This is a genomic window from Streptomyces sp. NPDC099050, assembly GCF_044759865.1.
In the GTDB taxonomy this organism is placed as follows: Bacteria; Actinomycetota; Actinomycetes; order Streptomycetales; family Streptomycetaceae; genus Streptomyces.
On the sequence record NZ_JBIWAE010000018.1, the window covers coordinates 57,672 to 113,256 of the forward strand.

The window sequence follows — 55,585 nt, forward strand, 5'->3', positions numbered from 1 at the left end:
CGGGCCGTCCCGTGGCTGGCCGGCCGGGAACACTCGGTCGCCTCCTGGGACGAGGTCAAGCTGCTCGACGTACGGCTGGACCGGCTGCGCCGGTGGCACCGGCCGGGGCTGCTGTGCATCGGCGACGCCGCGCACGCCATGTCACCGGTGTTCGGCATCGGCATCAACCTCGCCGTGCAGGACGCGGTGGCCGCGGCCCGCCACCTCGTGGGACCGCTGCGCTCGGGATCCGTGGGGCTGCGCGACGTGCGCCGCGTACAGCGCCGCCGCATGCCCACGACGGTGGCCACCCAGGGCCTGCAGCGCCTGGCCCACGCGCAGGTCATCGAACCGCTGCTGGCCGGGCGGACCGCGTTCGGCCATCCGCGGGCGGCGGAGCGGCTGGCGGAGCTCGCCACCGACTCCCGGTGGCTGAACCGGGTGCCGGCCTACTTCATCGCGTACGGGGCGCTGCGCGAGCGGCCGCCGGCGGAATCGATCCGCGGCGGCTCGGCGGCACCCGACTCCCCGCGAGGAAGGCCCGTTCTACAAAATGTTGACGCACCTCTATCGGAAAGCCATGGGCCCGTCGGACGATTCATCTAGCCCGCCCGCCTTCACCTGACCCCCTGTCAGCGCGGGCCAGGGCCGATTCCGCCCTCGTGCGTTGGGAGGCCACAAGCCATGAACCCGCTCAGCGAGTGTCCCGAACCCGCCTCGTTCCCCTTACCGGAAACCCGTGTGCCCGCGCCGAAGCCGGGGGCACCCAGCCGTCGCGGCGTCCTGGGCGGCCTCGGGATGGCCGCCGCCGCTCCGCTCGTCCTGGGCGCCGGAAGGAGCCGCCCGCCCGGGGGAACACCCCCGGGCCGGGCCGTCGTACTCAGGAACGCCTCGCTCGTGCTCACCATGGACCCCGCCCTCGGCGACGGCCCGCTGGGTACGGTCGAGCATGCGGACGTCCTCATGCGGGACGGCGCCATCGCGGCCGTGGGCAATCGGCTGCCCGTACCACCCGGCACGCAGGTGATCGATGCCTCGGGCCACCTGGTGATGCCGGGATTCGTGGACGTGCACACCCACCTGTGGCAGTCCTCGATGCGGGGCGGCTGCGCGGACCGCGACCTCTTCGGATGGCTGGCCGACTGCAACCGGGCGACGTTCTCCCGGATCGGGCCCGCGGACATGTACCGCTTCGTGCGTCTCGGCGCCCTGGATTCCCTCCAGTCCGGCGTGACCACGCTCGTGGACTGGGTGGACGCCCTCCCGTACGACACGACGGTCCAGTACGTACGGGCCCTGGCCGACACGGGCGTGCGCTTCACCTACGCGATGTTCCAGGCCGAGCGGGAAGCCGCGCTGATCGCCCGGACGAAGAAGGAGCTCATCGACCCGCTCCCCCTCGCCTCGGCGCAGGTGGCCACCCACGCGGCGCGGCCCATCAAGGGCCTCAACCACGTGCACTGGGAGATCGCCCGCGACCTCGGAATCATGCTCAACAGCCACGTCCTCGAACGCGCCGAGCAGCGCGCGGACGACCCGATCGGCACCCTCACGGACATCGGGGCACTGGGTCCGCGGCTGCTCATGAACCACGCGATCCACCTCACCGACGACGAGATCTCAGCGCTCGCCGCGCACGACGTACGGGTCGCCCACTGCCCGCTCAGCAACATGCGCCTCGGCTCGGGGATCATGCGGCTGCCGGACCTCGGCCGACGCGGCGTCAAGGCCGGGCTCGGCCAGGACGGCGGGACGAACGACACCTCCGACTTCTTCGCCCTCATGAAGGCGGCCATCGGTCTCCAGCGCGCACGCTCGCTGGACACCTCGGTGTTCCCCCAGGTGCGGGACGTCCTGCGGCTGGCCACCCTCGGCGGCGCCGAGGCGATCGGCACGGCCGACACGGTGGGATCCCTGAGCCCCGGCAAGCGCGCCGACGTCATCGTGATCGACCCCGCCGCCCTCAACTTCGCGCCGCGCTTCGACTGGATCAACCAGATCGTCTTCAACGGCCGCCCGGAGAACGTCCGCGCGGTCTTCGTGGACGGCCGTCCCCTCAAACTCGACGGCCGCCTCGTCGGCATCGACACCGACCGGGTCGTACGGGAAGCGGAGTCCGCGGCCACCCGTCTGCGCGCCGCGTCCTGAGCCGAACCGTGCGAACAGCAGGGCCCCGGGGGGCGATTGACGCTTCCCCCGGGGCCCTCGTCACTCATTTCCGCATCCCCCTGGAGATCAGGAGGGTGTGGTCAACGCCCCTGGAGGGACTTGACGTTGTCGCCGAAGGTCCAGCCCTTCGAGCCGTCCCAGTTGATGGACCAGGTCATGAGCCCCTTCAGCGAACCGCCGAAGGCGTTCCACGACTGGCTGACCAGGCTCGGCGTCATGTGGCCGCCGCCCGCGCCGGGCTGGGCCGGCAGGCCGGGCACCTGCTTGTCGTAGGGGACCTTGATGGTGGTGCCCTGGATCGTCAGGCCGTTGTTCAGGCAGGTGGTCTGGGCGGTGAAGCCCTGCACGGTGCCGGCCTGGTAGGAGTCGCCGGAGCAGCCGTACATGCTGCCGTTGTAGTACTGCACGTTCAGCCACCACAGCCGGCCGTTGTCGGCGTACTTCTTGATGATCGGCAGGTAGGAGCCCCAGATCGACCCGTAGGTGACGCTTCCGCCGGTGACGTACGCGGTTTCGGGAGCCATCGTCAGGCCGAAGCCCGCGGGCATCTGGGCCAGCACCCCGTCGATGATCCGGATCAGGTTGGACTGGGATGCCGACAGCGTGTTGATGTTGCCGCTTCCGGTGAGGCCGGTCTCGATGTCGATGTCGATGCCGTCGAAGTTGTACTTCTTGAGGATCGGCACGACGGTCGCCACGAACCTGTCGGCGACGGTGCTGGAACTCAGGTCGATGCCGGCGGTGGCGCCGCCGATCGACATCAGGATCGTCGCTCCGGCCGCCTTGGCCTGACACATCTCGGCGGGGGTGGCGACCTTGACACCGCTGTCCATGCCGTCGTGCCACTGGACGGTGCCGTCCGAAAGGATCACCGGGAACGCGGCGTTGATGACGTTGTAACCGTGCGCGGCTATCCGGCTGTCCGTGATGGGCACCCAGCCCATGCCCGGGTGAACGCCGTTCGCGGCGCCGTCCCAGTTCTCCCAGTAGCCCTGGAGGACCTTGCCCGACGGCTTGGGCTTCGTGGCGCAGGTCTCACCGGGCGGGGCGGTGGTGGGAGGCGCGGTGGTGGGAGGCGCGGTGGTCGGGGGGACGGTCGTCGGCGGCGGGGTGGTGGGAGGCACGGTCGTGGGCGGCGGCGTGGTCGGCGGCACCGTGGTGGGCGGCGCGGTCGTCGGCGTGGGGCTGCTGCCGCCCGGGCCGACGAGCGAGACGTCGTCGGCGTGGTACGCGGGCTGCCCGTACCAGCCGTGCAGGTAGACGGTCACCGAGGTCGTGCTCGCCCCGGTGGTGAAGCCGACGCTGAGCTGGCCGTACGAAGGGCTGCTCGGTGTCCAGGTGGACGGGGAACCGGTGATCCCGGAACCGGTGGCACCGAGATACACGTAGCTGCCCTGGACGTGAGCACTCAGCGTGTACTGCGAGTTGGGCTGCACGCTGATGGTCTGGGAGCACCGGGCGTTGTCCTGGCCGCTCGGCGTGGCCTTGAGCGCGGAGGTGCCGGAGCGGACCGGACTGCCGACGGCCACCCCGGTTCCCGCCGAGCAGGTCCAGGCGGAAAGGCCTTTCTCGAAGCCGGAGTTGACCACCAGGTTGGGGGCGACGTCCCCGGCCGTCGCGGCGCCGGCCGTGACGGCCCCGGCCGCGGCGATGCCCGCACCGATGACGGCGGCGGCGCTCACCCCGGCGAGGGTGCGGTTCATGACGGTCGCTCCGCGCGGGGCGCGGCCGCTCCGGTCCCTGCGGGGGCCGCTGTCGGCCGGCGGGTGCGGAGTACGTGATCTCCGACGGAACATGGTGCGCTCCATTCCCGCCGGGCGTCAGGGGCATGACGACGCGTGGGGGCGTGACGCCCGGCATGGGGGTGAGGTGAGGACAGGTGGGGCTGTGCCGACCGGATCGTAGGAGCAACGACCCGGCCGGTCAATAGGTCTGGACCAATACCAAGGATCGGGCGCGGGCGCGCGGTAGGCCCGGTCGGCCCTTCCCAGGAGGGATGGCCGGTGCCCATGATGGCCGGATGGCAGCCCGGCGGGGATCTGCTCTGGGACGCGGCGGACAAGAGCATGCGAACCGCGACGCGCCCGCGGCGCATGGCGGTGGCGGCGTGCTGCACCGGCCTCTTCGGCCCGGCGCTGCGGGGGGCGGGATCCGACGCCCCGGTGGGCGGTCCTCGCGGCCGCGGCCTACGTATTCGTGGAGATCGCGTACTGGGCGTGGGACCGCAGTCGTCTGGTCGAGGCGCGGATCGTCCCCGGTGAGGCCGGCGGTGGCACGAGGCTCCTCCCCTGATGCCGGCCGGCGCCACCGACCGGATCCTGAGGCTGTGCCCTCAGGGGAGCAGCCGGGAGGCGAGGTCGCGCACGGTCGCCATGTCGCTGAACGGGATCAGGTCCTCGCCCACGATCTGGTGCGGTTCGCTGCCCTTTCCGGCGATCAGGACGATGTCTTCGGGCCGGGCCTCGCAGAGCGCGAAGTCGATGGCCCGGCGCCGGTCGGCGGCGCGCTCGTACGGTGTGCCCGTGCTCTCGATGCCGACCGCGATCTGGTCGAGAATCGCCTCGGGGTCCTCCGTGCGGGGGTTGTCCGAGGTCAGGACGCACAGGTCGGAATGAGCGCCGGCGATGCGGCCCATCTCGGCGCGCTTGGTGGTGTCGCGGTCGCCGCCGCAGCCGAAGACCGTGATGACGCGGCCCCGGGCGAAGCCCCGGATGGCGGTGAGGACCTTGTCCAGGGAGTCGGGCGAGTGCGCGTAGTCCACGATGACGGAGGTGCCGGCGGGGGTGACGAACCGCTCGAACCGGCCCGGTACGGACGGCATCCGGGCGAGCGCGGCGACCAGTCCGCCCAGGTCGTGCCCCAGAACCCGGCAGGCCGCCACGGCCGCCAGGGCGTTGGACACGGAGAACCGGCCCGGGACCGGGATCTGTGCCGGGTAAGCACCGCCGTCGTGGTGCAGCGTGAACCGCGTGCCCGAGGCGTCGGCCGTCAGGTCGGTGGCCCTGAAGTCGGCCTCCTCGTCGAGGCCGTACGTCGTCACCGCGCCGGGCATCATCGCCCGGATCCCGGCACCCACGACGTCATCCGCGTTGACCACCGCATGCCGGCACAGCCCCTGGAACAGCCGCATCTTGGCTTCCGTGTAGCGGGCCATCGTGCCGTGGTCGTCCAGATGATCCTGGGTCAGGTTCGTGAAGACGCCGACGTCGACGAACGTCCGGTCCATCCGGTACGTCTGCAGGGCCATCGAGGTGGCCTCCAGCACCACGCTGCCGGCGCCCTGGTCCCGCATGCGGCCCAAGAGGTACTGCAGGTCGGGCGATTCCGGTGTGGTCAGCACCGTGGGCGGCATCGGGATCATCTCGTCGCCGATCCGGCTGCCCGCCGTCCCGATCACGCCCACCGAGGCTCCCTCGGAGATCTTGAGGAGCGACTCGACCATGTAGGAGATGGAGGTCTTCCCGTTGGTCCCGGTGACCGCCACCATGTCCATGTGGCGGCCCGGCTCGCCGAAGTAGCGGGAGGAGACGACGGCTGCCGCCTTGCGGGTGTCGCGGACCCGTACGAGGCACACCGACGGCCGCAGTTCGCGCCCGGACGGTGCGGCGGCGGCGCCCGCCTCGTCGACGAGCACCGCCACCGCACCGCGCGCGAGCGCCGCACCGATGGACGCGGGGCCGCCGCCGTGGTGGCCGGGTACCGCGATGAAGAGCGAGCCCGGCACCACCCGGTCGACGTCGAAGGTGGTGCCCGCGGTGATCCCCGTCGACTCGGTGTCGCCCTGGATGACGTGGTGTTCATGGCCGGTCAGCAACCCGCTCAACTTCACGGTGGTCCCTTCGGAGGCAGCTACGGCCCGGCGCACGGCCTTGACCTGGGTGGCGGCGCCGACGGAGCGTCGGGACCGCGGTGGTGGGACGGGAGGGCGATGCGTCGCCCTGGAGGCGACGGGGCCGGGCCGGGCTCCGCGATCGGGCCGGGCTGCCGGGGCAGATCCCGTCGCCGGGGATGGTGCGGCGGGGGAGACGGGGCCCGGGCGCGGTGGGAGAGCGCTAGCCGTGGCCGTGCAGGACGCCGCGGCCGACCGTCGGGGCCTTGGCGTCGGCGGCGGTCCGGCGGCTGATGCCCGTCCGGCCCGCGGCGGCCGCGCGCACGCCGGGGTCGGCCTGCGGCAGGCTCGCCCCCGTGTCACGCCGTGTGCGGCTCATGGGCCGAGTGTACGTGCGCCCGCCCGGTCCGAACGCCGCGCGGGCGGGGTGCACCGCCCCGGCGGTACCGGGCCGGCCGGTGACTTCGATGCGGCCCGCCGTGCCGGTGACCTGCGTGTCGAGGGCCTGCGGCCCGTGGGGACCGGCGTGGAACCCCGTGCGGGCCGGATCCCCTCCATCTGCTCCGGGACCCGTACCGCAGTGGTCACGAGCCGGGGATCGTCGATCCCGTTTGCGGGAGTGCCCCGCGGGGCCGGCACGATCGTTCGCTCTCCCCCGGAAACCACCGGGAGCCGGACGGCCGGCGACCGTGACAGGTCATGCCCGTGCCTCGGTTCGGGGTGGCGCGCCAGTGGTGGTCATGGGGGGCGAGGCGTACTCCAGGGCGGTCGAGAGCTCCTCCAGGGCGGCGAGGAGCAGGCCTCCGGCACGGTGCAGCATGCGGTCCGTCTCGTCCCCGGGACCATCGGGGGCCCGCGGGTCCCCGGGATCATCGACGTGCCGGCTGTCGAGAGCGGTGCGGACCGGTTCCCAGGTCGGGACGCGGTGGTCGCGCACCGCGCGGTCCGCGTCCTCGGCCGACTGCCGCAACGCGGAGGCCAGGATGGCGGCCGGGGGGCGGCGGGGGCCGCCGGGTTCGGGCAGGTGGGCTTCCAGGAGCATGGTGACGTGGGCGAAGTCGGCGAGGGCCGCTTCGGCGCCGGCCTCCGTGGTGCGGGAGAGGCCGCGTTGGCGTACGGGTTCCTTCTCCGCCAGGGCCATGGCGTCGCGCCAGGCGAGGACGGCGGCACGGCCGGCCAGCACGGCTTCGCGGGTCTCCCGGGCGGACTGCCGCGTGGGGTCGGCGTAGTGGCCCACGACCGTGGCGGCGTAGACGAGGTCCGCCTTGATCCAGTCGGCGAGGCGGGTGCGCAGCCTGGGGGTCTCCCAGGCGGGGTAGAGGGCGTAGGCGAGCATGGCCAGCCCTCCGCCGATGAGGGTCAGGATGAGCCGTGCGGGCACCGACTGTTCGAGGCCCACGCCCGCCATCGCGAGGGTGAAGACGGTGTACGCGGAGGCGGCCGCCTGGACGGGTGCGTAGCCGGTGTACAGGAACAGCAGGATCAGCCCGCCGCAGATCACCGAGAGGGTCCCGGACACGAGAGGGCCGGGGTGGGCGAGTTCCACGAGGGCGCCGGCGATGATCAGGCCGACGACGGTGCCGCCGAGGCGGGCCGCGGCACGGCCGTAGGTGTGGGAGAAGCCCGGCCGCATGATCAGGAGGGCGACACGCGGGACCCAGTAGGCGTGCCCGGCAGGGCCCGGCCGATGAGGTCGCCGGCCACGACGACGACGGTGGCGCGGACCGCGCGCCGGAACACCGGGGAGTCGTGGTGCAGTTGTCCGCGTACGGTCCGGACGGCGCTCTTCGCCTCCTCGCGGAGGGGAGGGCGTACCAGCGTGTCCCCCTCATCCGGCCCTCGACTCCCGCCGGCCCCGCCGCCGCGATCGCCGCGGGCCCGGCCTGTTCGCCGCAGGCCGACTCGGCGATGTCGCGGAGCAGGGCGCGCAGCCGGGTGGCCGCCTGTTCGGCCGCGCCGGTGAGTACGGGACCGCCCGGGGGGACCTCGATGGCGGCGAGGGCCCGGGGCGGGAGTTCCGCGGGGCGGCCGCGGCGGATCGCTTCGGCCGCCGTGTCCAGGATCTCGGCCGCCGCGCCGAGCAGTTCGTGGGCCCGGGCGCGGGCGGGGCCGTCCTGCGGGCCGCCGGTGACGGCGGGGTCGGCGAGCGCGGCGAGCACCGGGCGCATCCGCTCGACCAGGCCCCGCGCGCCGTGCAGCTGGGCCGGGCGGCGGCGCATCTGGCGGGGGCTGAGGGAGGCCGCTTCCCGGGCCTGGGCGAAGGGGCCCGGGGTGAACGGGGCGGTGGGGTCCTCGCACAGGTCACGGGCGTAGCCGGCCTCGGCGTCCAGGGCGTCGGCGAGCGCGTCGCGGTGGCGCCCCCAGCGGCGGATGGGGAAGAGCACCACCAGGGCCGCCTGCACAAGTCCGCCCGCGGTCATCAGCGCGGCCTGCCCCAGGGACTGCGTGACGGTGGCCGGCAGGGTCACGGTCACCAGCATCACGGCGGCGTTGGTCGTGCCGAGGCTGCCGGCGTTGGCTCCCAGCGACCAGGCCATGCCTCCCAGGAACGTCCACAAGGCGACCAGGAGGAGGAAGAGCGGGAGGTGGCCGCCGGTGAGGTAGCTCAGGAAGCTCGTGACACCGAGGGTCAGCGCGGAGATCACCGGCAGCACGGGGTCCGGCCGCCAGCTGCGCTGGAACACCGCGATCCCGCCCAGCAGGGCCCCGTAGGCGGCTCCCGCGGCGGCGGTCCCGCCGAACAACCACAGCGCGACGCATCCCGACAGCGCCAGCCCCGCCGTCGCGCGCAGGGTGACCAGCGGTTCGAGCCTGGCCCGCTCGACGCGCAGGCCGGCGCGGGCGGTGTCCTTCAGCGTGCTCGTCCAGCCCATGGGGCGAGAATATGGTGCAGACATGGAGATATCTCCATAAATCTCTCCCGAGCGAATGGCGTCCGGGTCGCGTCGGTGCCATACAGACGTGCCCCGCCATGATCACCAGACCGCCCCAGCACACGCCCCGCCGGGCCCCGAGGAAGCGGTCGGCGACCCAGCCGGCGGGGAGTGCGAGCAGGCCGATCGCCGCCATGTAGACGCCCTCGACCGCCACCGAGCGGTTCGCGTCGGAGCCCATGCCCCCGGATGCCTCGCGGCCGCGAAGAAGTGCACCAGGATGGCGATCGTCCCGTAGGGATTCGACCGATTCCGGGGTGAATCCTGACCTGGGAGGTCAGGCCCGGAGCCGGCTCGCCGCCAGGGCGTCCTTGACCTCGCGCACCACGCGGGCCGCGTCCCCGGGGTTGTGCACCACATCCGTGTGGTTCATGTCGATGACGAGGACCTCGCTGGCCGAGTAGTGCTGGTGCACCCAGTCGTCATAGCCGGACCACAGCGTCCGGTAGTACTCGACGAGGCTCTCGTCCTGCTCGAAATCACGGCCCCGCAGCCCGATGCGGTGCAGCACCGTCTCGAAGTCCGCCTTGAGGTAGACCATGAGGTCGGGCGCCTTGCGGTACGGCAGGCCGTCAATCTCGCGCATCATCTCGCCCAACAGGCCCTCGTACACCCGCATCTCGAGGGAGCTGATCCGGCCCAGGTCGTGATTGACCTTGGCGAAGTACCAGTCCTCATAGATGGAGCGGTCCAGGACGTTGTCGCCCTGCTTGTACGCCTCCTTGATCGCGGCGAACCGCGTCTGCAGGAAGTAGAGCTGCAGGAGGAAGGGGTAACGCTTCGCCTGGATCTCCTCGGGGCTCGCCGTGTAGAAGAGCGGGAGGATCGGATTGTCTTCCACGCTCTCGTAGAAGACTTCGCTGCCCAGCTCCTTGGCGAGCAGCTCGGCCACGCTCGTCTTGCCGATTCCGATCATGCCTCCGACGCAGATCACTGGCATACCTCACTTCTCCCTGGGGGTCTTCTGGTTCGCGGGCGCGTGGGCCGGGCGCCCCACCCCACTGAGACACGCGTCGGCGGTCGCTCGATTCCCCCATGATCTTCATGATCGTCGCGATCAGCGTCATGTGGTCCCCGTCCGGACCGGAGTCCGGGCGCGGGACGCCCTCCCCGACGGGCCGGACCAGCCGTTTCGTAGATGCCGCGGACAGCGACGAGCCACCACCCCGCGGCCGCCCTGAAGCATAAATGACGTCGCGAGGCACGCCCGCCGGGGCGTCGGCGGTAGACCCCCCAACCCATTGACTGAATTTTCAGTTAGGGCCAGGATGTGCGACGCACCACTCGCCTCTTGCCACGTCTCTTGCCACGTGCCACTTGTTCACCAGGGAGTCCCATGAACACCCCAGCCACGTCCCGACGCAGGCTGCTCCAGCTGGGCGCGGCGGCCCTGCCGCTCCAACGCCCTGCGGATGCCCGCGGAGGAGGGCCGGCACGTCCGTACCTTCATGGCCTGGCCGGCGCTTTCCTCCGTGTGGCGCGGCAACCTCGGCGGGGTCCGCCGGGACATCGCGAAGGTCGCGTACGCGATCTCGCGCTACGAGCCGGTCGTGCTGCCGGCCCGCCCCGACCAGGCCGCGGACGCCCGGTACCTGTGCGGGAGCGGCGCCTACTACGGCATCGACGTCATCGAGATAGCCAACGACGACCTGTGGATCCGGGACTTCGGCCCCACCTTCGTCGTGGGCCCCGGCGCGATCGCCGGGGTCGACACCAACTTCAACGGATGGGGGAAGACCACCGCGCCGTACGCCCAGCCCTTCGCCAACGACGCCGTGGCCGCCGAGACGCTCCTCGGCCAGTACGGTGTCCCGCGGATCCAGGCGCAGTTCGTGGGCGAGGGCGGCTCGCTGGAGACCGACGGCGAGGGAACCCTGCTGGCCACGGTGAGCTCGCTGGTCAACGGCAACCGCAATCCCGGGACGAGGTCGAGCGGGCGATGAAGACCGCGCTCGGCATCGACAAGGTGATCTGGGTCCCGGGCCTCGCGGGCCAGGACATCACCGACTGCCACATCGACTGCCTCGCCCGCTTCACCGCACCCGGCAAGGTCATCCTGGACAAGCCCGGAGCCGGCGCCGACGCCAAGTGGATCGCCGTCTACGAGGAGACAGCGCGGATCCTGCGGAGCGCCACCGACGCCCAGGGCCGGCCCCTGACCGTCACCGAACTCCCCGGTCCGGACCGCGCGGCGATCCGCGGGCGGGGCGATGAATTCCTGTCCAGCTACACCGACTACTACACGGTGAACGGCGCCGTCATCGCCCCGCAGTTCGGCGACGGCTATGCCGACGGCCTGGCGTGCGCCATCCTGCAGGCCGCCTATCCCGGCCGGACCGTCATTCAGCTCGACATCGACAACATCGCCTCCGGCGGCGGCGGAATCCACTGCGCCACCCAGTCGCAGCCGGTCGTGCCTCCGCTGGTCTAGCGCCCCGTGCGCCAGGGGGGCGGTCGCTCCGCACGGGTCACGGCTCGTGCGGAGCGGCCGGGCCGTGCTTCGGCCGGGCCATGGTTCGGCCGGGTCATGGTTCGGCCGGGTCATGGTGCAGCGGCATCGAATGGCCCGGGAAATCCTCGCGTGTTACCTGCCGGTAGGCCATGATGGCGGGCGACCATCCACACGGCGGAGGCTGAGGCAGCGGTGACCACTTTCGACGGATCGACCATCGTGCACGCGTTCCGGGACGACGCCCTGGGAGAGCACGACGCCGTCGGTCTCGCCGCGGCGATCCGGCGGGGCGAGGTCTCCCCCGCCGAGGCCGCCCGCGACGCCGTGGAGCGGGTGCGGGCGGTCGACGCACGGCTGGGTGCCGTGCAGGTACACGCCGCCGGACCGGCCGGACCGGCCGGACCGGCACGCGCCGACGCGACGGTCGGCGCCTTCGCCGGCGTTCCGACCTTCGTCAAGGACAACACCGACTACCAGGGGCTGCCCACGGGCCACGGCAGCGCCGCCTTCCGGCCGAGGGCGGCCAAGCGGGACGCGCCGTTCACCCGGCAGTTCCTGAGCAGCGGTGTCACGGTCCTGGGCAAGACCCGGCTGCCCGAGTTCGGGTTCAGCCCGACCACCGAGTACGACGGTGCGGAGCCGGTGCGCAACCCCTGGCACACGGACTACTCGGCGGGCGGCTCCTCGGGAGGCAGCGCGGCGCTGGTCGCCGCCGGCGCCGTGCCGATCGCGCACGCCAACGACGGCGGCGGCTCGATCCGGATACCCGCGGCCTGCTGCGGCCTCGTCGGCCTGAAGCCGTCCCGCGGGCGCGTCGTGGCCAGCGCCCTGGGCCGCCAACTGCCGCTCGACATCATCTCCGACGGAGTCGTGAGCCGCTCCGTGCGGGACGCCGCCGCGTTCCTCGCCGCCGCGGAAACGTACCGGCGGAGTCCCGCACTGCCGCCCCTGGGCCTGGTCGAAGGCCCCTCGGCGCGCAGGCTGCGGATCGGGTTCGTGCTGGACTCCCCCAACGGCGTGCACTCCGACGCGTCCACCCGGGCGGCGGTCAAGGAGACCGTGGAGACGCTCGGACGGCTCGGACACACCGTGGAACCGGTGGAGTTGGGCATGGATCCGAGCTTCACCGACGACTTCCTCACCTACTGGGGGATGCTGTCCTTCCTCCTCGGCTTCACGGGCCGGACCCTCGGCGCGGACTTCGACCGCCACCGCATGGACGGCCTCAGCCAGGGGCTGCGCGAGGAGTACCTGCGGAACTGGCGCAGGACCCCCGGCGTACTGCGGCGGTTGAAGCGGACGAAGGAGGCCTACGCGGCGTCCTTCCGCGGGCTGGACCTCGTGATGTCGCCGGTGCTCGCCCACACCACGCCGCCGATCGGCCACCTGAGCCCGACCGTCCCCTACGCGAAGCTGATCGAGCGGATCCTCGCGTACGTGGCGTTCACGCCGGTCGACAACGTCGTCGGCACCCCGTCGATCTCGGTGCCGGCCGCGAGCGCGACGCCGGACGGGCTGCCCGTCGGCGTCATGTTCTCCGCACGCCCCGGCGGTGAGCGCAAGCTGCTGGAGATCGCGTTCGAGCTGGAGGCGGACCGGCCCTTCCGGCGCATCCAGGACCGGTGACCGCTACCCGGCGGCCGGTGGCAGGTGTTCCACGCGGAGGGGCTCGAAGGCGATGCGGGTCAGGGCTCCGTCCCGCGCCCACCGCACCTCGATGGATCCCCGGCCGGCCGTCACCACGGTGACCGCCCCGGTCGCCGGCTCCGGATCCGGCTCGCCGGTGAGCACGGCCAGCGCCGCGTACAGGCGCGTCCCGCCGGCCCCGGCGGTCAGGCGGGGCACGCTCGCCCACCGGGTGAAGGCGGTCCCGGCCGGCGCCCGCGCCTCGTCCCGAGCCTCCCAGCCGTGCACCGGGTGGAGTTCCGAGCGCAGGGGTTCCTCGGGCCCCGTGGCCCAGCCCGTCTGCTCCACGCGGGCCTCGAGCGGGGCGCCGTACGGGGCTCCGGACACCCGGTGCACGCGCAGTTCGTGCGGTCCGCGGACGAAGGTGACGCTCTCCACACGCAGGCCGGGGACCGTGGGCGCGCCGCCCGGGAAGACCGGCCGGTGCCAGGACGCGGCCCAGCCCCAGCCGTCCCCCTGGCCGGTGCCCAGCGGGTGGATGCGCCGCCGGACGCTGCGGACGCCGGCCACGACCACGGCGAGGTGGTTGTCCGGGGTGTTGGCGCTCGCGGTAGGGCCGCTGCGGGTGGAGTAGGCCTGCCGGGAATAGAGCGGGTCCTCGTCGCGGGCCGCTTCCGGCTGGTCGGGCCCGACGTGGTCGCTGCCGTGGTTGTGCAGTCGTACGATCCCGTCGGCGCGGGTGGTCTGGATCAGCAGCCCCGGGGCGGGCAGGGCCAGTACCCGGTCCGGCCCCTCACTGGGCGCGCGCTCCTCCGTCGCCGTCCACAGGGGGTGCGCGGGCGGGGCGAGCAGGCAGACGAAGGCCTTGGAGGCCCAGTACGGCGAGGCCGGCCCGGAATACCTCTGCAGGGTCGCCCCGTGCGGGCCGTGCCAGCCGAGGCTGAGCAGGCCGTCCGCGCCGACGGCGCCCCGGTCGAGGAAGTAGCGCAGCGACCCGCTGATTAGGCGGCGCGAGGTGCCGGGGGTGAGCGGGGTGTGGCCGGTGACGGCGCCGAGGCCGACGGCCGACGCGGCGGCGAACCGGTAGGTGAGGGAGCGCCCGAAGTGGATCGGCGCCCCGTCCGCCCCGAAGAGGAGGGAGAAGCCGTCCAGGTGGGCCCGCAGGCGGTCACCGTACGGGGCCTTGCCGTCCGGCGAGGCGTCGGGACGGGTGTCCGGGCGCAGGTCGAAGGGTGCGTCGAGGGGTGCCCCGAGCTGGGCGTCGAGGTGGGCGTCCAGGTGGGCGTCCAGGTGGACGTCGAGCGCCGGATACAGGTGCAGCGCCCAGCCGTTGTAGTGGTCGAAGGCCCGGCCGTCGCCGTCGGCGTACCAGCCCTGGCCTCCGTACCAGCCCTCCAGGAGGTCCAGGGCCCGGCTGCGCGCCCGGGCCGTCTCGGCGTCGCCGCGGCCCACGGACTCCAGGAATCCGGCCACGGTGTACGGGAACAGGTACCAGTTGTTGGGGCTGGGCAGATGCCGCAGGGCTCCCCGCAGCCACTCCTCGGTCCGGTCCCGCACCGCGCCGTCCAGAAGGTCCCACAGCCACGGCCGGGTCAGCCGGAGCCCGAGGGCCACCGACGCCGACTCGACCATCGGCTGGCCCCCCGCGTGGACGTCGCGGATGACCGGCCAGGACTCCGCGTCGTCGCGGCCCGGCGTCCGGGTTCCCGCCGCCAGGCCGTCCGCGTACCGCTCCAGCCAGCCGTACGGGTCCGCTCCCTCGGCCCCGGCGACCCGGAAGGCCGCGGCGAGGAAGGTGCGGGCATAGCCTTCGAGCCCGTCGGAGCGCACCCCGGACGCGGAGGGCGCTCCCGGCAGGTCGAGCAGGGCCCCGCGCGGCGTGGCCCACCGCCAGGCCGCACGCAGCAGCCCGTCCGCCACCGCCTCCCAGTGGGCGCGGCCGTAGCCGGTGTACGGGCTCGACTCGCGGTCTTCGCGGGGCAGTCCGGGAAGGGTCATGCGGGGATCTTGATCGAACGGCCACATGGGGTCAAGGGAGCGGATCGCAACGGGCAGCGGGCAGCGGGCAGCGGGCGACGGGCGACGGGCGACGGCGAGCGGACGGGAGCTCAGGCCGAGGCGTTCCAGGCCGTCGTCAGCCCGTCCAGCCACGCGGGCGGCAGCTCCGCCGCGTCCCACTCCTCCCGCAGCGCCTGCGGCTCGGCGGCGAGCCGTTCGAGTACGGCGATGCTCGTGGCGGAGTGGACGAGCGAGAAGCGGCCGTGCACCGTGATGGCACTGCCCGCTCCGAACCTCGCGAACAGCCGCCCCAGCCGGGTCCGGTGGGCATCGGTGAACTCCGTCAGCCGCCCGGCGTAGCGGGCCCGCTGCCTCGGGCTCATCGTGGCGAGGACGGCGGTGAGCACCTCCTCGGTCGCCTCCGGATCCAGTTCGGAGACCTCGGCAAAGGACAGGTACAGGGGCGTCAGCGCCACCTGCGTCCGCTCCACCTCCATGCGCCTGGCCCGCGGGCGCTGTCCGGCCGCGTCCTGTTCCCCGTCCGGGCTCACCACCCGTAGCAGGGTCCGTTCGGTGACGTCGCCCAGCTCGGTCAGGAGGTCCCCGGCTCCGTCGAGCCATCCCGACTCGTACGGCTCGCCCTTGTCCCCCGGCGCGCTCCGGTCCCGGCCGCTCAGTTCCTCGTACGCGAGCGCCAGCGCGCCCGCTTCCAGCAGGCCGATCAGTTCGCTCGCGTCACCGGAAGGGACCCCTGCTCGTGCGAGGAGTCGCAGGAGCGTCGTCCTCGCGTTGTCGACACTGACCTCGTCCGGCCACTGCCGTCCCTCGTCGGCCCCGCTCATCAGTTCGTCTCCGTTCTCGGCCACCGCACCGCCCAGCGCTTCATTGTGACCGAGCGCCGCCGGGGAAGCCGGACCCGGGGTCCCCCGGTTCATCCCCGCGGCTTCGGGAACTGGCTTCCTGAGCTGGGACTCTATGCGGCGGCGTGCTGTTGTCGAGCACTTTCCCCGCATCCGGCAATCTACCCATAACCCGCCCGGGACCGCGGCGACGCCTTCACGCGCCGGCCGTACGGGAGCCCTTCACCCAGGAGACTCCTTACGCCTCCCGTACGTACGCCCCCGCGCGCGCGGCCGCCGCCGCCGCGGCCGCCGAGCGGTCGGCGTGGGCCTCGTCGAGCGGGAGGGCCGTGGTCAAGAACCGGTAGTAGAGGGGGGCGGACACCGCGCGGACCACCTCGAGCGGGTCGGTGCCCTCGGGCAGCTCTCCGCGGGCCACGGCCTCCCGGACGCACGGCGCCCACTCCTCGACGCGCACGGCGTAGAAGCCGTGCAGCGATTCGGCCGCCTTCGGGTCGTACGCGGCGGCCGCGATCACCGCCTTGAACAGGGCTCCTTGCCGGGGGTCGGCCAGGGTGCGGCACACCAGCCGGGCGTTGGCCGTCAGGTCCCCGAGCAGCGAACCCGTCCGCGCCCGCGGAACGGACTGCCGCGCCATGTCCTCGAGCAGGTCGGCCATGAGGCCGGCGACGGTGCCCCAGCGGCGGTAGACGGTGGTCTTGCCGACGTCCGCGCGGCGCGCGACGTCGGCGAGGTCCAGGTGCGCGAAACCCCGCTCGGCCAGCACGTCCTCGGCGGCCTGGAGCACGGCTTCCCGCACGCGCGCCGTACGGCCCCCGGGCCGCGCACTCCCTGGTCCGGATCCTGGTCCGGCTCCTGGTCCGGCCGGTCCGTTCACCCTGTCCGATCCGGCTTCGGCGAACTCCATAACGGGACTCCAGTTCCATTAATTGTCAGGACTTGATACGCTCGGGCCATCTTAACGGAACCGCAGACCCATTAGATGGATTCGCGGGCGATGAGAGGATGCGTCATGGAGTACAGGCGGCTGGGTGCGTCCGGGCTTCTGGTTCCGGAACTGAGCCTTGGAGCGGGCACCTTCGGCGGGCAGGGCCCGCTCTTCGGCGCCTGGGGCGACACCGGCGTGCAGCAGGCGCGCCGCCTCGTGGACATCTGCGTCGACGCCGGGGTCACGATGTTCGACACCGCCGACGTCTACTCCGCCGGCGCCTCGGAGGAGGTCCTGGGCGCCGCCCTGAAGGGGCGCCGGGACCAAGTGCTCATCTCCACCAAGGCCGGCCTGCCCACGGGCGACGGCCCCGGCGGGGCGGGTACCTCCCGGGCCCGCCTGATCACCTCCGTCGACGACGCGCTGCGCCGCCTGGACACCGACCACATCGATCTCTTCCAGCTGCACGCCTTCGACGCCGGCACACCGGTCGAGGAGGTGCTGTCCGCCCTGGACGATCTGGTCCGGGCGGGGAAGATCCGTTACACCGGCATCTCCAACTTCTCCGGCTGGCAGGCGATGAAGTCACTCGCCGCGGCCGACCGGCACGGCCGCCCGCGCTACGTCGCCCATCAGGTCCACTACTCCCTCGTCGGCCGCGACTACGAATGGGAGCTCCTGCCCCTGGCGCTCGACCAGGGCCTGGGCGCGATCGTCTGGAGCCCGCTCGGCTGGGGCCGGCTCACGGGCAAGATCCGCCGCGGCGTGCCGCTGCCCGCCGGCAGCAGGCTGCACGAGACGGCCGACTACGGCCCGCCGGTCGAGGACGAGTACCTCTACCGCGTGATCGACGCCTTGGAGGAGGTCTCCGGGGAGACGGGCAGGGCGGTGCCCCAGATCGCCCTGCGGTGGCTGCTCCAGCGGCCGACCGTATCCTCCGTCATCATCGGCGCCCGCAACGAGGAGCAACTGCGCCAGAACCTCGGCGCCGTGGGCTGGACGCTCACCCCGGAGCAGATGGCGAAGCTCGACGCGGCGAGCAGCCGGACGGCCCCCTATCCCTACTTCCCGTACCACCGGCAGGAGGGCTTCGCCCGCCTCAATCCTCCGGCGGTCTGACGGGTGGCCTGCGCGACCATGCCCTCGGCGTGGTCGGGGAGGGTGCCGAGAACCTTCGCGGCCGGACGCGGCGAACGCGTCGACCCGTGACGGCTGCTCAAGGCGAGCCGTTCTCCCGCACCAGGAACGCCGCGACCGCGGCCCTGGTGAGCGTCCGGTAGCGGCGCTCCGCCGTCCGGGCCGTGAAGTGGCCCGCGAGTTCCAGGGTGATCGAGCCGTGGGCGGCGGCCCAGATGACGTCGGTGACCTCCTCGACGTCCACGTCCGGCCGGAAGGCGCCGGTCTCCGCGCAGGCGCGTACGGCTTCGCGGAGGACCTCCAGGCTGGCGGCGGCGACCGCGCGGGCCTCGGGGGTGGGGGTGAAACCGGGGATGAGGCCGGCGAACATCACCTGGTAGAGATTGCGTTCGGTCAGGGCGTTCTCGCGGTAGGCCCGGCCCAGGTCGGCGAGGTGGGCGGGCGGGTCGGCGGACGGCGGGACGGCCTCCAGGCTGCGGCGCAGTCGGTCGAAGCCTTCCTGGTACAGGGCTTCGGCGATGCCGCCCTTCGCGCCGAAGTGGCGGTAGAGGACCGTGGTCGAACAGCCGGCCGCGGTGGCGATGCGGCGCATGGTCAGGGCTGCCGGGCCTTCTGCGGCGAGGAGCTGGGCGGCCAGGTCGAGGAGGGCCGCGCGCAGCGCCTCCTGGCCTTGGAGCTGGGCGCGGGCGAAGAGTCCGCCGCTCATGCCTGCTGCCGGTCGCCGAGGGGGCGGTCGAGGATCCCGGCGAACGCCACCGGGTCGAGCAGCCCCTTGTGTTCGGCCCGGGCGGCGGCGGAGGAGGGCACGCAGGGGTCGCCCCGGCACCAGCCGGGCGGTGTGCGGACCCAGCCGGGCGGTGTGCGGACCCAGCCGAGGGCCCGTTCGGCATCTTCCGCGGTCAGGAGGACCCGGCCCGCCGGGCCCTCGTGCGCGGCCACGACGGTTTCCCTGCCGTCGCACGGGACCGTGACGTGCGTACCGTTCATGACAACCCCCTGCCGCGCTCCCGTACGAAAACTGTGTCGTACATAAATAACAGCGTTATCCACCGCCCGGCAAGGGCATCGGTACGCTGGCGGCATGCGTACGCGCCCCACCTTGAGCTGGACCCCGACCGCGGACCTGCCGCCCGGCAGCACGGACCCGGGGCCGGTCGCCGACGCGCTGCGGGCCGGCGGGGTGCTGGTGCTCAGCGGGGCCGGGATGTCCACGGAGTCGGGCATCCCCGACTACCGCGGCGAGCGGGGCAGCCTGCGCCGGCACACGCCCATGACCTACCAGGAGTTCACCGGCGGCGAACCGGCCCGGCGGCGCTACTGGGCGCGCAGCCACCTCGGCTGGCGCACGTTCGGGCGCGCCGCGCCCAATGCCGGGCACCGGGCCGTCGCGGCGTTCGGACGGTACGGGATGCTCGCGGGCGTGATCACCCAGAACGTCGACGGCCTGCACCAGGCCGCGGGCAGCGAGGGGGTGGTGGAGCTCCACGGAAGCCTGAACCGGGTCGTCTGCCTCTCCTGCGGGGCCCTCAGCCCCCGCCGGGAACTCGCGCGGCGGCTGGAGGAGGCGAACGCGGGCTTCGCGCCGACGCCCGCCGCGCTGAACCCGGACGGGGACGCCGACCTCACCGACGACCAGGTCGTGGACTTCCGCCCGATGCCCTGCGCGATGTGCGGCGGCATCCTCAAACCGGATGTGGTGTTCTTCGGCGAGAACGTCCCGCCGGAGCGCGTCGGACACTGCCGGGAACTGGTCGACGCGGCGACCTCGCTGCTGGTCCTGGGCTCCTCGCTGACGGTGATGTCCGGGCTCCGGTTCGTCCGCCAGGCGGCCCGGGCGGGGAAGCCCGTACTGATCGTCAACCGGGACCCGACCCGTGGCGACCGCGACGCCGCCACCCGCGTCGCGCTCCCCCTGGGAACGACCCTCACCACCCTGGCCGACGGGCTGGGCGTCCCCCTCGACGAGCCGGCCGCGCACCACTGGGGGTGACCATTCGCCCACATGTGCCCGTGGAGGCGGGGGCGCGCCCCCGCCTAGAGTTACGCGCTGTCCGCTATGAGGGAGGCTGGCGAAGACGGTGTCGGCGGTCGCCGTGGACTCCAACGGCGACGGCCGCATCTCGCCGGAAGAACACCACCGGCTCGTCGAGACCTGGAACGGGCAGCCCGTGGATATGACGGGGGTCTTCGAACTGCTCGACCTGAACGGCGACGGACACCTCAGCCGCGAGGAATTCGCCCTGCTGTGGCGGCAGTTCTGGATGAGCGACGACCCGGCGGAACCGGGCAACTGGCTCTGCGGCCGGTTCCCCCACCAGGGCGCCTCCTAGGGCCTGCCGCCAGGCCGAAGAAGACGGGCCGCCCGGCCGCCCGGCCGCCCGGTCCGGCGCGTCAGGCCAGCGGGCCGAGCACCTCCTGCGATTCGATGAGCCCCTGATCGCTCGGGGGCTTCCCGTCGCCGAAGACGCGTACCGCCTGGCGCGCACGGAACTCCGCGTGCGCCTCGGCGGGCTTCGCGTAGCCGTATCGGGTACGGGCCTGCTCGGGGGTGAGGATCTCCTTGGTGCGAGGGGGGACGCCCAGTTTGACGGGCGCGACCACCTGGACCGTGGAGGGGGAGAGCATCCCCAGCAGGAACAGCTCGATCCGGGGGCTGAGGTGGGCGAGCGCGAAGGACGTCCGCATGACCGGGACCACGAGCACGTCCAGGACGCGCGACTGCCGGATCTGCGCCATCTCCCGCATCCAGCGGGGCATGGTGGCGATGGTGGCGATCCGGTGCGTCCTCGCCACGACCGTCCGCGCCGGCTTCATCCACCACCGGGTCGGCGGCAGGACGAGGTCGGTGTTCAGGAGGTGGTTCATGGCCTGCCGGGCGATCGGGCTGGCCTCCAGCCGCGGGCGCATGCTCTCGAAGTACGCCCGGATTCCCGCGCGGTCGCGGGGGACGTCGTCGGGCGAGCAGGTCTGGAACTCCGCGGCGAGGGCGCAGGACTCCCAGTACTCCTTCTCCTCCTCGGCGGTGAGCTTGCCGGGCCCGTACTTCTCGTAGGCGTAGAGGATCGAGTGCCAGCCGGTGAGCTGTATCCACAGTTGCGAGGCGGGGTCGTTGGCGTCGTAGGTGCCCTCGCCGTAGGGCAGGTGGCCGATGGCCTTCGAGTGGACCTTGACCAGGACGTCCGCCGCCTTGCACACCTGGTCCGAGCCGGCGAAGGCCACCATGGCGAAGTAGCGCAGGGTGCGGTCGTAGCGGGTGCGCGTGCGGTCGTAGATGCCCTGGGTGCCGTGGACCGCCGCCACCAGGGGCGGGTCGAGCTCCTCCACGACCACGGAGCGCTGGAAGCCCACCGTGGGCGCCGTCGGGTAGCTCCACACCTTCCAGACCACCGATCCGGGACCGAAGAACCCGTAGTCCGCGTGCGGTTCGACCTCTTTGCCGTGCAGTCGGGCCATCGGGCCGCTCCTCGTGTTCCTGGCAGCGGGTGCGAACCGCTCCCCCAATAAGACAGGACTGTCTTAAATTAAGACACGACTGTCGTAAGATGCCAAGGTGTCGACACCGACCTCTTCCAGCGACAGGCCGCGCAGGCGGCGTCCCTACGCTCCGCGCGTCCCCCTCGCCGAACGCCGCGAGCAACTGCTCGACGCGGCCCTCGCCGTGATCGTGAGCGACGGCTACGGCCGGGTATCGATCGACGCGATCGCCAAGCGCGCGCAGGTCGCCCGCTCGGTGGTCTACGGGGCCTTCGAGGACCTGGACGACCTGCTGCTCACCCTCCTCGACCGGCAGCAGGAGCTCGCCTTCACCCGCCTGCTCGCGAGCGTTCCCGACGCCCGCCGCACCCGCGACCCGGTCGACTTCGCCTGTGAGGCGGTGCACCGGATGGCCGCCATGCTGCGGGAGGACCCGGACACCTGGCGCCTGATCCTGCTGACCGCCGCGACCACTCCCCCGGCCGTCCGCGCGCGCGTCGAAGCGGACCGCGAGCGGTTCCGGCGCCGGGTAGCCTCGTGGATCGAGTCCGCGCCGGACACCGAAGGGCCGGCGCCGGACCCCGAGATCCTCGCGCACGCGCTGGTCGCCTCCGCGGAGCACTTCGCGCGCCTCGCACTCACCTCCGCCGACGCGTTCGACGCCGCCCGGCTCGCCGGACAGCTGCGGCTGCTGCTCGGCGGCATCTGGTCCTGAGACCCGCCGCCGGACTCCGTTCCGCCGCGTCGGGGCTCTGCGCGCCGGCCCCCTCGGGTGACGCCGCCGAGCCGTACCTGCTCGTGGTGCGGGCCGTACAGGGCGTCGGCGACGCGCTCATGATGCCGGCGGCCACCTGGTGCAGGGACCCCGGCTGATCGTGCTGGTGCACGGCACGGTCTACCCGCGCCGGGCCCTGGGCCTCTCGCTCCTCGCCGCGCGGTCGCTTCAGCGCAGCCAGACCGCGGCGTCCGGGGGCAGGGTTCCGTTCTCCGTGGGGGCACTGGCGATCAGGACCTCGGTGTATTCCGGCAGCGGAAGCGGCGCCCCCGAGAGGTTCACCAGGCAGCGTACGGAGGACCCCGCCGCGGTGCGGGCGAAGGCGAGCACGCCCGCCCGGGCGGGCAGCCAGGCGAACTCCCCTTCGCGCAGGGCCGTCCGGGCGGACCGCAGGGCCAGCGCCCGGCGGTAGAAGCCGAGCATCGAGTCCGGGTCCGCGCTCTGCTCGCGCACGCTCAGGGTGTCCCACGCGGCCGGCCGGGGCAGCCAGGACCTCGCGTCCGGCCCCTCGTCGCCCCACGGGAGGGGGACCCGGCAGCCGTCCCGGCCGAGGTCCTCTCCGCCGGTCTGGAAGAACGTCGGGTCCTGGCGGAGCTCCGGCGCGATGTCCTCGACCTCGTCGAGGCCCAGCTCGTCGCCCTGGTAGACGTACACGCAGCCGGGCAAGGCCATCGTCAGCAGGGCCGCGGCCCTGGCCCGGCGGCGTCCGAGGACCGGATCGGCGGGGACGCCGTGGACTCGGCGCCCGTCGAGTGCGTACGAGGTGTCGGTGCGTCCGTAGCGGGTGACGTGGCGGGTGGTGTCGTGGTTGGACAGGACCCAGGTGGCGGTGGCGCCGACCGGAGCGTGCTCGGCGAGGGTGGAGCCGATGACCGTGCGCAGGGCCGCGGCGTCCCAGGGGCTCTGGAGGAAGGGGAAGTTGAAGGCCGTGTGCAGTTCGTCCGGGCGCAGGTACCGGGCGAAGCGTTCGGGGTCGGAGGTCCACACCTCGCCCACGAAGACCGGTTCGTGGTCGTAGCCGTCGAGGACCTGGTGCCAGGCGCGGTAGATGTCGTGGACGCCGTCCTGGTCGGCCCAGGGAGTGGGCCCGCTCTCGTGGTCGGGCAGCGCCGGGTCCTTGACGAGGTTGTCGGCGACGTCGATGCGGAAGCCGTCGACGCCCCGGTCGAGCCAGAAGCGCAGGATCGCTTCGAACTCCGCGTTGACCTCGGGGTTCTCCCAGTTGAAGTCGGGCTGTTCGGGGGCGAACCGGTGCAGGTACCACTCGCCGGGCGCGCCGTCGGCCTCGGTCACCCGCCGCCAGCCGGGGCCTCCGAAGACGGACTGCCAGTTGTTGGGCGGCAGTTCGCCCTGCTCGCCGCGACCGGGGCGGAACCAGAAGCGCGCCCGCTCGGGCGATCCGGGGCCGGCCGCGACGGCCGCGCGGAACCAGGGGTGCTGGTCCGAGCAGTGGTTGGGGACGATGTCGACGATCACCCGGATGCCCGCTTCGTGCGCCTCCGACAGCAGCGCCTCGGCCTCGGCCAGGGTGCCGAACACCGGGTCGATGTCCCGGTAGTCGGCGATGTCGTAGCCGCCGTCGGCCATCGGGGACGGGTACCAGGGGCTGATCCACACCGCGTCCACGCCGAGTTGGTGCAGGTACGGGAGCCGCGCACGGATTCCGGCGAGGTCGCCGATCCCGTCGCCGTCGCCGTTGCCGTCCGCGAAACTGCGCGGATAGATCTGGTAGATCGCGGCACCGCGCCACCAGGGGAAGGTGCCTCGGCTCGGGATTCCGTCGCCGCGGGGAAGTCCTCGGGGGTCGCCATGCGGCGAATCTAGGGAGGGCTCTTCACCGGCGTCAACGGTTCGCCTGAATCTTTTGATCGAATCGATCGATATGATCGGAAACGTACGGGGATCCGCTCACGCCGCGCCGTGAGTCCGGGGCGGTCCGGTGCGGGGCGGTGCGGTCCGGGCGGGTCCGGGGCGGTCCGGTGCCGTGCGGGAGCGGAAGGTACGGCGGTAGGTGTCCGGCGGAACGCCCACGGTGCGGGCGAAGTGGCGGCGCAGGGTGGTGGCGGTGCCCATGCCGGTGGCCGTCGCGATCGTGTCGACGGTGTCGTCGGTGGTTTCCAGCAACTCCTGTGCGTGGCGGATGCGCTGGGTGAGCAGCCACTGCAACGGGGTGGTTCCGGTCAGCGACTTGAAGTGGCGGCCCAGGTGGCGCGAGCTCATCCGGGCCCGACGGGCCAGGTCTTCCACCGTGAGCGGTTCGTCGAGGCGTGCGAGCACCCAGGGGAAGAGGTCCCCGAGCGGATGGTTGCCGGGGGTGGGCACGGGGGTGGTGACGAACTGGGACTGGCCGCCGTCGCGGTGCGGGGGGACGACCAGCCGGCGGGCGATCTTGTTGGCGACGGCGGAGCCGTGGTCGAGGCGCACCAGGTGCAGGCACAGGTCCATGGCGGCGGCCTTGCCCGCGGAGGTCAGCACGCTGCCGTTGTCCACGTAGAGGACGTCGGGGTCCACGGTGACGAGGGGATGGCGCCTGGCCAGTTCCTCGGTGTGCGCCCAGTGCGTGGTCGCGCGCTTGCCGTCCAGCAGGCCGGCGGCGGCCAGCACGAAGGCGCCCGTACACAGGGAGGCCACGCGCGCGCCGGCCCGGTGGGCCGCGCGTACCGCGTCGATGAGCTCGGCCGGCGGGTCCCGGTCGACGTCGGCCCAGCCGGGGACGATCACCGTGTCCGCTCGAGCGAGGTGGTCGAGGCCGTGGTCGGGTTCCAGTCGGAAGCGGTCGATCCGTACGGCGTCCGGTCCGCAGAGCGAGAAGCCGTACCAGGGGTCCACGAGGTGGGTCAGGTCGGATCCGAAGACCTCGCAGGCCAGGGACAACTCGAAGTGCAGCATGCCGTCGGTGACGGCCAGGGCGACATGGGGCATGTCCGGAAGTGTACGGGTCATGTCGTTCCGGACAGTGGTGTGCGGATGATGTCCGCGACAGGATGCTCATGACAGAGCGCGGCGGGCCCCGGAGGTCCGCGGCGGTTCATCCGGGTACGGGCGATCGACGGGGAGCGGGACCATGGGATCAGGTCAGACGGTGGCTGTGTTCGGCGCGTACGGGCACACCGGCCGGTTCGTGGTGGCGGAGCTGGTGGAGCGCGGGTTCGTGCCGGTGCTGTCGGGCCGCGACGGCGAGAAGCTGAAGGCGCTGGCCCACGAGACCGGTCTGGAGGCCCGGCCGGCCACGGTGGGCGACCCCGGGGCGCTGGACCGCGCGCTGGCCGGCACGGCCGCCGTCATCAACGCCGCCGGGCCCTTCGCCTCGACGACGGGCCCCGTGATCGAGGCGGCCCTGCGGGCCGGGATCCCCTACCTGGACGTGGCCGCCGAGCTGGAGGCCAACATCGACACCTTCGCCCACTTCGCCGACCGGGCACGGGACGCCGGGGCGGTGATCGTCCCGGCGATGGCCTTCTTCGGCGGCCTGGGCGACCTGCTGGCCACCGCGGCGATGGGCGACTGGACCGAGGCCGACGAGGCGCACATCGCGTACGCCCTGAGCAGCTGGCACCCCACCGCGGGGACGCGGCTCTCGGGGGCGGTCTCGCGGGAGCGGCGCGGTGAGCGGCGCATGCGGTACGCGGGCGGGCAGTGGGAGTACCGTACCGACGCCGCGCCCACCGTCGAGTGGCGGTTCCCCGAGCCGATGGGTGCCCGGCAGGTGATCGGGGAGTTCACGATGGCCGACGTGGTGACCGTACCCAGCCACCTGTCGATCCCGGACGTGACCACCTACATGACGGTCGAGGCGGTCCGTGACATCGCGGCCCCCGACACCCCGGCTCCGACCGCGGCCGACGAGGGCGGACGGTCCGATCAGACCTTCCTCGTCGACGCGGTCGTCCGCTCGGGCGGCGCCGAACGCCGCGCCGTGGCCCACGGGCAGGACATCTACGCCGTCACCGCCCCCCTCGTCGTGGAGGCCCTGGAGCGCGTCCTGACCGGCCGCACCCGCACGGTCGGCGTCGCCTCCGCGGGCGAGCTCTTCGACGCACCGGACTTCCTGCGCGCCCTGTCCCCGCACATCACCCTGGAGCTGCTGCCGTAGTGCTCGCCTTCCCACTTCCGGCCTCGGCGCGCATATGACGACTTGCGAACGGCCGCGTGCGGGAGCCGGCCGGGGTACGCGGGGCGGCGGTGCGCGGGGCCGCCGAGGCCGCGGCGCGGCGTGCCGCGTTTCCCGCCGGCCACCTCGACCGCTACCCGTACGAGCTGTCCGGGGGCCTCGCGCAACGCGCCCCCACCGCGCTCGCGCTGATCGGGGGCGCGCCCCTGCTCCTGGCCGACGAGCCGACCACCGGGCTCGACCGCGACCTCGTCGACCGGACGGTCGACGAGCTGGCGCGGCACCTCGGAGCCGACCGGGCCATGCTCCTGATCACCCACGACCTGGCGGCGCGGGCCTCCTGGCCGTGAGCCACGACCGGATCCTCCTCGACCGCTGGTGCGACCGCACCGTCGACTTCGGGGAGGTCTGCCCGCCCCCGCGATGACGGCTGCCGCAGGGCACCAGGGGCGGAACGTGCCTACGCTGGAAGGGACCGCCGCAAAGGCGGCCGACGCCGGGGAGCGCACGCCACGGGCCGTGGCCGTCGCGGCAGCCGACGTCGCTGATACGGAGGTCGCGGATACGGACGTCGCGGATACGGACGGCGCGGGTGCGGCCGTCGCTGCAGCGGGCGTCCGCTCGGCTCGGCTCCTCCGGGTGAGGTGAGGCCATGACGACGAAACACGCAGTCGCGCTCCGCTCCAGGCGTCGGATGCCCGTGGTGGCCGTGGTCTGCGCCGTCGCCGCCGCGTGTCTGGTCGCCGCCGGCCCGCAGGACGGTTCCTGCCGGACCGCTCCGCCGGACAGCTTCTGGCACGCTCCCGTGGACACGCTTCCCGTCCACCCGGACTCCGCCCGGTACGTCTCCTCGATCGGGGCCGCCGAGCCCCTGCACCCGGACTTCGGGGCGGGGCTCGTCGAGGGCCAGCCCTTCGGCATTCCCATCACCGTCTCGGACACGACGGTGCCGGAATCGACGGTCACGCTGGACATCGCCGAGGAGAGCGACGCGTCCGGGTACCGGATCCCGCCGGACGCCGCGATCGAGAACGGTCCGGCGAGCACCGGGGACCGCCACGTCGTCGTCTGGGACCGCGCCCTGTGCAAGTCCTACGAACTCTGGAACGCGACCCAACGGGGCGACAACGCCTGGCACGCCGGCTCGGGAGCGGTCTTCGACCTGCGGAGCCACGCGCTGCGGCCCGCCGACTGGACGTCGGCAGATGCCGCCGGCCTCGCCATCCTGCCCGGGCTGGTGCGCTACGAGGAGGCCGCGGGCGGGCTGGTCGACCACGCGATCCGGATGACCGTCCCCCGCACGGACCAGAGTTACGTCTGGCCGGCACGGCATCAGGCGGGTTCCGCCGCGGACCCGTCGCTGCCGCCCATGGGGCTGCGGCTGCGGCTCAAGAGCTCGGTGGACACCTCGGCCCTGGGCCCCCAGGCCCTGGCCGTCGCCGAGGCCCTCAAGAAGTACGGGGCCATCGTCGCCGACAACGGGTCGGCCTGGTACCTCACCGGCGAGGAGAACCCCGGCTGGGACAACGCCCAGCTCAACGCGCTGAAGGGGTTCAAGGGTTCGGACTTCGAGGCGGTCGACGCGTCCGGACTCCAGCAGTCCCCGGACTCCGGAGCCGTGGCACCCCGCTGAGAGGAACGCCCCTCATGCCCGCAGAAGCATCCGCGGCGGCACGGAAGGGCGCCTTCATCGCGGTCGCCGTCGCCCTGTTCTGCGTCCAGCTCGACTTCTTCGCGCTCAACCTGGCCATCCCCGGTATCGCGGCGGAACTCGGCGTCACCGTGTCGGCCGCGCAGTGGACCTTGTCCGCTTACATGCTCGCCATCGGCTGCTTCTTCATCATCGGCGGCCGGGTGGGCGACGTCTTCGGCCGGCGGGCGGCGCTACTGGCCGGAACCGCCCTGTTCACCGCCGGAACCGTGGGGTGCGCGCTGGCTCCCGGCCTCGGGACTCTGGTCGCGGCTCGGATCGCCCAGGGCGTGGGCGCGGCGTTCGTCTTCCCGGTGGCCGTGTCGGTCATCACCAACACCTTTCCCGAGGAGTCCCGCGGCAGGGCCTTGGGCGCCGTGTTCGGCGTCGCCAACATCGGGACCGCGATCGGGCCCTTCGTGGGCGGCGGGTTCACCGAAGGACCCGGCTGGCGCTGGATCTTCTGGGTGATGGCGCCGCTGAGCCTGCTCTCGCTCGTCACCGCTCTCGTGTACGTCCCGGATTCCCGCGACGCGTCGGCGCCGCGCGAGCTCGATGTGCTCGGCTGCGCCCTGATCGTCGGCGCCCTGGCCGCCGTCACCCTGACCGTGGAGCGGGCGGACGCCTGGGGGTGGAGCAGTGCCCGCGCCCTCACCGGCTTCGCGGTGGCGGTGGTGAGCGGCGGGCTGTTCCTGGTGCGCGAGCGGCTGGCCCGGCACCCGCTGATCGATCTGGGGCTGTTCCGCGACATCCCGTACGTCCTGGTCACCGCGATGGGCACGGTCACGAACATGGCCTACGGGGTCACCGTCTTCCTCGCCACCCTCTACCTCCAGGGCGTACGGGGGCTCTCACCGCTCATGGCCGGCACGGTCTTCCTCGCTCCGGCCCTGCTGGTGGCGCTCAGCGGTCCGCTGGGAGCGCGGCTGGGCCGGCGCCTGCGGCCGACGACGGTGATGGCCCTGGCCGGGATCGGCGCGGGCACGGGGATGTACGCGCTGACCCAGGTCACCGCCTGGTGGCTGTACGTACCGGTGTTCGCGTGGTGCGGCCTGGGCCTGGGGCTGGGCTGGACCTACGCGAGCGTGGCGACCCAGCAGCTCGTCCCTCCGGCCCGGGCCGGGGAGGCATCGGGGGTCCTGCTGACGTTCCTCGTCACGGGCGGTGCGATCGCGCTGGCCGGGGCGGCCGCGGGGATCTCCTCGATGACACCGCAGCGGTCGCCGGAGGAGGCCTACGACGTGATCCTGCGGCTGGGCGGTGCGGCCGTGCTCGCCACGGCAATCTTCGTCCTGGCCGTGCGCCATCGGCTCGCGTCGCGGGCCGGGCACCGCTGACGCCGCCGACACCGCGGGGGCGGTGGACGTCGCCGTCCTGCCGCCCCCGCGCGCCGGCCGGAGCCGGACGGTCCTACTTGGCGCCGAGGTGGCCGCCCTTGAGCCACTCCGCCTCGCCTTCCTTGGCGCAGGAGGAGGTGTAGACCGGGCCGAACGGCGCCGGGACGGCGGCAGCGGAGGAGCAGTTCGACGAGAAGGCCTTGTGGCCGCCCGAGAAGTAGTCGATGTCGACACCGTCGTTGGCCAGGGCCGCGCCGGCGCCGCCGAGCAGGATGCCGGCGGCGAGGACGGAAGCGGTGACGGCGGAGCGAATACGCATTGGTTCCCCTAAGGACTCAAGGATCTGGTGACGCTCCCATGGACGGACGCGTCAGCCGATTCAACGCCCGGCGGGGCCGACAGGAACGACCGTTCACTCGAACGCCACTGGCGTAACGTTTCGACACGTCACATGCACCGTCGCGCGGCCCCGTTCGGGGCTGGGCGGGCACCCTTCCTCCGGTCCCGGAACCATGATCGATTGTCAGTGGCGGGTGAGACGGTAGGAGCATCCAGTCGGAAACGAGGGGGAGCTTCCATGTCCGGAAACCAGAACTACATCAACCACGTCGCTCTTGTGTTGGACGCCAGTTCGTCCATGTCTCACCTGAGCCGCAAGGTCGTCGATGTGGCCGACCAGCAGATCGCGTACCTGGCCCGCCGGTCGGGCGAGCTGGACCAGGAGACCCGCGTCACGGTGTACGTCTTCGCGGACAAGGTGGAGTGCGTCGTCTACGACAAGGACGTGCTGCGGATGCCGTCGCTGAAGCAGCTGTACCGGACCGGTGGCATGACCGCGCTGCTGGCGGCCTCGCTCAAGTCGCAGCGCGAGCTGGCGCAGACCGCTCAACTGTACGGCGACCACAGCTTCCTGACGTTCGTGCTGACCGACGGCCAGTAGAACGCCAGCCACCGCTCCCCCGACGCCCCCACCAGGGATCCGCGCGAACTGGTGAAGGCCGTGGCCGAGATGATCGAGACGCAGGAGGACAACTGGACGCTGGCCGTCCTCGTGCCGGACCAGATGGGCAAGCGGGAGGCCATGCAGTGCGGGTTCCCGAAGGAGAACATCGCCATCTGGGACGCCACGAGCACGCAGGGTCTGGAGGAGGCCGGGCAGGTCATCAAGGAGGCCACCGAGAAGTTCATGGTGGGCCGCGCCAAGGGGATCCGGGGATCGCGGGCGGTGTTCTCCACGGGCGCGGAGGTGGTCAACAAGGACACCGTCAAGGCAGCCGGTCTCACTCCGGCGGATCCCTCCGAGTACCAGCTGATCCCGGTGGCGCGCGACGCGGCGATCCGGGAATGGGTCGTCGAATCCGGGCACGCCTACCGCACCGGTGGCGCGTTCTACCAGCTCAGCAAGCCGGAGAAGATCCAGGCGAAGAAGCAGATCGCGGTGCTGGAGAAGAAGACGGACCGGGTGTACACGGGCCCGCAGGCCCGGGCCCTGCTCGGCCTGCCCGCTGTGGAGGCGCGGGTCAAGCCCGACCACAACGACGAGTTCACGATCTTCGTGCAGAGCACCAGCGTCAACCGGAAGCTCGTGTCGAACACCCGGCTGTTGCTGATGGGCTGACGCCTCGCGCCCACGCGGCGGGTCCGTCTCGTCGCGGACCGGGCCTCGGCCCCGCCGGGGACGGCCTCGCCGTCGTCCTCGCCCTCGCCCTCGCCGTAGCGACGAGGGCGAGGGCACCCGACTCAGGCCTGGGTCGGGTCTCCGGGGATCGGGTGCACTTCCACCGGGTCGTTGCTCGGCTTCCCTCCCGGACCGGGACAGGCAGAGGCCCGTGCGGCGATCTCCAGGGCCCGGTCCTCGCTCTTGACGTCGACCAGCCAGTACCCGGCCAGGACGGTTCCCTCGTAGGCCGGCCCATCGGTGACCTGCGGCTGCCCGTCGCTTCCGGCCCGTACCGTCTTGGCCAGCGAGGGGCCGCCGAGGCCCTGTCCGTCCACCCATTCGCCTGCGGCGGTGATGTCCTCGTTGAGGGCGTTCATGTGGGCGAACATGGCCATCATGTCGTCCTGGGAGTACGACGACATGATGGCGTCCCACTCGGCGGCAGGCACGTTCATCTGGATCATGTACTTCATGGTCTTCACCCTTCCCGGGCGGCTGCTGGCTTCCGGTCTCTCACAGGGGTAGACAGCCGGTCGCCGCGAAAATCATCGGCCTCCCAGCACCAGATCACGGAAATCCGGTGATCGCCCCCAGAGCAGCTCTTCCGAGGGACGGGACGGGGTGCGTCACTCCCCCTCCGCACTGGCCAGGGCATCGGTGATCAGGCGGGTGGCGAAGTCGGGGTCACCCGTCATGCGGTTGATGTATTCGGCGAGGAGGAAGGCCGTGGCTTCGAGCGGGTTCATCTCCGCCTCGGTCCACTCTCCGTACTGCTTGCGCCACAGATTGGGGCTCAGGCCGGTGCCCGCGGCGATGACGAGGCCCGCCATGGTGGGGATGGCCTCCGGGCGCACGCTTCTGGTCATCATGCGCATCGTGGCGACGATGTTCGGCACGACGTACTCGATGACGTCCTTGCCGTGTTCCTCGTGGGCCTTGCGCAGCCAGATCATGAACATGTAGATGAGCGTGCACGCCCCGTCCAGCAGGTCGTCGGCTTCCCTGGGACCGAGCGAAGAGGCGTACTGGTCGATCAGCGCCTGCTGTTCGGGGTCCGTGCCGGTCTTGCCGTCGTGAATGCCCTTGAGCCGAGAATCGATCATCAACAGCGCCGCGCCCACATCACCCGCGGGAGCGTGCTCGGGGTCGTACTGCGATGCCACAGGATTCCTCCACAGGTCGCCACGATGGACGGCTCGCCCTCGCTCCGCACCCTAGACGGCCCGAAGGCCGGGGACCCCCCACTTGCCATGGCGTCACACCCAGGTGCGATGCCCGCCGAGGGCCCATTCGGGACTCGCCGGCGACACGCTCCGCCGAGTACACCGTCGCCCTCGACGAGGACAGGCCCGGCCCGGCCCTGATCCGCGGAACCGGACGCCCGGCCCTTCGGGGCCCTGCCGTGTGAGGATGCAGCCAGGACGACTTCATGATCAGCGAGTTGAGGAGCAGCATTCTGATGCGGATACGGATACGGATAAGAACGACCTCGCCCGTTCACGAATCCGCCGGCCGGCGGGCGCCTGCGCGGAGGCTCGCCGGTCTCTCCCTGATGGCCGGCTGCGCGCTGCTCGTGACGGCCTGCACGGAACGGGAGAGGACCGCCGCGCCGGCCGGACCGACGGTGACGAGTACGGCCGCACCCTCGGCGGCCCTGGCACTGGCCGAGCGGTATCACCGAGCGGGCGGCGACGAAAGCGTGTACGCCATCCAGCAGGAGGCGGGTCCCGACGCGGCTCCGCTCCTGATCCTCCGGACCACGCATACCGATTCGGACAACTCGCTCTTCGAGAAGCAGCGGGATTCCGTCCTCTCGTACCTCACGCGGTCCGAGCGGCTCTCCACGGCCGAGGGCTACCTGATGGACGTGTTCGGCCGGGACGGGTCCCTGCTCCACCGATGGGACGCCCGCCCCTAGAACTCGGGCGGCTTGCGCCACACGGAGATGTGCTTCGCGGAGTCCTGGGTGAACGGCGCCCCGTCCCATCCCGCGACGCGACGTTCCTTGTCCAGCCCGGCGATCCGTGCCATCAGATCGAGTTCCGCCGGCCAGGCGTAGCGGTGCCGGGAGTTGTCGCGGCGGTAACGGCCTTCTTCGCCGCCGCCTTCGCGGATGAAGTGGTGCGATACGAGGATCTGCTCGACCAGGTCGAAGGTGTCGAAGCCCAGGTGCCGCTCGGAGACGTCGAACGGCACCGCGACCTGGCCGGGCGGCAGGAGCCGCAGCGGTGGCACGCCCAGCTCGATGACGAACCGGCCGCCGGGCTCCAGATGGCGTGCGGCGTTGCGGAAGCACGCGACCTGCTCGTCCTGCGTGAGCAGGTTCGTGATCGTGTTGTAGACGAGATAGACCAGGGTGAACGTGCCGGGAACGACCGTGGTGGCCATGTCACCGATGGTGACCGGGAGCGTGTCCTCGTCGACCTTTCGCCGCAGCACCGCCGCCATGTGCTCGGACAGCTCGATGCCCACCACCGGCACTCCGCGCTCCCGCAGCGGGACGCCCACTCGCCCGGTCCCGATGGCGAACTCCAGGGCCCGGCCGTCTCCGGCGAGCTCCGCGAGGAAGGCGAGAGTCGGTCCGAGAGCGGCGGCCGAGGACGTCTCGGCCTCCTCGGCGTCGTAGCGGTCGGCGGTCTCACGGGTCCACAGTTCACTGCTCGTCACGGGCGGCCACTTTGCCCGGTGCCGAGGAGCTCTGTCGACGCATTTACCGCCCGCCGGCTCCGGTCCTTGACCATTCCCCCCGTGAGGTGCACGGGTTCACGATCGTCGGCGACCTCTTCGGCCGAAGCCCGTGCACCTGGCCTCGACCGCAGTCTTCATCCTCGGATCGGACCTGTCACCGCGGTCACGGACGGCGCCCGCAGCGACCGCCACTTGGTCGTGGTGGCACGGAGCGGTTCCCTCGACCCGGTGTGGTGCGTCTACGCGCACCAGGGGAACCCACCGCGGGAACGCCGATGGACCGTTGGCTGCGACCGGTTCGTATCCGTCGGTTAGTGGTGCGCGTCCCCGTGCTGGTGTGTGCCGGAGGCGGGCGGGAGCTTGGCGGGCGGCGGCGGGCCGCCCGGGTCCGCCACGGTGAACTGGCCCATCATGCCCCGGTCCTCGTGGTAGAGGAGGTGGCAGTGGTACATGTACGGGGTGTCCGGGTCGGCGGGGCCCTCGAAACGCATGGCTATGCGGACCGTCGCGCCGGACGGGATGAAGACGGTGTCCTTCGGTCCGCGCAACGGCCCCGGCGGGGCCGCGCCGTTGATGTCGAGCACGCGGAACTGGACGTCGTGGACGTGGAAGTTGTGCGGCATGCCGTCGTTGTTGCGCAGGGTCCAGGTCTCGGCGGTGCCGCGGGTGACGGTCTCGTCCACCCGGGACATGTCCATCTTCCGGCCGTTGATGCCGGACATCCTGAGGTCGAAGAAGCGGTCGCGGACCGAGTCCTCGCCGGTGGGGAGCGTCGAGGGCGCCAGCGCCCGCGGCAGCTCGGCCGACGGCCGCAGGGTGGGGGCTGCGCGCAGCTGCATCACGTCGAAGGAGTCGTCGCCGCCCCCGAAGCGCTGGTTCCAGAAGTCCAGGCCGGCGTCCAGGGGGTGGGAGCGCAGGACCGTCCGCTCGCCGGGCCGTACGCGTACGACGATCTCCGCGCGCTCCCCCGGCGACAGGCGCAGCCGGTCGGCCGCGTGCGGGGCTTCGAGGAGGCCGCCGTCCGAGGCTATCTGCCGGAACTCCCGTCCGTCGTCGAAGCCGAAGGTGTAGACGCGGGCGGTGGAGGCGTTCAGCAGGCGCAGCCGGACCAGCTCGTCCCGGACGGTGACGTACGGGTCCAGCGTGCCGTTGACCATCGTCCGGCCGCCCAGGAAGCCCACGTTGCGCATCAGCTTGTGGCCGTGGTCGAACTTCGCGCCGTCGAAGGACACGTCCTGGACGATGACCGGGATGTCGTCGACCCCGTAGGTCCTGGGCAGGGGCAGGGCCGCCGACTGCGCGTCGTCCAGGAGGAACAGGCCCGCGAGGCCGCGCTGCACGTGTGACTCGGTCGCGCCGTGCGGGTGCGGGTGGTACCAGAGGGTCGAGGCCGGCTGCTGGACCGTCCACTCGGGGGCCCAACTGCCGCCCGCCGGCACCGTCTGGTGCGGGCCGCCGTCCATCGCGGCGGGCAGGTGCATGCCGTGCCAGTGGACGGACGATGCCTCGGGCAGGGTGTTGGCCACCTTCACCCGGACCTTCTCCCCCTTCGCCGCGCGGAGGGTGGGGCCGAGGTGGCTCCCGTTGAACCCCCAGGTCGGGGTCTTTTTCCCCGGGGTGAACTCGGTTTCCCCGGCCTGCATCCGTAGGTCGAATACGCGCGTTCCGTCGGCTTCCACCGTGGAGCCCGCCAGGGGCGGCACGGCGAGGGCGTTGCGGAAGTCCACCGCGCCGACGGTGGACACCCTGGCTCCGGTGTAGAGCCAGGTGAAAAGCACCCCGATGACCAGGGCGAAGGCCGCGACCAGCGAACAGAGGATCAGCAGCGCTCGCTTCCAGGGTGACATCCGGCGCCTGCCGTCGGTCCCGTTCTTCCCGTTTCTCCACATGGGAACGACGCTACGGACAGCGCTCGCGCCGGACATCGGGGAGCGACCCGGGGCCGACCCCGAACCCGACCCCGAGATCGTTCAGGGGCGCGGTCAGTGGATCCGGTGTTCCGTCCAGAACGGGGTGAGGTCCCGGGGCGTCGCCGCCTGGGCCGCGCGCTTGAAGTCCGAGGTGGTGGAGACCCCCAGCCAGTGGTCACGGACGTAGTCGCGCAGCATGGCCGTCATCGCCGGGGTGCCCAGGGTGCGTTCCAGGTCGTGCAGGGCGCAGGAGCCTCGGTGGTAGACGACTCGGACGTACTCGGAGCGGTGGCCGTCCGCGTAGTAGGACATGGGGCGGGTGAGGGCGGCCGTGTCGCTGGGCCAGGCGCCCGCATCCTCCCAGCAGGTGGTGGTGTCCGCGCCGTAGTAGGACTGGTTCGCGTACTGGGCGAAGGATTCGTCCAGCCAGGGTGAGGCGAACTGGTCGTTGCCGACGATGCCGTAGAACCACTGGTGGGCGATCTCGTGGACCACGGCCGACCCCTCCGGTTCGGTCCAGAGCAGGACGAGGCCCGGGAACTCCATGCTGCCGAACTCGTCGAGGTTGTCGCTCATGACGAGGTCGAGTTCGCCGTAGGGGTAGTGCCCGAAACGCTTCCCGAACGCGTCGACCGAGCCGACCGCGTCCTTCAGGTCGACGGCGACGCCCTCAGGGGAGGTGGCCGCGGTCCAGTACGCGTTCAGCCGTACTCCGCCCGGCGTGGTCACCGTCTCCGACAGGAAGGGGCCCGCCGCCCACGCGAAGTCCCGTACCCCGTGCGCGACGCTGGTGGTGACCGTGCGGCCGGGTGCGCCCGCGCGGCGGGTGGTGGTGCCCGTCGCGGGGACGACGAGCGCGCCGGGGTGGTCCAGGACGACGCGGAAGTCGCCGGTCAGGGTGTGGAAGCTCTCGCCGAAGCCGACGTCCGGGTCGAGGTGGCGGCCTTGGGCGTCGCGTACGGACAGCAGGGGCAGCGCGTTGCCGAGGTAGCGGTGCGCGCCGTCCTTGCCGAAGCGGTGGACGCGGTCCGGGACGGTGATGGCCACGTCGAAGGAAACGCTGGTCCGGGCCCCGTACGGGAGCGGCGCGGGCAGATCGATCTGCAGGGCGGTGCAGTCCACGGTCAGCGGTCGCGGGGTGCCTCCGGCGACCCTGCCGACGCGGACCGGGGATGGCGCCTCCGGGGTTCCGCAGCCGTCGGCGCCGTTGCCCCACAGCCGGATGTCGACCGAGCGCAGCGGAGTACGGGCGGAGTTGCGGAAGGACACCGTCTGGCGGCCGGTCCAGTGCGAGCCGTCGGCGTCGCCGCGCAGCGACACCTCGTAGGAGGGGCGGTCGGGCGTCGCCGCCGGCGCGGGCGCGGGGGCCGGAGGGGGCTGGGCGGTGGCCGTCTGGGGGACGCAGAGCATGACGGATGCGAGGGCGAGCAGCAGGGCCCGCCGAATCCCGAGCGAAATCATGACCGGTACGCTAGAACGTCCGTACGGGCGGACGGGCGCGTTCCAGGGCACCCGTCGGCGTACGGGGCGCACGTGTTCTCCGGCCAGGCGGTCAAGCCGGCGGCCCGCGGCGGCACCGGAGTCAGGTCTCGCCCAGCCCGACGCACTTCGACTGCTGGGGCAGGCCCCGTACGGCCTTGTCGACGGCGGCCAGGGCGTCCCCGGCGAGCTGGTCGCTCTCGGTGAGGGCCACCTCCACCGAGGGGATCCGTCCGTACGTGGTGAGCACCCGCGGCCCCCCGCGCCCGGCTCGCTCCTCGTCGAGGACCCAATCGGTGCCGTTGACGTTCATGCAGGTGTTGACGGTGGGGGTGAGGGGCTCGACACCGCAGCGCAGCAATATCGCACCACCGCCCCAGCTCGCCGCACCGGCTCCCTCGACCGAGTCGCGTTCCTCCCCGAGCAGTTCGTCAGGAAGCTGCGCCAGGACCCGGCGGCAATGGGGGTCAGCGGCGAAGGGAGCCGGCTCCACGGATCGTGCGCCGGTCAGGGCGAAGGTCCCGGCGACGACGAGCCCCAGCGCGCCCAGACCGGTCAGGAGGGCTTGCTTCTTCCGGTCCACTTCACTCTCCACACCGACTGGCCGCACTCCGCTCGCAACGGCTGTCGATGACCCTACCCACTCGCGCCGACGAGGCCGGACAGTGCGGTGTGCCAGGCCGAGGTGACCGCCCCGTGGGCCACGGCCGTCGCCTCGGGTACGCCGTCCGGCAGGAACAGGGGCGCGCCCACGTGGACGTGTACGCGTGGCCGGCGGACCGGGGCCGTGAGGACTCCGGCGAGCTGTTTGACCGTCGTCCCGGAGCTCACGCGGCGTGCGCCCGCCTGACCGACGGGTCGGACGGGTGCTCCGGTGGCCAGGGCGAGGCGGGCCAGGCCGCTGCGGAAGGGCAGGGGCGCGGCTTCCCCGGAGTCGAGGCGGGCGGGGATCCCGCCTTCCCCGTACATCAGCACGCACCTCCCCGCCGCCAGCGCCCCGGCGGCGTCGGCGAGCGAACGCGCCGCGTCGGCCGTTCCCCGGCGGACCGGGACGTGCCCTTCGCGGGCGAGCGCCCCTCCCAGCACCGGGATCCGCCACAGCCCGGCCGTGGCCATGATCACGGGATCGACGCCGAGCCGGCGCAGGGCGGCGACCACGATGACGGGGTCGGCCAGGCTGGTGTGGTTGGCAGCCAGGATGGTCCCGCCGGCCACGGGGCCCGACGCGTCCTCGGACACGGTCATCCGCCCGAACACCGGAGCCAGGACGGCGGCGATGTGGCTGATCATGAAATCGAACCTCCGGAACGGGGTGTGCGTCTTCGTGCCCCCAGCGTGTCGGCCGTCGGCCGGTCCGTCATGAGTCGCGCTACTCAAGCCGCCTGGGTACGTGGCCCGCTCCTCCCTCCGCTCCGCGACGGAGGCGGAAGCCGGGACCGGCCCGGCCCGGCCCGGCCCGGACCGGGACCGGGACCGGGATCGGGATCGGGATCCGGTGGGCGACGCGCGTCTGGCAGGGTTGTCCCGTGACCACCTCCGTGCCCGCAAGCCGTCGTTCCCGTGCCGTATCCGGCCGGGCCCGTACCCGTCTCACGGCGGTCGGGGCGGTGGTCGTGACCCTCTGCGCGGGGTTGGGGCTACGGATCGTGGCCACGGGGAGCCTCGCCAAGTACGGCGGAGACGCGCTGTACACCCTGCTGGTCTTCGCCCTCGTGGTGGCGGCCGTGCCACGGGTGGCGGCACGGCGGGCCGCCGCGGGTGCTCTCGCGGTGAGTTGGGCGGTGGAGTTCCTCCAGCTCACCGGGGTACCGGCGGAGCTTTCCCGGCACAGCGTGTTCGCCCGCCTCGTCCTCGGGTCCACCTTCAATCCGCCCGACCTGTTCTGGTACGCGGTCGGCGCCGCGGCCGGCTGGCTCGGCCACGTCGCGGCGGGGCGCCTGTGGGCCCGGCCCGGTCGGAGATCCGGCGTGGGTCGGGTCTGAGTCGTCCGCGTCCGCCGGGCAGTTGGCGGTCGTACAGTGTCGGGTGCGTCGCTCCTGGGGCGCGCGACGGGCGCAAGGTATTCCGCGGGTCGAGGGTGGGGCATGGACAGCAGTGAGTACGACGAGTACGAGGCCGTGGTCAGGGTCCGCAAGGGCGCGCGCTTCGTGCGGTCGAGGAAGACCACGGGCGCTCATCGCGGTATGACACGTGACCCCGACAGCCATGAGGTGGGTCAGGCCGAGATCTTCTTGAAGGAAGCGGAAGAGGAAGAGAACGAACCGGATCCGGTGGAGGATTACCCACAGGATCGGCTCGACTCCGACCCGCAGGAGTCGCAGGCCCGGGCACAGGAGCGTCGGGAGGAGGCCGAGTTCCTCGCCGAGGTGCTCGTCCAGATCGGCCTCAGGTTGGCGGAGAAGGCGGCGCCGCACGTCAGGAAGTGGTGGTTCGACCAAGCGCTTCCGGCGGTGAAGGCGAAGTGGAACGACCCGGCGCGCACGTCCCTGAAAACGAAGTGGAACGACCGGGCGCTCCCCTCCGTGAAGGCGAAGTGGAGCAGCGTGGCTCGCAGTCGTACCAGTGAGCGCCGGGCCGAGGCCGTGGAAGACCCTCAGGAGATCGTCACCGCCGAAGGTGACGAGCGGACGACCATGAGCGGGGCGGACGCCCGGAAGCGGATCGCTGCGGCGGTGACGGCCAGGCTGTTCAGCGATGGCCAGCTACGGCTGGTCCGCAAGGCCCGGATCGTGGAAGAGGCGGAGGACGGTCCGGTGGAGCTGGACGCGGACGATCTCACGCCTCAGCGCATCGGGGAGTACGTCGCGTTGATGCTCGAGGCGAATCCTTCGCTGCTCGGCGAGGACACCCTGGCCGAACTCGGCCAACTCATCGCGAACATACGAGCCGACGGCGGCCGCGTTCCCCTCCCGAGAGCGGAAGGCATGCTCCCGCACGACGACGGGAACGAGCGGCTGCGGCGCGCCCACGACGACGGCTAGCGGCCAGCGGCTAGTCGCTTCGCGTCAGTGTCCCGGGGGCGCCGGCCGACTGGGCCCCTTCGGTCTCCAGGGTCAGTCGGTCGGGCTCCGCCAGGGTCAGTACGTAGAGGTTGTTCTTGGGGCAGTCGAAGGTGGCCGCGGGGTCGGTCGGATGGCTGGTCACGGCGGCGAAGACCGACCTGTCCCCGCTCGTCTGCCGTAGTTCCAGGGCCTCCGTGCACCCCAGGTTGCGCCCCGTGGCGACCTCCTTCACGTCGCTGACCTGCCGGCCCACGAGGTCGCCGACGGACCCCGCGTTCAGCGTGACCGTCACCGAGAACCGGCCCGTCCTGGCCCGTGTGATTCCGTCGGCGTCGGGGGTGCCGGGTCCGGTGCCGGTCCACGTGCCGACCCACGACCGGGGCATCGCCGAGGACGCGGCGGACGGGGGCGCTGAGCTCGCCCCGCCTCCCGCACCGCCGCCGTCGCCGCTTCCGTTTCCGTTCCACGGCATCTTGATCACGAGGGTGGCCGCGACGACGAGGACGGCCGCGGCAGCCGCCCCCGCCGCCCAGGGCACGCGTCGTGGCGCGCCGGGAAGGGCAGCGGGGAGCGGCGGTGTCTCGGCAAACGCCGAGGGCGGCGTCCGCGGAACCGGCGGCATGGGCGCGGGCACGGGGAGCGGCTGGGACGCCGCAAGGGCGCGGGCGAGTTCGGCCTCGCGGTGGGCGGTGTCCGCCGCCAGCGACGGTGGCACCGCCGCGCTCCACTCCTCCCCCGCCGCTCCCACCCGGGCCAGTACCTCGTCGGCGGTCGGGCGCTCCCCCGGCGCCTTGGCCAGGCACTCCCCCAGCAGCGGACGGAGCCCTTCCGGAACGCCGTCGAGGGCGGGCTCGTCGTGCACGATCCGGTAGAGGAGGCCGGGGAGTTCCAGTTCCTCGCCGTCGGCCAGGAAGGGGCTGCGGCCGGTGGCCGCGTAGACGAGGACCGCGGCCAGCGAGAACACGTCCGCCGGGGCCTCGGCCACGGCTCCGGTCGCCTGCTCGGGCGCGAGGAAGCCGGGCGTGCCGATGACCGCTCCCGTCCGGGTGTGGCGCGGGTCGTGCACGGCACGCGCGATGCCGAAGTCGATGAGGAAGGGCCGCTCCCGGCCGAGCAGCACGTTCCCCGGCTTGATGTCGCGGTGCACCACGCCGGCCGCCCGTACGGCCACGAGCGCGGCGAGGAGTTCCCGGGCCAGGCTCCACAGGGCCGGCCCGGTCAGCGGTCCGTTCCGGTGCACCCACTCGCCCAGAGAGGGCGCGGCGACGTACTCCGTGGCAAGCCACTGGGGGGACGCACCGGGAGCACTGAAGTCCACCACCGAGACCGTCCACGCGGACCGTACGCGGTCGTTGGCGCGTATCTCCCGCGCGAAGCGGTCGACGAAGTCGGGATCCCGGCTCAGTTCCCGGTGGACGGTCTTCAGGGCGAGCGGCCGGCCGGACACCGTACGGGCCAGGTAGACCTCGCCCATGCCCCCTTCGCCGAGCCGTCCCAGCAGGCGGTACCCGCCGATCTCCGGCGGATCGCCGGGTCGCAGTGACTCCACCGACTCCCCCTGTCCACAAGGCCGTTGTCCGCACGCGCGGGCGCGCGGACGGCCGGTGGAGTCACCTTAGAGGACGGCGACGACTACTCGGAGGGCCGGATGGTCAGGACGACATGATGAAGCGCAGGGCCAGACCCGAGGCGGTCATCCAGTGAGTGACCTTGGCGAAGTCGTTGTAGTACACCGTGTCGACGCCGGGGAAGGCGACCTTGATCGGCGCGCCCAGCTTGCTCCCGGGCTTGGTGTCCTGGAGCTGGACGGTCATCGTCTTCGCCGGGGCCTCGTCCATGGGGCCGCTCAGGAGCAGTGCGGCGTGCGTCTGCTTGCCCGGCGCGATGGTGTCGAACGGCGTCCCGGGCGTCGGGGCGCTCTCCTTGATCTCGGGGACCAGTCGCTGGGCGTCGGCGAGCTGGATGAGGGGGTAGTGGTAGACCTTGCACGGCTTCTTGCTGGTGTTGGTGAGGGTGAGCAGGATGTGGCGGACGCCCTGGCCGGTCTCGTCCTCGGTGCTGGAGGTGATCGAAACGTCACCCGGGCCACAGAGGGCGGTGGATCCGCCGCTGCCACCAGTGCCGGTCGCTCCCGGGGCCGGCTTCGTCGAGGGCGTGGCGCCGGGCTTCGGCGTGCTCGGGGAGGAGGTCGCGCTCGGGGCACCGGACGTGCTCGGCGTGCTCGTGGCCGGAGGGGCCGTGGGCTTGCCGTCGTCCCCGTCGTCCCCGCTGGGCGAGCACGCCGCGGAGGCGAGCAGGGCGGTGACCGTCGCGGCCCCGAGGACGTACGACTTCCAGCCCCTGTGACTCGTGCGGACGGCAGTGTTCATGGTGTTCCCCCGTTTTCGGCCCTGTGCGGCCGCTGTCGACTCCCGATGACGAGCGCGGACCGCGACGGTTCCGTAGGGTCCGGCAGCCGGCCGCGATGGCCCCCGCCTGCTCCCTTCCGGCACCGCCGCCGGCCTGCATGAGCGAATTTCCCACATCGCGCTGATCTCAGACGCCTGTTACCGACCAGGGACAAGACCGGCACGCTTCGGTCGGATGACGGGCCGTACGGGGGGCCCGCTGCGCGAAGCGGGCCGGGCCTGCCGGGCTCACGTCCTCGACGGCGCCGAAACCCCGATGGCGGTTTTGAGGTGGATGGCGGTGTCGGTGAGAGGACTGCCGACGGGAACGCTGAGGAGTCGGATGGGCTCCGTGGTGGCGGTGGCGGGGGCGGCGGGGCGGCGCCGTGGTCGAGGCGGGTGGCGGTCACGGTGAGGGCTTGCAGGGCCTGGTCGAGGGATGGGGGGAGGGGGTGGAGTGCGGCGGCCCGGGTGCTGACGGGGGGTGGTTCGGTCATCGCGTGCTGGAGGGCGGTGCGGGTTTCGGAGAGGCTGCGGTAGGCCCGCCTGCGGGCGGTGGAACGGGCTTCGACGGCAGCAGGAGTGGCGGGGGTGATCCGTTCGGCGTAGGCGGCGGTGTCACAGAAGGCCTGCGCGAGGTGGGATCGGGTGCGGTGGTCGGAGCGGTCGGGCCACAGCAGGTATCCGGCAGTCATGACGATCGCGACGCCGATGAGGGTGTCGGTAATGCGTGCGCCGATCAAGGTGGGGCCTGGTGTCCCATCAGGTCGGTGAAGGTGAGGATGAGGATCGTGATGGCAGCGGTCTGCAGGGCGTAGCTCAGTGCGGAAGCCAGGGGCAACGCGAGCGCGGTGAGAGCGATGAGGGGCAGTTCCCAGCCGCCGCGCGGGACCAGTTCCAGGGCGAGGCCGGCGACGACGAGGCCGGCGATGGTTCCCAGTGCGCGCAGAAGGGCGCGTGTGAACACCGATCCGCTGTCCGGTTTGAGGACGAAGGTGACGGTGAGGGCGACCCAGTACGAGCGGGGCAGGTGGACGAGGGTGACGAGGGCTTCGGCGAGGCCGATGCACAGGGCGATGCGCAGCCCGTACTGGAGTGCGGCGGTGTCGATGAACAGGTCGCGGGTGCGCTGGCGTAGCCGGGTGGGCAGGTCCGTCGCCGGGACGGTCGGCTCGCGACCGTCGTCGGTGCCGGTCTGTACGGCTATCGCGTGGTGGAGGGCGGCCAGAAGGGCGCGGACCTCGTGGGTGTCGGTGTCGAGGCTCAGGAGTGGCAGGGCCCGGTGGTCGTTCTCGGCGACGGCTCTGGCCAGGTCCCGTACGGCGTCGGCGATCTCGGGCGGCAGGGTGCGGTCCGGGGCGTGGGCGGCGGGTACGGCTTCGAGGAGCGGAGTGGTGGCGTCGAGCTGGGCGAGGAGGCGACGGGAGTCCTGGCCGTGTCCGGGGCGGCGGGCCCGGCGGAGCAGGAGGAGGTCCTGGGCGGAGTTCACCGAACGGGTGATGCCCGCCATAGCCGGAGCCCGGCGATCGGTACCGGCCGCGTCCAGGGCGTCGGCAACGGCGGTGTAGACGGCGGCCACCGTGGTGCGTTCGGGGATGCGACGGCGCCACGGCCAGGCCAGCAGCAGGAGCGGGGGCCGCCACCAGGGTCCGCTCGGGGTGTTCCGGCGCCGATGGCGGCCATCAGGAGGAACAGCATGCCGGTCAGGGAGGACACCGCCCCGATCGAGCTGATGAAGCCGGAGACGAAGGCGATGGCCACCATGGCGGCGACCATGGTCCAGCCGCGGCCCTCGACGGAGGCGCCCAGCAGCCAGCCGATCGCGGACACGAACTGGGGCACGGCGATGTTGAGGACGCGCAGGTGATAGGCGTCGGAGGTGTCGCACAGGACCGCGGCGATCGCACCGATCGACACCAGGACCCCGGTGCCGTAGTCGCCGGTCGCGACGGCGAGGGTGATCGGTCCGGTCAGCGCGATCACGGACTGGATCATCGCCGGCCAGGGCGGGCGCGCTTCCCGGGGCCGGAGGACGCGGGCCAGCCAGGGCAGCGGGGTCCCCACCGGGCACGCGGAACGGAATGTCGGCATCGGAACTCCATGGTCTGGGACCCCGCCGGGACCGCCGAAGGGCGATCCGCACTTTCAGTAGACCGTTGGAACAGCTCCGAACACGCCGGTAAGGGTGCCCTAATCTTATGGGTCTTTCGGTCGGGCCCCCTGCTCAATTTCAGCCGCGATTTCAGGCGTGCGCAGTGGGCGTGCGCAGTGAAGGGGGTCGCCGCGACATCGGGACGGTGCACAAACGATGCGAGAGGCGCGAGACGGACCGTCGCAGAAATATAGAAGGGGCTGAATGACCGCGCTGGGTCTAGGAGGCACCATGAACACGTTGGACACGTACGGCGTCACGCCGGAAGAGACCCCCTCTGGTGAGGGCTGCACCGCCGAGGCGCATCAGGAGCGGCCGGATGGTGGCCTCTGGGAGCACCCCTGGCTGTTCTTGGGGTTGATAGCCTTCGGCGCGGTCTTGGTGGCGGGCTTCTTTGCGGCCCGGATCGCGGGGTTGTGATCGCGTGCGGCATCTGAATCGCTGGGCGTTCTGCCTCTGCCGTGGCTGGGCTGCCCGGGATGCCGATGTGCACAAAGGGCCTCGGCCTTGGTGCGGCCACCGTGACCACTGAAAAACTAGCGGGAACCCGGCTGTTGGTCGTCGGCGCCACAGGGGCACTGGGTCACCTCGCCGCCCGAGAACTCCACGCGTGCGGTGCCCTCCTCGCCTTGGCGGGGAGGAATGAGCAGCGATTGGCCGCCTGCTCTGCGGCCCTCGGCAGTCCCGCTCGGCTGATCGACGCCTATGACCTCGACGACTGCGCCGCTCTCGCGCCCTGGGCCCTGCAAGAGTTGGGTGCGTTGGACGGGGTGCTCGTTTTGGTGGGGGTGGCCGGTTTTGGGCGGGCGGAGGAGGTGCCTGATGCGGTAGCCGAGCACTTGCTCAGTGTGAATTTCCCATGCCCCGCAGCGGTGTTGCGCGGGGCTGTTACCTGCGTGGCGGAGGGAGGCTTCCTGGCCGCCGCGACGGGAGCGATCGTGGACCGGCCGGCTCTCGGAGGCCGGACACCTGGGATGAGGAAACCGAATTGGATCACTTCGGCAGCGATCGCGACGACGCTCCACGACGACAGCGCTCTTCATGGGCGGTATCACCCGACGGCGGGCGTCTCGAAGAACGTACGTGTTCCCACCTCACCGCCCTGCCCAGCCGAACGGCGATCCCTGTGGGGGCGTGCGCGGCGTGTCACGAACGCGGGTGGACTTGGACCCGGCTGCGGTGGTGTCCAACGTGCGGGCACGTCGGATGCTGCGACAGTTCGCGAGGGCGCCACGCGTACGCCCACCATGCGCAGACGGGGCACCCCGTGGTCCTCTCGATGGACCCCGACGAGGCCTGGGCGTGGTGTTTCGTAGACGAAGTCTTTCTCGTTCACGTGCCTGAGGGATAGGGATAGGGATAGGCATGGGGATGGGGATGGGGCAGGCCCCGCGGCGTCCGTCCGACGACCAGATCGGTGCTCAGGGTGCTGTGTGACGGGCGGCGCGGTGTGCCCGGGTCACCTGCTCGATGTCGCCGAGTCGGTCCAGGCCCTTCACGGCCTGGGCCATGCGGGGATTGCCCTCCAGCCGTGCGCGATGCCGGTCCAGGAAGGACCAGTAGCCGACGGTATACGGGCAGGCCCGTTCACCACTGCGGTCTGCGGGCCGATACCGGCAGCCGCCGCACAGGTCGCTCATGCGGTGGATGTAGGCGCCGCCCGAGGTGTAGGGCTTGGTGGTCATCAGCCCACCGTCGGCGTACTGGGACATGCCCACCACGTTGGGCAGCATCACCCAGTCGTAGCCGTCCACGAAGCTCCGGTGGAACCAGTCCGTCACCTCCGCCGGATCCCAGCCTCGCTGCAGGGCGTGGCTGCCGAGGACCATCAAGCGGGGGATGTGGTGCGTCCACCCCGTGTCCCGCACCTGTGCCAGCACGGTGGACAGACAGCGGGCCCCCACCGCGTCCGCGTCCAGTTCGGCGAACCACGCGGGGACGGGTGTGGTGTGACGGAGATCGTTGCGGTGCCGGTAGTCCTCGCCGAGATGCCAGTACAGGTTCCATACGTACTCGCGCCAGCCGCAGATCTGCCGGATGAACCCCTCAGCGCTGTTCAGCGGTACCAGCCCAGCCCTCCAGGCTGCTTCCGCGCGGCTTGCGCACTCCGATGGGTCGAGGAGCCCGAGATTGAGCGAGGAGGACAGCAGGCTGTGGCTCATGACCGGATCAGCGGCCAGCATGGCGTCCTCGTGCGCGCCGAAGTCCGCGAGTCGGTGGGTGATGAAGTGGTCGAGCGCGGCCAGCGCCTCGCGGCGGCTCGCGGGAAACTGGCGGGGGCCGTCGCGGCCCACGAAGGTGATGCCCTTCTCGCGTTCCCAGCGGTCAAGGTCCCGCCTGACCCCCTCGTCGATCTCGTCCTCGCGGGGACGGTACGGAGGCGGCGCGCCGAGCGTGGTGCGACCGCGGGGCGGTGGCTCCCGGTTGTCGTGGTCCAGGTTCCACCGTCCTCCCGCCGGCCCGTCCCCTTCCATGAGGATGTCGTGGGTGCGCCGGGTGTGCTGGTAGAGGTTCTCCTGGAGAAGCCGCCGGCCGTTCTGCTGCGCGGCCCAGACGGCGAACTCCCGGTGTCCGACCAGAAAGCCGCGTGCCGGGTGGACGGTGACCTGCGGGAGCGACGTCACCAGGGCGAGGGCGGCGCGGGACGTGGGGTGGTGGACGGAGACGGGTGCGTCACCGACGGCCCGCCTCAGCCCTTCCCGGTAGGTCTCCGCCTTGACGTACTGGGCTCGCTCACCCAGGTCTGCCGCCCGGTGGCGCATGGCGCTGAGCACGAGATGGGCCTTGGCCCGGTGGAACTTGCGGCGCCGCAGAACGGCGAGGGACTCGATCAGCAGCCACCGGACGTTCCTCGGCGTCCCGCCCGCGGCGGTGGCGGTGAAGTGCGGGCCGAGCTGGTCTCCGAACAGCCAGTGCACTGAGCTCATGCCGGCATCCAACCAACTCGGACCGGGCCCGCCGCTGAACGACGCGGCCGTTCCAGACGTTCGTACTCCCACGCCCGAGCCCACACCCACGCCCACGCCCGAGCCCACACCCACACCCACCCACGCTACGCTCACATCGGCGTGAGGACCGTGTCGATGATGTTGACCGTGGCGTTGGCGGTCTGGACGTCGCCGCAGACGATCTTCGCCTTGTCGTTGACGGTGAACGCCTCACCGGACCCCGCCGTGGTCAGCGAGCCACCCTCAAGGGTCTTGAAGGAGCCGGCGCCGAGCTGGCTCGGCGTGATCTTCTCGCCCACCACGTGGTAGGTGAGGATCTTGGTCAGTTCGGCCTTGTCCGCCAGGATCTTGTCCAGATCGGCCTTCGGGATCTTCGCGAACGCCTCGTTGGTCGGCGCGAACACGGTGACGCCCTTCGCGTTGTTCAGGGTGTCGACCAGGCCCGCCTTCTTGACGGCCGTGACCAGCGTCGACAGGGCCGGGTTGTTGGACGCGGCGGTGGCCACGGGGTCCTTGGCCATGCCCGCGAGACTGCCGGAGCCTTCCTTGGGAACCGATGCGCAGGCCGGCCCGTACGGGTCCGTCTGCTGGGAGGCAGCGAATACCGGGGTTGCCACGCCCAGTGCCAGGGGGAGAGCGAACGCTGCTGCCGCGAGTGCGGCGGTGTGGCGGATGTTATGGATAGCCATGACTTCCTCCTCCGAAGGGGTCTTCGGGGCTTTGTTTGGTATGTGTCTCGGCTGCGATGGGCAGTCGCTCGGCGACCTTGTCCGCGAGCGCCTCGAACTCCGAGCGCAGGAAGGGTTCGGCGACTCTGGCAAGGCCCTTGAACCGCAGGGAGGCGGTGTAGGTGAGCAGGGTCTCAGTGGCCGATCGGGGCTCGAACTTCATGATGTCTCTGGCAGCTACGGTCTTGTTCGCCCCTGCGAAAACGAGCCGGTGCGTCTCGCGGGATTCCAGGACGTACACCAGATTCGTGGTCCGCCCTCGAAAGCGAGAGGTGTTGTGCCAGGTGGCTCCAGGCCGTACTGGCCCTTCGTCGATCCGGACGCACCGTACGGTGCCGGGGTCCCAGTCCTGGGCATGGCCGAAGTCCGCAAGGTAGGCGACTAGGTCTTCGAGCGGAATTCCGACGCTGAAACTGCGCTGCACCGTGATCACTGTCTTTCGCCCCTTTCTGCCGCCTCCGTCGTCTTTACCGAAGCGTTTCGAGACTGCACCTACTCTTCGCTCTGCAGACCGGGACCGGATGCATCCGGTGCGGATGGTCGCATCATCGGGAGGACATCGGGAGGACGACGTCACAGAGCGGTGGTGCCCCGACCGGTCATGCCGTGGACGCGGTGGCTTTGATCCCGGGCAGTTCCGTGTAGACGGAGGCGAAGGCGGAGGCCGCGGCGTCGATCGAGTAGCTCGCCCGAACCGTTGCCCGAGCCCGGCGCGCCATGGCGTCGAGAACCGCGGGCTTCAGAGACAGCAGACCCTCCAGCCCCTCGGCCAAGGTCTTGGCCGACGAGGTATCCAGGAGAAGACCGTTGACCATGTCCTCCAAGTAGTGCGGAATTCCACCACGACTCGTGGCTGCGACCGGCAGGCCCGCGTCCATGGCTTCGAGCACGGCGATGCCGAACTCCTCCTTCGCGCTGGGGCAGACGTAATGGGCCCGGCCCGTAGTTGCGGAGCGGGCCAGCGCCCGCTCCAGGCAGCGGACTTCGGTGTTGGGCATCGCTGTCACCATGGCCAGCCGCGAAGACGCCTCCGGGTTCGCCACGATCAGATCGGCGATCGCCTTCCGCACCTCGCGCTCTCCCGGATCCGCCCGATCCGCGCGAGGGGATCCGCCTACGACCACGAGCCTCGAGCGGAGATGGAGTCCGGACTCGATCCATGCCTGCACCAAGACGTCCTGCTGTTTGAGCGGGTGCAGGCGTCCCACGGTGAGCAGGATGGGCTGGCCGCGCTCGTCGGCGGCGTCGAGGGCAGCGGGCTGTCCGGTCTCGAAGAGCCTTTCCAGCAGGTGCTCGCATCTCTGGGTCTCGTCGACGGCGGGACGGTAGGCCGTGATTCCCTCCGGCGGCGCGATCGGCCCTCGTCCACCGCGTACAGCCGCGAGTTGGGGAAGGTAGCGCACCAACTCGGCTGTCCCGCCGCGGCCCGGGATGCCGATGACGGCGTCGGCGCGGTCGACGAGCCGGTCGGCCGCGAAGACGCGGTGCAGATCTTGGCGCAGGGCCTCCGTCGGGGTGTCGCCGTTGACCGTGCGGCCGGCGTGCCGCTCGCTGACGCGGCGGTGCGGGTCGGGTGTGGCGGTGAAGACCAGTCGGGTGCCGAGCTCGCGCGCGGCTTCGGCGACCGCTAGGGATCCGTCGTCGGCGAACCTGACGTGGACCAGGTCGGGCCGTCGTTCCAGCCCTTCGAGGAGCATGCGCGTCCACCAGGTGAGCGCGCTCGCATCGCCTGCCGGTACTCCGCCCGGAGTGGTGATGCTGTGAGGGTCGATCGGCAGACTGAGCGTCCAGTGACCCGGTCCGCGCCCTCGCAGGAGGGTGGGCTCGGCCAGGAGTTCACGCGCGTCCTTCGTCACGAGGGTGATGACGGCATCGATGCCCTCCGTGCGCGCGAGCGCATCGCCCAGGCCGGCAAGGAGAACACCGAGACCGCCGCTGCTCCCCTCTCCCGGGGTGTCCATCTCGCCGAGCAGCATCGACTGGACCACGAGCAGGCCGGCTCCGTGCTGCAGTGCGGGAGATTCGACGAGTCGCTCGCCTGTGGCGGCCGTGAGCAGCAGCCGTTCATAAGCCTCGGTAGTGGAATCGGGTTTCGGGAGTAGGTGCCGGCACGCGGGTTGGCGTGCGAGGTGGCGCCACAGGGCCAACCTGGCCGGCCTTTTGTTCAAGGGGCTTTGCCGGACCCGGGAAGCCCACTGGTCCGGATCCATGATGTGGAGCCGTCCCGCGGTGGCGAGGTCGATCAGGTGGGCCACCGTTTCGGGGTCGGTACAGTGCCGGATCTCATTGGTGAGTGTGCGGCGGACGGGCTCGGTTCCGTGACGGCGTAGCGACAGCGGCCAGGCTTCCGTGACGGTGCCGCGCAGCCGTTGGTCTGCGTTCAGGGTGGCGGCCAGGAGTTCTTCGGGGTCGACGGACCCGCGCAGGCGCAGGGTGCGACGCAGTAGGGCCGTCTTCCTGTCGCAGGGATCCTGCAGACGGTCGGCCGGATGGTCATCGTGCCACGGGTGGTACTCGGCGTTGAGGAAGGAGGCCAGTGTGCCGAATGTCGCGGGTGTCCGCGGTGCTTCTTTGGTGTTCCAGAAGCCCTGGCGGGCCGCGACGAAGGGGTCGAGCCCTTCCTGCGGGGTGGTTGCGTCCATGGGGCGCTGCTCTCGCTCGGGCGGATGGTCACCGCTGTTTCCGCCGCGCTCGTGCCTTCGGATGCGGACGGAGCGGAAAGCAGTCGCCGGGCTGCCTCCGGATGCCCGCCTGGTGCCGAAGAAGGCAGGACAGTCCTCTGCCGGAAGTGGGGCCCTCGTGCCGCGTGTCACCGTGATCGCTCCACCGTTCCACTCGCACGCGGCCCCGCTGTCCGTGCTGGCGGGCGAGCTCCGTTCAGCGGGGGCGGAGGTCACTTTCGCCTGCGCCGAGGCGTTCGCACCTATGGCGCAGGCCGCGGGGGTCGAATTCGCCCCGCTGACGGTTACGCGCAATGCGAATACCGGAATCGCCCGGCGCACGGTGCAGGGCCGGGACGAAGCGCGGCGCCTGGAGGAGTTCCTCGATGCCACGCTCGCCGGGGCCGTACCCGCGTTGCTGGTTCAGGCCCGTCACCGCAGGGCCGACATGCTGGCTGAACCGGAGCGGGTGCTGGCAGACCTGCGGTCCTTGCACGCCCGCCGGCCCGCGGACTGGTACGTGGTGGACCAGCTGAGTTACTCCGTCACCCTCGCCCTGCACTGCCTGGACCTGCCGTACGCGACGTTTTGCCCGGGGCATCCCAGTTATCTGCCGGCCGCGCCGGACGCGCTGTTCGGCGTGCCCTATGCGTGGCCGCCCGCCGTGCGGCCGGCGGCCGCCGGGCTGCGCACGCTGCGCCGGGAAGCGCTGGTGAACGACCGGTCCTTCACCGCGCTCTTCGCGCGGTTCATCTCGCTTCACGCACCGCACCGACCGGTACCGGGGCGGGCGTTCTCGCTCTGTTCACCCCGAGCAGTGGTTCTGCACTATCCGCGTCTGGACTGGCTCCCAGCACGCCCTGAAGGCCCGGAGTACGTTTTCAGCGGGCACTTCACTCGCGCCGAACCGGAAGGGCCAGGTCCCTTCTGGGAATCCGAACTGCGCAGGCTACGGCAGGGGGGCCGGCGTGTGGTGCTGGTGGCGCTGGGAACGTTCCTTTCGGCCCGGCATGACGTACTGGAAGCAGTGGCGCGCGGGATCCTGGCCGAGCGCCAGGACACCTCGGTGATCCTCGCGGCCGGGGACCGGGCCGGCTCGCTGGCCTCCCTGGCCGGACCTCGGGTCTCGGTCGCGGCGACCGTGCCGCAGCAGGCGCTGCTCGCACGGGTGGATGCGATGGTCCACCACGGGGGCAACAACTCCTTCACCGAGTGCCTGGCCGCCGGGGTTCCCGCCCTCCTCCTCCCCTTCTCCAGCGACCAGTTCTCCATCGCTCACGATGCCGAGAGGGCGGGCGCGGGCCTGTGCCTCGACCCGTACGGGTTGGACGCCGGCAGCGCGGGCCGTGCCGTCTCCACGCTCCTGGACGCACCCCGGCACGCCCTCGATGAACTGCGCCGGCACGTGCGCTCACGCGGCCCCGCGGAAGCGGCCGGGCGACTGCTCCATTTGATGACCTGAAACCGCTGCGCCGGCTCACTGGTAGGAGGGGTTGCCCCACGGTCCGATGCTGCGCGATCGGACCGGCTCCACGAAGCGCGGCGGGACGCTGTGGGGGTGGCCCGGACCCCAGTTGGTGGCTTCGCCCTCCATGACGACACGGGCGTCGGAGGTGTACCAGTCCACGAGATCGCTGTCGGAGCGCACGATCCAGGTGCAGCCCTTCTCGGCGTCGGCGGTGAAGTCGCCGTGCCGGATGAGGGCGGGACGCCAGAAGTAGGTTCCGGGCCACATCTTGCCGTAGTTGTAGTCGAAGGCACCCTCGAGGCAGTAGGCCTCTTCGGAGCACGGGTGGTGGGCCAGCGGTTCCTCGCGCCAGCCCGGCTTGGCCTTGATCAGCCGGCTGTAGAAGCCGGTCTTCTCATCGCGGGCCAGCATCTTGATGTAGAGGCCGGGGACCGGCGTACCGCCGAGGTCGAAGCGCATCGGGCTGCCGTCCCGCACGTCGATCCACGGCATGTCTGAGGTGTGCAGGACGATCAGTTTCTGGTCCGGGCGCAGGCCTTCCCTGTCGGTGTCCGCGAGGTCGAAACGCCAGTTGCCGCACTCGCGGAAGAGCAGTACCTCGGTGCCGGCTTCGGCGGTGACGGCAGGGGTGTGGATTCCGGCCGGAGCCATCCAGAAGCCCTCGGGGCCGAGAACGGTGTCCCCGACGGTCACCCGGCCGGAGAGGACGTACCACTCCGTGGCCGCGTGGTGGACTCCGGCCGGCCGCGACCAGTCGGTGGTGAAGCGGACCTTCAGCGAGGCCGATCCGTCCTCCTCGTCGTAGCTGAGGTTGCGCTGCTGTGCACCGCCTTCCGCGTGCTCGAACTCCCCGGCGTGCCAGATCAGATCGCGCTCGTCCACCAGCTCCACGTGCGGCCGCATGGCGGCTCCCTCCGAGTCGGGTTTCCGGTACAGAATGTAGCGCTAACAAAATAGCGATACAAGATGTACCGTTAATTGGGTGACCCAACCCGGCCGTCCCACAGGACCGACCCCCGAAACCGCGACCGTGATCCTGACAGCCGCCTTGGAGCTGCTGCTCGCCGAGGGCGTGGCGGCCCTGTCCGCGCAACGGCTCCACTCCGCGACGGGCGTTTCGAGGTCCACGATCTACCGGCACTGGCCTACGCCCCGCGCCGTGCTCGCCGCGCTGATCGAGGTTGCGCCACGCCCCGCCATCTCCCGCACGGGGGAGGTGGGCGCCGATCTGCACGCCGAGGTGGATGCACTGTGCGACCGGCTTCGAGACAAGCCGGTCGGCACCTTCCTGCACGCCATCGTCGCGGCGGCCGCCTGGGACCCCACGATGTCCGACCTGCGGCGCCAGTACGTGCAAGATCTTCTGGCGCCCTTCAACGCCGCCCTCGCCCCTGCCCGGCTGAGTTCCGAGGCCCGCGAGGACGCCGTCTCCGAAATCGTCTCTCCCCTCCTGCTCGACGCCTTGCTGCTGGACCGGCCGGCCGCACGCGAGCGCGCGCACCGGTCAGTCGACGCGTTCGTGGCCCAGTTGGGACCTCAGCGCCGGACGGCTGACTGACGGGACCTCAGGAGGACGCGGGCCCCTCGCCGGCGGAGAACTCTTCGCCGAGCAGCTCCAGGAACCGCAGTGCCGCGGACGCGTCGTTCTCACCCGCGCGTTCCAGGGCCCGCTCCGTGGCGCGCGCCAGGACTCGGAAGTGGTCGGAGGCCACCTTGCGGGCCGTGGGTTCGTAGTGGAGGTGGACGACGCGCCGGTCGGTCGCGTCGCGGACGCGACGCAGGTGTCCCGCCTTCTCCAGTCGATCCAGGCACGCGGTGACCGCTCCGGACGTGAGACCCAGGTGCTGCACGAGTCGCCCCGGCGTCATGGGGGTCTGCGCGTCGAGGATGGCGCCGAGGGCCTGGATGTCGGTGGCGTGCAGGCCGTTTTCCCCGGCGAAGCGGTGGATGAGGGCGTTCATCTCGCTGTTGATGCGACGCAGGTGGCGGGCCATGTCCATCAGTCGCGGGTCGACGGCGGCATGCCGAACGGCACTGACTTCGTCGTCTGCTCGTCTGTCGGCCGCCTCCACGTGCACAGACTAACCCGAAGTGGTGCTCGCCCCCGGTCGGCGCCGGGGGCGAGCACCTGCTGGTGCGTCAAGATCCACTGAGGGTCTGGATGGTTCCGGCTCCGCGCAGGGACTCGTAGCGGCTGCCGCCGGGGCGGTGGGTGGCGGTGACCGTGCCGTTCACGTCGTCGGTGGCCCAGGTGGTGGCGAGCTCCTGGAGGACGGCGACGTTGGCGTCCTGGGGAGCGCCGTTGAGCACGGTGCAGAGCGAGTCGGTGCTGGCGCCTTCGGCGTCGCAGTGCGAACCGGTGGTGAGTCTGACGCCCAGGAAGTCCCGGTGGACGTCGGTGGTGAGTTCGACGGTGCCGGAGGCCTGGCCGTTGGCGGCGTAGGGCGGCGAGGAGATGGCGTGGATGGGGAGGTTCGTGGTGTTCAGGCCGTTGAAGGCCGTGGCCATGTTGAGCCCGACGAAGGAGTTGACGGGGTCGAGGAGCACGAGTCCCGAGAGGCGGGCGAACGCCGCGGGGTACTGCGTGCGGAGGCGGTTGGCCACGTAGCTGACGGCCTCCCCGCCGGCGGAGTGGCCGGAGAAGACGAACTTGGCGGGGAGCTGGAGACCGGGGCGGCCCGCCTTGGCCGCGGCGTCGGCGAAACTGCGGCCGAGTTTGTCGTTCGGGTCGGCGGCCTTTCCGAAGAGGTCGGCCACGTTGTTGAGGAAGGCAGTGTTGTTTCCGATGTTGGAAACCGTGCAGCCGAAGATGTCGGACGAGGGCAGGGTCGGGGCGAAGACCAGGAACCCGGCGGCGGCGTAGCGGCGGGCCACGTCTTCGAGGTGGTCGTTGGCACGGCTGAAGCCGTGCTGCAGCCAGACGGTCCCCTTGGGCGCGCCGGCGGGGAAGTACCAGTCGCCGGAACGCTTGTAGATCAGGAAGGCGCACCGGACGTCGACGGTGTTGGAGACCTTGACGACGCCGGTGGAAGCCTGCTCGGCGGCGGGAGCGGGCGAGACCGCCGCCAGGGTGGCGACGGCGGCCAGGGCCGCGGCGAGGAAGGTGCGGGGGAAGAGCGTTCGTCTGTGCGAGGTGCCTGTCATGGGGACTCCCAAGGAGGGGGTGCCGCGTGGGGTCGCGGCTTCGCCCGCCGATCCGGACCGG

General features: G+C 71.7%; 50 protein-coding genes and 5 pseudogenes (1 of these 55 running past the window's edge). 21 read left to right on the forward strand and 34 right to left on the reverse strand.

Annotation, left to right across the window (positions count from 1 at the left end; all coding sequences use genetic code 11):
• Together ACIQV3_RS27370 and ACIQV3_RS27375 are read left to right on the forward strand one after the other, a co-directional pair.
• Nucleotides 1-585, forward strand: partial view of an FAD-dependent oxidoreductase gene (locus tag ACIQV3_RS27370; protein WP_403716303.1) — the end only. Its footprint begins 747 nt before the window's first position; the window shows 585 of its 1,332 coding nt (coding positions 748-1,332); its start codon lies off the left edge, out of view; its stop codon occupies nt 583-585.
• 135 nt (nt 586-720) lie between these two features.
• Nucleotides 721-2,127, forward strand: a complete 1,407-nt coding sequence (locus ACIQV3_RS27375) for an amidohydrolase family protein (RefSeq protein WP_403716305.1) — start codon at nt 721-723, stop codon at nt 2,125-2,127.
• Nucleotides 2,128-2,228: 101 nt separating this feature from the next.
• Here ACIQV3_RS27375 and ACIQV3_RS27380 read toward each other — a convergent pair whose 3' ends face one another.
• The 6 genes and pseudogenes from ACIQV3_RS27380 to ACIQV3_RS27405 all read right to left on the reverse strand — a co-directional run bounded on the left by ACIQV3_RS27380 (nt 2,229) and on the right by ACIQV3_RS27405 (nt 9,850).
• Nucleotides 2,229-3,272: a chitinase gene (locus ACIQV3_RS27380; protein ID WP_403716551.1), complete on the reverse strand. Its 1,044-nt coding sequence runs from the start codon at nt 3,270-3,272 to the stop codon at nt 2,229-2,231.
• 132 nt (nt 3,273-3,404) lie between these two features.
• A pseudogene (locus ACIQV3_RS27385) lies at nt 3,405-3,956 on the reverse strand (carbohydrate binding domain-containing protein); the annotation flags it as partial.
• Between the two features lie 524 nt (nt 3,957-4,480).
• Nucleotides 4,481-5,977 (reverse strand): UDP-N-acetylmuramoyl-L-alanyl-D-glutamate--2,6-diaminopimelate ligase, encoded by a 1,497-nt coding sequence (locus tag ACIQV3_RS27390; RefSeq protein WP_403716307.1) that lies wholly within the window; start codon nt 5,975-5,977, stop codon nt 4,481-4,483.
• A 223-nt stretch (nt 5,978-6,200) separates the two neighbouring features.
• Nucleotides 6,201-6,356 carry a hypothetical protein gene (locus tag ACIQV3_RS27395; protein WP_403716310.1) on the reverse strand — a complete coding sequence of 52 codons (156 nt, stop codon included), beginning with the start codon at nt 6,354-6,356 and terminating at the stop codon, nt 6,201-6,203.
• A 318-nt stretch (nt 6,357-6,674) separates the two neighbouring features.
• Nucleotides 6,675-7,610, reverse strand: a complete 936-nt coding sequence (locus tag ACIQV3_RS27400; RefSeq protein ID WP_403716312.1) for an FUSC family protein — start codon at nt 7,608-7,610, stop codon at nt 6,675-6,677.
• Between the two features lie 1,577 nt (nt 7,611-9,187).
• Entirely contained in the window at nt 9,188-9,850 is a 663-nt protein-coding gene (locus ACIQV3_RS27405; protein WP_403716314.1) for a deoxynucleoside kinase, read from the reverse strand.
• Nucleotides 9,851-10,358: 508 nt separating this feature from the next.
• Here ACIQV3_RS27405 and ACIQV3_RS27410 point away from each other — a divergent pair.
• Nucleotides 10,359-11,341 (forward strand): annotated as a pseudogene (locus ACIQV3_RS27410) (agmatine/peptidylarginine deiminase).
• Between the two features lie 213 nt (nt 11,342-11,554).
• Nucleotides 11,555-12,988, forward strand: a complete 1,434-nt coding sequence (locus tag ACIQV3_RS27415; protein ID WP_403716317.1) for an amidase — start codon at nt 11,555-11,557, stop codon at nt 12,986-12,988.
• A gap of 3 nt (nt 12,989-12,991) precedes the next feature.
• Here the strand turns inward: ACIQV3_RS27415 and ACIQV3_RS27420 are convergent, their stop codons facing one another.
• The 3 genes from ACIQV3_RS27420 to ACIQV3_RS27430 all read right to left on the reverse strand — a co-directional run bounded on the left by ACIQV3_RS27420 (nt 12,992) and on the right by ACIQV3_RS27430 (nt 16,753).
• A complete protein-coding gene (locus tag ACIQV3_RS27420; protein WP_403716319.1) occupies nt 12,992-14,986 on the reverse strand; it encodes a DUF2264 domain-containing protein in 1,995 nt (664 codons plus the stop codon).
• Between the two features lie 110 nt (nt 14,987-15,096).
• On the reverse strand, nt 15,097-15,852 hold the full coding sequence (locus ACIQV3_RS27425) for a hypothetical protein (RefSeq protein ID WP_403716321.1): 756 nt from the start codon (nt 15,850-15,852) through the stop codon (nt 15,097-15,099).
• Between the two features lie 232 nt (nt 15,853-16,084).
• The gene (locus tag ACIQV3_RS27430; RefSeq protein WP_403716323.1) at nt 16,085-16,753 is read right to left on the reverse strand and encodes a TetR/AcrR family transcriptional regulator; all 669 of its coding nucleotides are present in this window, start codon (nt 16,751-16,753) and stop codon (nt 16,085-16,087) included.
• 105 nt (nt 16,754-16,858) lie between these two features.
• On the opposite strand from ACIQV3_RS27430, the gene ACIQV3_RS27435 reads away from it, so the two are divergent.
• Nucleotides 16,859-17,893: an aldo/keto reductase gene (locus tag ACIQV3_RS27435; RefSeq protein ID WP_403716325.1), complete on the forward strand. Its 1,035-nt coding sequence runs from the start codon at nt 16,859-16,861 to the stop codon at nt 17,891-17,893.
• A 97-nt stretch (nt 17,894-17,990) separates the two neighbouring features.
• Here ACIQV3_RS27435 and ACIQV3_RS27440 read toward each other — a convergent pair whose 3' ends face one another.
• Both ACIQV3_RS27440 and ACIQV3_RS27445 read right to left on the reverse strand, forming a co-directional pair.
• A complete protein-coding gene (locus ACIQV3_RS27440) occupies nt 17,991-18,617 on the reverse strand; it encodes a TetR/AcrR family transcriptional regulator (RefSeq protein ID WP_403716327.1) in 627 nt (208 codons plus the stop codon).
• Complete coding sequence (locus ACIQV3_RS27445) at nt 18,614-18,898, reverse strand: hypothetical protein (protein WP_403716329.1); 285 nt, start codon at nt 18,896-18,898, stop codon at nt 18,614-18,616. The genes ACIQV3_RS27440 and ACIQV3_RS27445 overlap by 4 nt, the downstream gene beginning before the upstream one ends.
• Nucleotides 18,899-18,992: 94 nt before the next feature.
• Between ACIQV3_RS27445 and ACIQV3_RS27450 the strand changes: the two genes are divergently transcribed.
• Entirely contained in the window at nt 18,993-19,901 is a 909-nt protein-coding gene (locus ACIQV3_RS27450) for an NAD-dependent protein deacetylase (RefSeq protein ID WP_403716332.1), read from the forward strand.
• Between the two features lie 88 nt (nt 19,902-19,989).
• Nucleotides 19,990-20,241 (forward strand): EF-hand domain-containing protein, encoded by a 252-nt coding sequence (locus ACIQV3_RS27455; protein WP_403716333.1) that lies wholly within the window; start codon nt 19,990-19,992, stop codon nt 20,239-20,241.
• Nucleotides 20,242-20,302: 61 nt separating this feature from the next.
• On the opposite strand, the gene ACIQV3_RS27460 is transcribed toward ACIQV3_RS27455, so the two are convergent.
• Complete coding sequence (locus ACIQV3_RS27460) at nt 20,303-21,364, reverse strand: oxygenase MpaB family protein (protein WP_403716335.1); 1,062 nt, start codon at nt 21,362-21,364, stop codon at nt 20,303-20,305.
• Between the two features lie 97 nt (nt 21,365-21,461).
• Between ACIQV3_RS27460 and ACIQV3_RS27465 the strand changes: the two genes are divergently transcribed.
• On the forward strand, nt 21,462-22,100 hold the full coding sequence (locus ACIQV3_RS27465; protein WP_403716337.1) for a TetR/AcrR family transcriptional regulator: 639 nt from the start codon (nt 21,462-21,464) through the stop codon (nt 22,098-22,100).
• 228 nt (nt 22,101-22,328) lie between these two features.
• Here the strand turns inward: ACIQV3_RS27465 and ACIQV3_RS27470 are convergent, their stop codons facing one another.
• Together ACIQV3_RS27470 and ACIQV3_RS27475 are read right to left on the reverse strand one after the other, a co-directional pair.
• Nucleotides 22,329-23,936 (reverse strand): glycoside hydrolase family 13 protein, encoded by a 1,608-nt coding sequence (locus tag ACIQV3_RS27470; RefSeq protein ID WP_403716553.1) that lies wholly within the window; start codon nt 23,934-23,936, stop codon nt 22,329-22,331.
• Nucleotides 23,937-24,068: 132 nt separating this feature from the next.
• Nucleotides 24,069-25,082 carry a helix-turn-helix domain-containing protein gene (locus ACIQV3_RS27475; RefSeq protein ID WP_403716339.1) on the reverse strand — a complete coding sequence of 338 codons (1,014 nt, stop codon included), beginning with the start codon at nt 25,080-25,082 and terminating at the stop codon, nt 24,069-24,071.
• Nucleotides 25,083-25,224: 142 nt separating this feature from the next.
• Here ACIQV3_RS27475 and ACIQV3_RS27480 point away from each other — a divergent pair, with 142 nt between their 5' ends.
• The 4 genes and pseudogenes from ACIQV3_RS27480 (at nt 25,225) to ACIQV3_RS27495 (ending at nt 29,298) form a co-directional block, all read left to right on the forward strand.
• Nucleotides 25,225-26,253 carry a saccharopine dehydrogenase family protein gene (locus ACIQV3_RS27480; protein ID WP_403716341.1) on the forward strand — a complete coding sequence of 343 codons (1,029 nt, stop codon included), beginning with the start codon at nt 25,225-25,227 and terminating at the stop codon, nt 26,251-26,253.
• Nucleotides 26,254-26,309: 56 nt separating this feature from the next.
• Nucleotides 26,310-26,603 (forward strand): annotated as a pseudogene (locus ACIQV3_RS27485) (ABC transporter ATP-binding protein); the annotation flags it as partial.
• A 320-nt stretch (nt 26,604-26,923) separates the two neighbouring features.
• Nucleotides 26,924-27,904, forward strand: a complete 981-nt coding sequence (locus ACIQV3_RS27490; RefSeq protein WP_403716343.1) for a hypothetical protein — start codon at nt 26,924-26,926, stop codon at nt 27,902-27,904.
• A 14-nt stretch (nt 27,905-27,918) separates the two neighbouring features.
• The gene (locus ACIQV3_RS27495) at nt 27,919-29,298 is read left to right on the forward strand and encodes an MFS transporter (protein ID WP_403716345.1); all 1,380 of its coding nucleotides are present in this window, start codon (nt 27,919-27,921) and stop codon (nt 29,296-29,298) included.
• A 73-nt stretch (nt 29,299-29,371) separates the two neighbouring features.
• On the opposite strand, the gene ACIQV3_RS27500 is transcribed toward ACIQV3_RS27495, so the two are convergent.
• Nucleotides 29,372-29,617, reverse strand: a complete 246-nt coding sequence (locus tag ACIQV3_RS27500; protein ID WP_403716346.1) for a hypothetical protein — start codon at nt 29,615-29,617, stop codon at nt 29,372-29,374.
• Nucleotides 29,618-29,875: 258 nt separating this feature from the next.
• On the opposite strand from ACIQV3_RS27500, the pseudogene ACIQV3_RS27505 reads away from it, so the two are divergent.
• Nucleotides 29,876-30,916, forward strand: a pseudogene (locus tag ACIQV3_RS27505) (vWA domain-containing protein).
• A gap of 122 nt (nt 30,917-31,038) precedes the next feature.
• Here the strand turns inward: ACIQV3_RS27505 and ACIQV3_RS27510 are convergent.
• Nucleotides 31,039-31,431, reverse strand: a complete 393-nt coding sequence (locus ACIQV3_RS27510; RefSeq protein WP_403716348.1) for a YciI family protein — start codon at nt 31,429-31,431, stop codon at nt 31,039-31,041.
• A gap of 153 nt (nt 31,432-31,584) precedes the next feature.
• Entirely contained in the window at nt 31,585-32,121 is a 537-nt protein-coding gene (locus tag ACIQV3_RS27515; protein ID WP_403716350.1) for a hypothetical protein, read from the reverse strand.
• 389 nt (nt 32,122-32,510) lie between these two features.
• Here ACIQV3_RS27515 and ACIQV3_RS27520 point away from each other — a divergent pair, with 389 nt between their 5' ends.
• Entirely contained in the window at nt 32,511-32,876 is a 366-nt protein-coding gene (locus ACIQV3_RS27520; RefSeq protein ID WP_403716351.1) for a hypothetical protein, read from the forward strand.
• Here ACIQV3_RS27520 and ACIQV3_RS27525 read toward each other — a convergent pair.
• The 5 genes from ACIQV3_RS27525 to ACIQV3_RS27545 all read right to left on the reverse strand — a co-directional run bounded on the left by ACIQV3_RS27525 (nt 32,873) and on the right by ACIQV3_RS27545 (nt 38,325).
• Nucleotides 32,873-33,625 (reverse strand): class I SAM-dependent DNA methyltransferase, encoded by a 753-nt coding sequence (locus ACIQV3_RS27525; protein WP_403716352.1) that lies wholly within the window; start codon nt 33,623-33,625, stop codon nt 32,873-32,875. The genes ACIQV3_RS27520 and ACIQV3_RS27525 overlap by 4 nt on opposite strands.
• 332 nt (nt 33,626-33,957) lie before the next feature.
• Nucleotides 33,958-35,535, reverse strand: a complete 1,578-nt coding sequence (locus tag ACIQV3_RS27530) for a multicopper oxidase family protein (RefSeq protein ID WP_403716354.1) — start codon at nt 35,533-35,535, stop codon at nt 33,958-33,960.
• A 93-nt stretch (nt 35,536-35,628) separates the two neighbouring features.
• The gene (locus ACIQV3_RS27535; RefSeq protein WP_403716356.1) at nt 35,629-37,017 is read right to left on the reverse strand and encodes a M1 family metallopeptidase; all 1,389 of its coding nucleotides are present in this window, start codon (nt 37,015-37,017) and stop codon (nt 35,629-35,631) included.
• A gap of 121 nt (nt 37,018-37,138) precedes the next feature.
• The gene (locus ACIQV3_RS27540; RefSeq protein ID WP_403716359.1) at nt 37,139-37,618 is read right to left on the reverse strand and encodes a DUF3515 family protein; all 480 of its coding nucleotides are present in this window, start codon (nt 37,616-37,618) and stop codon (nt 37,139-37,141) included.
• A 53-nt stretch (nt 37,619-37,671) separates the two neighbouring features.
• A complete protein-coding gene (locus tag ACIQV3_RS27545) occupies nt 37,672-38,325 on the reverse strand; it encodes a lysophospholipid acyltransferase family protein (RefSeq protein WP_403716361.1) in 654 nt (217 codons plus the stop codon).
• Between the two features lie 236 nt (nt 38,326-38,561).
• Here ACIQV3_RS27545 and ACIQV3_RS27550 point away from each other — a divergent pair, with 236 nt between their 5' ends.
• Together ACIQV3_RS27550 and ACIQV3_RS27555 are read left to right on the forward strand one after the other, a co-directional pair.
• The gene (locus ACIQV3_RS27550) at nt 38,562-39,017 is read left to right on the forward strand and encodes a DUF2809 domain-containing protein (RefSeq protein WP_403716362.1); all 456 of its coding nucleotides are present in this window, start codon (nt 38,562-38,564) and stop codon (nt 39,015-39,017) included.
• A gap of 102 nt (nt 39,018-39,119) precedes the next feature.
• Nucleotides 39,120-40,016, forward strand: a complete 897-nt coding sequence (locus ACIQV3_RS27555; protein WP_403716364.1) for a hypothetical protein — start codon at nt 39,120-39,122, stop codon at nt 40,014-40,016.
• Between the two features lie 10 nt (nt 40,017-40,026).
• On the opposite strand, the gene ACIQV3_RS27560 is transcribed toward ACIQV3_RS27555, so the two are convergent.
• The 5 genes from ACIQV3_RS27560 to ACIQV3_RS27580 form a co-directional block, all read right to left on the reverse strand.
• Complete coding sequence (locus ACIQV3_RS27560; protein ID WP_403716366.1) at nt 40,027-41,586, reverse strand: serine/threonine-protein kinase; 1,560 nt, start codon at nt 41,584-41,586, stop codon at nt 40,027-40,029.
• A gap of 103 nt (nt 41,587-41,689) precedes the next feature.
• A complete protein-coding gene (locus ACIQV3_RS27565) occupies nt 41,690-42,406 on the reverse strand; it encodes a DUF4232 domain-containing protein (RefSeq protein ID WP_403716368.1) in 717 nt (238 codons plus the stop codon).
• Complete coding sequence (locus ACIQV3_RS27570; RefSeq protein ID WP_403716370.1) at nt 42,403-43,167, reverse strand: FUSC family protein; 765 nt, start codon at nt 43,165-43,167, stop codon at nt 42,403-42,405. Before ACIQV3_RS27570 ends, ACIQV3_RS27565 begins: the two co-directional genes overlap by 4 nt.
• Nucleotides 43,164-43,934, reverse strand: a complete 771-nt coding sequence (locus tag ACIQV3_RS27575; protein WP_403716372.1) for an FUSC family protein — start codon at nt 43,932-43,934, stop codon at nt 43,164-43,166. Before ACIQV3_RS27575 ends, ACIQV3_RS27570 begins: the two co-directional genes overlap by 4 nt.
• The gene (locus tag ACIQV3_RS27580) at nt 43,910-44,515 is read right to left on the reverse strand and encodes a hypothetical protein (protein WP_403716374.1); all 606 of its coding nucleotides are present in this window, start codon (nt 44,513-44,515) and stop codon (nt 43,910-43,912) included. The genes ACIQV3_RS27575 and ACIQV3_RS27580 overlap by 25 nt, the downstream gene beginning before the upstream one ends.
• A gap of 292 nt (nt 44,516-44,807) precedes the next feature.
• Here ACIQV3_RS27580 and ACIQV3_RS27585 point away from each other — a divergent pair, with 292 nt between their 5' ends.
• The 3 genes and pseudogenes from ACIQV3_RS27585 (at nt 44,808) to ACIQV3_RS27595 (ending at nt 45,927) form a co-directional block, all read left to right on the forward strand.
• Entirely contained in the window at nt 44,808-44,996 is a 189-nt protein-coding gene (locus tag ACIQV3_RS27585; RefSeq protein ID WP_403716376.1) for a hypothetical protein, read from the forward strand.
• 65 nt (nt 44,997-45,061) lie between these two features.
• A pseudogene (locus ACIQV3_RS27590) lies at nt 45,062-45,508 on the forward strand (SDR family NAD(P)-dependent oxidoreductase); the annotation flags it as partial.
• On the forward strand, nt 45,436-45,927 hold the full coding sequence (locus tag ACIQV3_RS27595; protein WP_403716555.1) for a UBP-type zinc finger domain-containing protein: 492 nt from the start codon (nt 45,436-45,438) through the stop codon (nt 45,925-45,927). The pseudogene ACIQV3_RS27590 and the gene ACIQV3_RS27595, both read left to right, overlap by 73 nt.
• A 70-nt stretch (nt 45,928-45,997) precedes the next feature.
• On the opposite strand, the gene ACIQV3_RS27600 is transcribed toward ACIQV3_RS27595, so the two are convergent.
• The 4 genes from ACIQV3_RS27600 to ACIQV3_RS27615 form a co-directional block, all read right to left on the reverse strand.
• Nucleotides 45,998-47,503 carry a cryptochrome/photolyase family protein gene (locus tag ACIQV3_RS27600; protein WP_403716378.1) on the reverse strand — a complete coding sequence of 502 codons (1,506 nt, stop codon included), beginning with the start codon at nt 47,501-47,503 and terminating at the stop codon, nt 45,998-46,000.
• Nucleotides 47,504-47,634: 131 nt separating this feature from the next.
• Nucleotides 47,635-48,213 carry a fasciclin domain-containing protein gene (locus ACIQV3_RS27605; protein ID WP_403716381.1) on the reverse strand — a complete coding sequence of 193 codons (579 nt, stop codon included), beginning with the start codon at nt 48,211-48,213 and terminating at the stop codon, nt 47,635-47,637.
• Nucleotides 48,200-48,685, reverse strand: a complete 486-nt coding sequence (locus tag ACIQV3_RS27610; protein ID WP_403716383.1) for an SRPBCC family protein — start codon at nt 48,683-48,685, stop codon at nt 48,200-48,202. The genes ACIQV3_RS27605 and ACIQV3_RS27610 overlap by 14 nt, the downstream gene beginning before the upstream one ends.
• Nucleotides 48,686-48,851: 166 nt before the next feature.
• Nucleotides 48,852-50,894: a glycosyltransferase gene (locus ACIQV3_RS27615; protein ID WP_403716386.1), complete on the reverse strand. Its 2,043-nt coding sequence runs from the start codon at nt 50,892-50,894 to the stop codon at nt 48,852-48,854.
• 157 nt (nt 50,895-51,051) lie between these two features.
• Between ACIQV3_RS27615 and ACIQV3_RS27620 the strand changes: the two genes are divergently transcribed.
• Nucleotides 51,052-52,374 carry a glycosyltransferase gene (locus ACIQV3_RS27620; RefSeq protein WP_403716388.1) on the forward strand — a complete coding sequence of 441 codons (1,323 nt, stop codon included), beginning with the start codon at nt 51,052-51,054 and terminating at the stop codon, nt 52,372-52,374.
• Nucleotides 52,375-52,389: 15 nt separating this feature from the next.
• Here ACIQV3_RS27620 and ACIQV3_RS27625 read toward each other — a convergent pair whose 3' ends face one another.
• Complete coding sequence (locus ACIQV3_RS27625) at nt 52,390-53,283, reverse strand: DUF4437 domain-containing protein (RefSeq protein WP_403716390.1); 894 nt, start codon at nt 53,281-53,283, stop codon at nt 52,390-52,392.
• Nucleotides 53,284-53,362: 79 nt separating this feature from the next.
• On the opposite strand from ACIQV3_RS27625, the gene ACIQV3_RS27630 reads away from it, so the two are divergent.
• Nucleotides 53,363-53,938 carry a TetR/AcrR family transcriptional regulator gene (locus tag ACIQV3_RS27630; protein ID WP_403716393.1) on the forward strand — a complete coding sequence of 192 codons (576 nt, stop codon included), beginning with the start codon at nt 53,363-53,365 and terminating at the stop codon, nt 53,936-53,938.
• Between the two features lie 7 nt (nt 53,939-53,945).
• Here the strand turns inward: ACIQV3_RS27630 and ACIQV3_RS27635 are convergent, their stop codons facing one another.
• Both ACIQV3_RS27635 and ACIQV3_RS27640 read right to left on the reverse strand, forming a co-directional pair.
• Nucleotides 53,946-54,452, reverse strand: a complete 507-nt coding sequence (locus tag ACIQV3_RS27635) for a MarR family winged helix-turn-helix transcriptional regulator (protein ID WP_403716396.1) — start codon at nt 54,450-54,452, stop codon at nt 53,946-53,948.
• A 67-nt stretch (nt 54,453-54,519) separates the two neighbouring features.
• The gene (locus tag ACIQV3_RS27640; protein ID WP_403716398.1) at nt 54,520-55,524 is read right to left on the reverse strand and encodes an alpha/beta hydrolase; all 1,005 of its coding nucleotides are present in this window, start codon (nt 55,522-55,524) and stop codon (nt 54,520-54,522) included.
• Nucleotides 55,525-55,585: the final 61 nt, after the last annotated feature.

Bases quoted from the DNA above. Each gene is read 5' to 3' on its own strand.
- ACIQV3_RS27575 (WP_403716372.1), bottom strand. From the start codon at position 43,934: ATGGCGGGCATCACCCGTTCGGTGAACTCCGCCCAGGACCTCCTCCTG.
- ACIQV3_RS27585 (WP_403716376.1), top strand. From the start codon at position 44,808: ATGAACACGTTGGACACGTACGGCGTCACGCCGGAAGAGACCCCCTCT.
- ACIQV3_RS27580 (WP_403716374.1), bottom strand. From the start codon at position 44,515: ATGCCGACATTCCGTTCCGCGTGCCCGGTGGGGACCCCGCTGCCCTGG.
- ACIQV3_RS27395 (WP_403716310.1), bottom strand. From the start codon at position 6,356: ATGAGCCGCACACGGCGTGACACGGGGGCGAGCCTGCCGCAGGCCGAC.
- ACIQV3_RS27495 (WP_403716345.1), top strand. From the start codon at position 27,919: ATGCCCGCAGAAGCATCCGCGGCGGCACGGAAGGGCGCCTTCATCGCG.
- ACIQV3_RS27490 (WP_403716343.1), top strand. From the start codon at position 26,924: ATGACGACGAAACACGCAGTCGCGCTCCGCTCCAGGCGTCGGATGCCC.
- ACIQV3_RS27445 (WP_403716329.1), bottom strand. From the start codon at position 18,898: ATGAACGGTACGCACGTCACGGTCCCGTGCGACGGCAGGGAAACCGTC.
- ACIQV3_RS27530 (WP_403716354.1), bottom strand. From the start codon at position 35,535: ATGTGGAGAAACGGGAAGAACGGGACCGACGGCAGGCGCCGGATGTCA.
- ACIQV3_RS27450 (WP_403716332.1), top strand. From the start codon at position 18,993: ATGCGTACGCGCCCCACCTTGAGCTGGACCCCGACCGCGGACCTGCCG.
- ACIQV3_RS27510 (WP_403716348.1), bottom strand. From the start codon at position 31,431: ATGAAGTACATGATCCAGATGAACGTGCCTGCCGCCGAGTGGGACGCC.
- ACIQV3_RS27625 (WP_403716390.1), bottom strand. From the start codon at position 53,283: ATGCGGCCGCACGTGGAGCTGGTGGACGAGCGCGATCTGATCTGGCAC.
- ACIQV3_RS27600 (WP_403716378.1), bottom strand. From the start codon at position 47,503: ATGAGCTCAGTGCACTGGCTGTTCGGAGACCAGCTCGGCCCGCACTTC.
- ACIQV3_RS27500 (WP_403716346.1), bottom strand. From the start codon at position 29,617: ATGCGTATTCGCTCCGCCGTCACCGCTTCCGTCCTCGCCGCCGGCATC.
- ACIQV3_RS27605 (WP_403716381.1), bottom strand. From the start codon at position 48,213: ATGGCTATCCATAACATCCGCCACACCGCCGCACTCGCGGCAGCAGCG.
- ACIQV3_RS27475 (WP_403716339.1), bottom strand. From the start codon at position 25,082: ATGCCCCATGTCGCCCTGGCCGTCACCGACGGCATGCTGCACTTCGAG.
- ACIQV3_RS27535 (WP_403716356.1), bottom strand. From the start codon at position 37,017: ATGATTTCGCTCGGGATTCGGCGGGCCCTGCTGCTCGCCCTCGCATCC.
- ACIQV3_RS27640 (WP_403716398.1), bottom strand. From the start codon at position 55,524: ATGACAGGCACCTCGCACAGACGAACGCTCTTCCCCCGCACCTTCCTC.
- ACIQV3_RS27435 (WP_403716325.1), top strand. From the start codon at position 16,859: ATGGAGTACAGGCGGCTGGGTGCGTCCGGGCTTCTGGTTCCGGAACTG.
- ACIQV3_RS27430 (WP_403716323.1), bottom strand. From the start codon at position 16,753: ATGGAGTTCGCCGAAGCCGGATCGGACAGGGTGAACGGACCGGCCGGA.
- ACIQV3_RS27615 (WP_403716386.1), bottom strand. From the start codon at position 50,894: ATGGACGCAACCACCCCGCAGGAAGGGCTCGACCCCTTCGTCGCGGCC.
- ACIQV3_RS27440 (WP_403716327.1), bottom strand. From the start codon at position 18,617: ATGAGCGGCGGACTCTTCGCCCGCGCCCAGCTCCAAGGCCAGGAGGCG.
- ACIQV3_RS27545 (WP_403716361.1), bottom strand. From the start codon at position 38,325: ATGATCAGCCACATCGCCGCCGTCCTGGCTCCGGTGTTCGGGCGGATG.
- ACIQV3_RS27595 (WP_403716555.1), top strand. From the start codon at position 45,436: ATGCCCCGCAGCGGTGTTGCGCGGGGCTGTTACCTGCGTGGCGGAGGG.
- ACIQV3_RS27480 (WP_403716341.1), top strand. From the start codon at position 25,225: ATGGGATCAGGTCAGACGGTGGCTGTGTTCGGCGCGTACGGGCACACC.
- ACIQV3_RS27420 (WP_403716319.1), bottom strand. From the start codon at position 14,986: ATGACCCTTCCCGGACTGCCCCGCGAAGACCGCGAGTCGAGCCCGTAC.
- ACIQV3_RS27400 (WP_403716312.1), bottom strand. From the start codon at position 7,610: ATGCGGCCGGGCTTCTCCCACACCTACGGCCGTGCCGCGGCCCGCCTC.
- ACIQV3_RS27460 (WP_403716335.1), bottom strand. From the start codon at position 21,364: ATGGCCCGACTGCACGGCAAAGAGGTCGAACCGCACGCGGACTACGGG.
- ACIQV3_RS27405 (WP_403716314.1), bottom strand. From the start codon at position 9,850: ATGCCAGTGATCTGCGTCGGAGGCATGATCGGAATCGGCAAGACGAGC.
- ACIQV3_RS27565 (WP_403716368.1), bottom strand. From the start codon at position 42,406: ATGAACACTGCCGTCCGCACGAGTCACAGGGGCTGGAAGTCGTACGTC.
- ACIQV3_RS27520 (WP_403716351.1), top strand. From the start codon at position 32,511: ATGGCCGGCTGCGCGCTGCTCGTGACGGCCTGCACGGAACGGGAGAGG.
- ACIQV3_RS27555 (WP_403716364.1), top strand. From the start codon at position 39,120: ATGGACAGCAGTGAGTACGACGAGTACGAGGCCGTGGTCAGGGTCCGC.